58 protein-coding genes and 1 other RNA gene are annotated in these 57,671 nt (G+C 33.0%); 43 read left to right on the plus strand and 16 right to left on the minus strand.

What is annotated here, in order from left to right:
- Positions 1–4: 4 nt before the first annotated feature.
- Positions 5–625, minus strand: coding sequence for a transcriptional repressor LexA (gene lexA, locus RR554_RS02410; RefSeq protein ID WP_332462729.1), 621 nt, complete (start codon positions 623–625; stop codon positions 5–7).
- A gap of 156 nt (positions 626–781) precedes the next feature.
- Here lexA and RR554_RS02415 point away from each other — a divergent pair, with 156 nt between their 5' ends.
- Together RR554_RS02415 and tkt are read left to right on the plus strand one after the other, a co-directional pair.
- Entirely contained in the window at positions 782–1,024 is a 243-nt protein-coding gene (locus RR554_RS02415; RefSeq protein WP_332462728.1) for a DUF896 family protein, read from the plus strand.
- 106 nt (positions 1,025–1,130) lie between these two features.
- Positions 1,131–3,128, plus strand: a complete 1,998-nt coding sequence (gene tkt / locus RR554_RS02420) for a transketolase (protein ID WP_443081198.1) — start codon at positions 1,131–1,133, stop codon at positions 3,126–3,128.
- Between the two features lie 47 nt (positions 3,129–3,175).
- Here tkt and RR554_RS02425 read toward each other — a convergent pair whose 3' ends face one another.
- From RR554_RS02425 to RR554_RS02435, 3 genes are read right to left on the minus strand one after another with little or no spacing between them, the layout of a single operon-like run.
- Positions 3,176–4,345 carry a CynX/NimT family MFS transporter gene (locus RR554_RS02425; protein WP_332462726.1) on the minus strand — a complete coding sequence of 390 codons (1,170 nt, stop codon included), beginning with the start codon at positions 4,343–4,345 and terminating at the stop codon, positions 3,176–3,178.
- Positions 4,346–4,399: 54 nt separating this feature from the next.
- Positions 4,400–4,963 (minus strand): helix-turn-helix transcriptional regulator, encoded by a 564-nt coding sequence (locus RR554_RS02430; protein ID WP_332462725.1) that lies wholly within the window; start codon positions 4,961–4,963, stop codon positions 4,400–4,402.
- A complete protein-coding gene (locus RR554_RS02435) occupies positions 4,963–5,829 on the minus strand; it encodes an SPFH domain-containing protein (protein WP_332462724.1) in 867 nt (288 codons plus the stop codon). The genes RR554_RS02430 and RR554_RS02435 overlap by 1 nt, the downstream gene beginning before the upstream one ends.
- Positions 5,830–5,902: 73 nt before the next feature.
- Here RR554_RS02435 and RR554_RS02440 point away from each other — a divergent pair, with 73 nt between their 5' ends.
- Positions 5,903–6,268: a hypothetical protein gene (locus RR554_RS02440; protein ID WP_332467351.1), complete on the plus strand. Its 366-nt coding sequence runs from the start codon at positions 5,903–5,905 to the stop codon at positions 6,266–6,268.
- An 18-nt stretch (positions 6,269–6,286) separates the two neighbouring features.
- Here the strand turns inward: RR554_RS02440 and RR554_RS02445 are convergent, their stop codons facing one another.
- Positions 6,287–7,624, minus strand: coding sequence for an APC family permease (locus RR554_RS02445; protein WP_332462732.1), 1,338 nt, complete (start codon positions 7,622–7,624; stop codon positions 6,287–6,289).
- Between the two features lie 197 nt (positions 7,625–7,821).
- Between RR554_RS02445 and lepB the strand changes: the two genes are divergently transcribed.
- The 5 genes from lepB (at position 7,822) to dinB (ending at position 18,148) form a co-directional block, all read left to right on the plus strand.
- The gene (gene lepB, locus RR554_RS02450) at positions 7,822–8,379 is read left to right on the plus strand and encodes a signal peptidase I (protein ID WP_332462722.1); all 558 of its coding nucleotides are present in this window, start codon (positions 7,822–7,824) and stop codon (positions 8,377–8,379) included.
- Between the two features lie 164 nt (positions 8,380–8,543).
- The gene (locus tag RR554_RS02455) at positions 8,544–12,098 is read left to right on the plus strand and encodes a PD-(D/E)XK nuclease family protein (RefSeq protein ID WP_332467352.1); all 3,555 of its coding nucleotides are present in this window, start codon (positions 8,544–8,546) and stop codon (positions 12,096–12,098) included.
- Complete coding sequence (gene addA, locus RR554_RS02460) at positions 12,091–15,849, plus strand: helicase-exonuclease AddAB subunit AddA (protein WP_332467353.1); 3,759 nt, start codon at positions 12,091–12,093, stop codon at positions 15,847–15,849. The genes RR554_RS02455 and addA overlap by 8 nt, the downstream gene beginning before the upstream one ends.
- A gap of 66 nt (positions 15,850–15,915) precedes the next feature.
- Entirely contained in the window at positions 15,916–16,779 is an 864-nt protein-coding gene (locus RR554_RS02465) for a DUF975 family protein (RefSeq protein WP_332467354.1), read from the plus strand.
- Between the two features lie 208 nt (positions 16,780–16,987).
- On the plus strand, positions 16,988–18,148 hold the full coding sequence (dinB, locus tag RR554_RS02470) for a DNA polymerase IV (protein WP_332467355.1): 1,161 nt from the start codon (positions 16,988–16,990) through the stop codon (positions 18,146–18,148).
- Positions 18,149–18,186: 38 nt separating this feature from the next.
- Here the strand turns inward: dinB and RR554_RS02475 are convergent, their stop codons facing one another.
- Positions 18,187–19,392 (minus strand): toxic anion resistance protein, encoded by a 1,206-nt coding sequence (locus RR554_RS02475; RefSeq protein ID WP_332462717.1) that lies wholly within the window; start codon positions 19,390–19,392, stop codon positions 18,187–18,189.
- A complete protein-coding gene (locus RR554_RS02480) occupies positions 19,393–20,106 on the minus strand; it encodes a 5-bromo-4-chloroindolyl phosphate hydrolysis family protein (RefSeq protein WP_332462716.1) in 714 nt (237 codons plus the stop codon).
- Between the two features lie 206 nt (positions 20,107–20,312).
- Here RR554_RS02480 and RR554_RS02485 point away from each other — a divergent pair, with 206 nt between their 5' ends.
- From RR554_RS02485 to RR554_RS02500, 4 genes are read left to right on the plus strand one after another with little or no spacing between them, the layout of a single operon-like run.
- Positions 20,313–20,861: an NUDIX hydrolase gene (locus RR554_RS02485; protein ID WP_332462715.1), complete on the plus strand. Its 549-nt coding sequence runs from the start codon at positions 20,313–20,315 to the stop codon at positions 20,859–20,861.
- Positions 20,862–20,871: 10 nt separating this feature from the next.
- Positions 20,872–21,060: a cell wall synthase accessory phosphoprotein MacP gene (gene macP, locus RR554_RS02490; RefSeq protein ID WP_332462714.1), complete on the plus strand. Its 189-nt coding sequence runs from the start codon at positions 20,872–20,874 to the stop codon at positions 21,058–21,060.
- A 20-nt stretch (positions 21,061–21,080) separates the two neighbouring features.
- Positions 21,081–21,770, plus strand: coding sequence for a 5'-methylthioadenosine/adenosylhomocysteine nucleosidase (locus tag RR554_RS02495; protein WP_332462713.1), 690 nt, complete (start codon positions 21,081–21,083; stop codon positions 21,768–21,770).
- Positions 21,771–21,787: 17 nt separating this feature from the next.
- Positions 21,788–22,333: a cysteine hydrolase family protein gene (locus RR554_RS02500; RefSeq protein ID WP_332467356.1), complete on the plus strand. Its 546-nt coding sequence runs from the start codon at positions 21,788–21,790 to the stop codon at positions 22,331–22,333.
- Positions 22,334–22,372: 39 nt separating this feature from the next.
- On the opposite strand, the gene RR554_RS02505 is transcribed toward RR554_RS02500, so the two are convergent.
- Entirely contained in the window at positions 22,373–23,383 is a 1,011-nt protein-coding gene (locus RR554_RS02505) for a YeiH family protein (RefSeq protein WP_332462711.1), read from the minus strand.
- A gap of 113 nt (positions 23,384–23,496) precedes the next feature.
- On the opposite strand from RR554_RS02505, the gene RR554_RS02510 reads away from it, so the two are divergent.
- The 3 genes from RR554_RS02510 to RR554_RS02520 are packed head-to-tail and all read left to right on the plus strand — an operon-like array spanning position 23,497 to position 25,081.
- Positions 23,497–24,318, plus strand: a complete 822-nt coding sequence (locus tag RR554_RS02510) for a LysR family transcriptional regulator (RefSeq protein WP_332467357.1) — start codon at positions 23,497–23,499, stop codon at positions 24,316–24,318.
- Positions 24,319–24,331: 13 nt separating this feature from the next.
- Positions 24,332–24,685 carry a DUF6176 family protein gene (locus tag RR554_RS02515; RefSeq protein WP_332462709.1) on the plus strand — a complete coding sequence of 118 codons (354 nt, stop codon included), beginning with the start codon at positions 24,332–24,334 and terminating at the stop codon, positions 24,683–24,685.
- Positions 24,686–24,697: 12 nt separating this feature from the next.
- On the plus strand, positions 24,698–25,081 hold the full coding sequence (locus RR554_RS02520; RefSeq protein WP_332467358.1) for an ASCH domain-containing protein: 384 nt from the start codon (positions 24,698–24,700) through the stop codon (positions 25,079–25,081).
- A gap of 102 nt (positions 25,082–25,183) precedes the next feature.
- On the opposite strand, the gene RR554_RS02525 is transcribed toward RR554_RS02520, so the two are convergent.
- The gene (locus RR554_RS02525; protein ID WP_332467359.1) at positions 25,184–25,729 is read right to left on the minus strand and encodes a TIGR01440 family protein; all 546 of its coding nucleotides are present in this window, start codon (positions 25,727–25,729) and stop codon (positions 25,184–25,186) included.
- 123 nt (positions 25,730–25,852) lie between these two features.
- Between RR554_RS02525 and RR554_RS02530 the strand changes: the two genes are divergently transcribed.
- Positions 25,853–26,794, plus strand: coding sequence for an NAD(P)-dependent oxidoreductase (locus RR554_RS02530; protein WP_332467360.1), 942 nt, complete (start codon positions 25,853–25,855; stop codon positions 26,792–26,794).
- A gap of 48 nt (positions 26,795–26,842) precedes the next feature.
- Here the strand turns inward: RR554_RS02530 and RR554_RS02535 are convergent, their stop codons facing one another.
- Positions 26,843–27,871, minus strand: a complete 1,029-nt coding sequence (locus RR554_RS02535) for a lactonase family protein (RefSeq protein WP_332462705.1) — start codon at positions 27,869–27,871, stop codon at positions 26,843–26,845.
- Positions 27,872–28,027: 156 nt separating this feature from the next.
- Here RR554_RS02535 and RR554_RS02540 point away from each other — a divergent pair, with 156 nt between their 5' ends.
- Together RR554_RS02540 and RR554_RS02545 are read left to right on the plus strand one after the other, a co-directional pair.
- Positions 28,028–28,381, plus strand: coding sequence for a PTS glucitol/sorbitol transporter subunit IIA (locus RR554_RS02540; RefSeq protein WP_332462704.1), 354 nt, complete (start codon positions 28,028–28,030; stop codon positions 28,379–28,381).
- 11 nt (positions 28,382–28,392) lie between these two features.
- Positions 28,393–29,577, plus strand: coding sequence for an AI-2E family transporter (locus RR554_RS02545; RefSeq protein ID WP_332467361.1), 1,185 nt, complete (start codon positions 28,393–28,395; stop codon positions 29,575–29,577).
- A gap of 19 nt (positions 29,578–29,596) precedes the next feature.
- Here RR554_RS02545 and RR554_RS02550 read toward each other — a convergent pair whose 3' ends face one another.
- On the minus strand, positions 29,597–30,208 hold the full coding sequence (locus RR554_RS02550; protein WP_332467362.1) for an FMN-dependent NADH-azoreductase: 612 nt from the start codon (positions 30,206–30,208) through the stop codon (positions 29,597–29,599).
- A gap of 189 nt (positions 30,209–30,397) precedes the next feature.
- Between RR554_RS02550 and RR554_RS02555 the strand changes: the two genes are divergently transcribed.
- The 8 genes from RR554_RS02555 to nth all read left to right on the plus strand — a co-directional run bounded on the left by RR554_RS02555 (position 30,398) and on the right by nth (position 37,479).
- The gene (locus RR554_RS02555; RefSeq protein WP_332462701.1) at positions 30,398–30,970 is read left to right on the plus strand and encodes a thymidine kinase; all 573 of its coding nucleotides are present in this window, start codon (positions 30,398–30,400) and stop codon (positions 30,968–30,970) included.
- 51 nt (positions 30,971–31,021) lie between these two features.
- Positions 31,022–32,092 (plus strand): peptide chain release factor 1, encoded by a 1,071-nt coding sequence (gene prfA / locus RR554_RS02560; RefSeq protein ID WP_332462700.1) that lies wholly within the window; start codon positions 31,022–31,024, stop codon positions 32,090–32,092.
- The gene (prmC, locus tag RR554_RS02565) at positions 32,085–32,927 is read left to right on the plus strand and encodes a peptide chain release factor N(5)-glutamine methyltransferase (RefSeq protein WP_332467363.1); all 843 of its coding nucleotides are present in this window, start codon (positions 32,085–32,087) and stop codon (positions 32,925–32,927) included. Before prfA ends, prmC begins: the two co-directional genes overlap by 8 nt.
- 14 nt (positions 32,928–32,941) lie before the next feature.
- Complete coding sequence (locus RR554_RS02570; RefSeq protein WP_332467364.1) at positions 32,942–33,967, plus strand: L-threonylcarbamoyladenylate synthase; 1,026 nt, start codon at positions 32,942–32,944, stop codon at positions 33,965–33,967.
- 62 nt (positions 33,968–34,029) lie between these two features.
- Positions 34,030–35,268, plus strand: a complete 1,239-nt coding sequence (glyA, locus tag RR554_RS02575) for a serine hydroxymethyltransferase (protein ID WP_332467365.1) — start codon at positions 34,030–34,032, stop codon at positions 35,266–35,268.
- Between the two features lie 80 nt (positions 35,269–35,348).
- On the plus strand, positions 35,349–35,978 hold the full coding sequence (upp, locus tag RR554_RS02580; RefSeq protein ID WP_332462696.1) for a uracil phosphoribosyltransferase: 630 nt from the start codon (positions 35,349–35,351) through the stop codon (positions 35,976–35,978).
- A gap of 130 nt (positions 35,979–36,108) precedes the next feature.
- On the plus strand, positions 36,109–36,810 hold the full coding sequence (locus RR554_RS02585; RefSeq protein ID WP_332462695.1) for a DnaD domain-containing protein: 702 nt from the start codon (positions 36,109–36,111) through the stop codon (positions 36,808–36,810).
- A 15-nt stretch (positions 36,811–36,825) separates the two neighbouring features.
- On the plus strand, positions 36,826–37,479 hold the full coding sequence (nth, locus tag RR554_RS02590; protein WP_332467366.1) for an endonuclease III: 654 nt from the start codon (positions 36,826–36,828) through the stop codon (positions 37,477–37,479).
- 23 nt (positions 37,480–37,502) lie between these two features.
- Here nth and RR554_RS02595 read toward each other — a convergent pair whose 3' ends face one another.
- Both RR554_RS02595 and recU read right to left on the minus strand, forming a co-directional pair.
- Complete coding sequence (locus RR554_RS02595; RefSeq protein WP_332462693.1) at positions 37,503–39,785, minus strand: PBP1A family penicillin-binding protein; 2,283 nt, start codon at positions 39,783–39,785, stop codon at positions 37,503–37,505.
- Entirely contained in the window at positions 39,782–40,402 is a 621-nt protein-coding gene (gene recU / locus RR554_RS02600) for a Holliday junction resolvase RecU (RefSeq protein ID WP_332462731.1), read from the minus strand. The genes RR554_RS02595 and recU overlap by 4 nt, the downstream gene beginning before the upstream one ends.
- Positions 40,403–40,666: 264 nt before the next feature.
- Here recU and gpsB point away from each other — a divergent pair, with 264 nt between their 5' ends.
- From gpsB to RR554_RS02665, 13 genes are all read left to right on the plus strand, one after another.
- Positions 40,667–41,092: a cell division regulator GpsB gene (gene gpsB / locus RR554_RS02605; RefSeq protein WP_332462692.1), complete on the plus strand. Its 426-nt coding sequence runs from the start codon at positions 40,667–40,669 to the stop codon at positions 41,090–41,092.
- 25 nt (positions 41,093–41,117) lie between these two features.
- Positions 41,118–41,491, plus strand: an RNA gene (gene rnpB / locus RR554_RS02610) — RNase P RNA component class B.
- An 88-nt stretch (positions 41,492–41,579) separates the two neighbouring features.
- A complete protein-coding gene (locus RR554_RS02615) occupies positions 41,580–42,737 on the plus strand; it encodes a THUMP domain-containing class I SAM-dependent RNA methyltransferase (protein WP_332467367.1) in 1,158 nt (385 codons plus the stop codon).
- A gap of 1 nt (position 42,738) precedes the next feature.
- Complete coding sequence (locus RR554_RS02620) at positions 42,739–44,238, plus strand: carboxypeptidase M32 (RefSeq protein ID WP_332467368.1); 1,500 nt, start codon at positions 42,739–42,741, stop codon at positions 44,236–44,238.
- A 120-nt stretch (positions 44,239–44,358) separates the two neighbouring features.
- Positions 44,359–45,222 carry an ROK family protein gene (locus tag RR554_RS02625; RefSeq protein ID WP_332467369.1) on the plus strand — a complete coding sequence of 288 codons (864 nt, stop codon included), beginning with the start codon at positions 44,359–44,361 and terminating at the stop codon, positions 45,220–45,222.
- 86 nt (positions 45,223–45,308) lie between these two features.
- Entirely contained in the window at positions 45,309–46,652 is a 1,344-nt protein-coding gene (locus tag RR554_RS02630; RefSeq protein WP_332462688.1) for a TrkH family potassium uptake protein, read from the plus strand.
- Between the two features lie 142 nt (positions 46,653–46,794).
- Positions 46,795–47,685, plus strand: coding sequence for a fructose bisphosphate aldolase (locus RR554_RS02635; RefSeq protein WP_332462687.1), 891 nt, complete (start codon positions 46,795–46,797; stop codon positions 47,683–47,685).
- Positions 47,686–47,809: 124 nt separating this feature from the next.
- Positions 47,810–48,484 (plus strand): NAD(P)H-dependent oxidoreductase, encoded by a 675-nt coding sequence (locus RR554_RS02640; RefSeq protein ID WP_332467370.1) that lies wholly within the window; start codon positions 47,810–47,812, stop codon positions 48,482–48,484.
- Positions 48,481–48,657 (plus strand): hypothetical protein, encoded by a 177-nt coding sequence (locus tag RR554_RS02645; RefSeq protein WP_332462685.1) that lies wholly within the window; start codon positions 48,481–48,483, stop codon positions 48,655–48,657. The genes RR554_RS02640 and RR554_RS02645 overlap by 4 nt, the downstream gene beginning before the upstream one ends.
- Positions 48,658–48,723: 66 nt before the next feature.
- A complete protein-coding gene (locus RR554_RS02650; RefSeq protein ID WP_332467371.1) occupies positions 48,724–49,305 on the plus strand; it encodes a hypothetical protein in 582 nt (193 codons plus the stop codon).
- A gap of 179 nt (positions 49,306–49,484) precedes the next feature.
- Positions 49,485–50,357 (plus strand): ABC transporter ATP-binding protein, encoded by an 873-nt coding sequence (locus tag RR554_RS02655; RefSeq protein WP_332467372.1) that lies wholly within the window; start codon positions 49,485–49,487, stop codon positions 50,355–50,357.
- Between the two features lie 2 nt (positions 50,358–50,359).
- Positions 50,360–51,115 (plus strand): hypothetical protein, encoded by a 756-nt coding sequence (locus RR554_RS02660; protein WP_332462682.1) that lies wholly within the window; start codon positions 50,360–50,362, stop codon positions 51,113–51,115.
- A 153-nt stretch (positions 51,116–51,268) separates the two neighbouring features.
- A complete protein-coding gene (locus RR554_RS02665) occupies positions 51,269–52,018 on the plus strand; it encodes a tyrosine-protein phosphatase (RefSeq protein WP_332462681.1) in 750 nt (249 codons plus the stop codon).
- Between the two features lie 52 nt (positions 52,019–52,070).
- Here the strand turns inward: RR554_RS02665 and RR554_RS02670 are convergent, their stop codons facing one another.
- Complete coding sequence (locus RR554_RS02670; RefSeq protein ID WP_332462680.1) at positions 52,071–52,550, minus strand: methylated-DNA--[protein]-cysteine S-methyltransferase; 480 nt, start codon at positions 52,548–52,550, stop codon at positions 52,071–52,073.
- Between the two features lie 94 nt (positions 52,551–52,644).
- On the opposite strand from RR554_RS02670, the gene RR554_RS02675 reads away from it, so the two are divergent.
- The 4 genes from RR554_RS02675 to RR554_RS02690 are packed head-to-tail and all read left to right on the plus strand — an operon-like array spanning position 52,645 to position 56,046.
- Entirely contained in the window at positions 52,645–54,012 is a 1,368-nt protein-coding gene (locus tag RR554_RS02675) for a bifunctional metallophosphatase/5'-nucleotidase (RefSeq protein ID WP_332467373.1), read from the plus strand.
- Between the two features lie 13 nt (positions 54,013–54,025).
- Positions 54,026–54,634 carry a YutD family protein gene (locus tag RR554_RS02680; RefSeq protein ID WP_332462678.1) on the plus strand — a complete coding sequence of 203 codons (609 nt, stop codon included), beginning with the start codon at positions 54,026–54,028 and terminating at the stop codon, positions 54,632–54,634.
- Positions 54,635–54,644: 10 nt separating this feature from the next.
- Complete coding sequence (locus RR554_RS02685) at positions 54,645–55,409, plus strand: TIGR01457 family HAD-type hydrolase (RefSeq protein ID WP_332462677.1); 765 nt, start codon at positions 54,645–54,647, stop codon at positions 55,407–55,409.
- Between the two features lies 1 nt (position 55,410).
- Positions 55,411–56,046 (plus strand): TIGR01906 family membrane protein, encoded by a 636-nt coding sequence (locus RR554_RS02690; protein ID WP_332467374.1) that lies wholly within the window; start codon positions 55,411–55,413, stop codon positions 56,044–56,046.
- Between the two features lie 36 nt (positions 56,047–56,082).
- Here the strand turns inward: RR554_RS02690 and RR554_RS02695 are convergent, their stop codons facing one another.
- On the minus strand, positions 56,083–56,571 hold the full coding sequence (locus RR554_RS02695) for a phosphatidylglycerophosphatase A family protein (RefSeq protein ID WP_332462675.1): 489 nt from the start codon (positions 56,569–56,571) through the stop codon (positions 56,083–56,085).
- A 66-nt stretch (positions 56,572–56,637) separates the two neighbouring features.
- Positions 56,638–57,624 carry an NAD(P)/FAD-dependent oxidoreductase gene (locus RR554_RS02700; protein WP_332462674.1) on the minus strand — a complete coding sequence of 329 codons (987 nt, stop codon included), beginning with the start codon at positions 57,622–57,624 and terminating at the stop codon, positions 56,638–56,640.
- Positions 57,625–57,671 lie beyond the last annotated feature (47 nt).

Here is a 57,671-nt window from a genome sequence, read left to right on the forward strand (position 1 = left end):
TTTTTTAAATATGATTTCGATACAATCCAACGACTTTTCCTAAGATAGAAACGTCATCTAAAATGATTGGTTCTAATGAATCATTTTCTGGTTGTAATCGAATATGTGTAGTTTCTTTAAAAAATCTTTTACAAGTTGCTTCATTTTCATCAGTCATTGCAATAACGACATCTCCATTACTTGCAGTGGCTTGTTTTCTAACAATGACATGGTCACCATCAAAAATACCAGCATTGATCATGCTTTCACCACGAATTGTTAGCATGAAAAGAGAGTTCTCTTCATATTTTAAGTCCGGTGGAAGAGGAAAGAAATCAGACGCTTCTTCTACTGCTAAAATGGGTTCCCCGGCAGTTACAACACCTAACATTGGGATAGTTGTTGGTTTTACACCGATAACGTCAAGTCCCTCAGATGTCAACTCAATAGCACGTGGTTTTGTAGGGTCTCTTACAATCAAGCCCTTTTTTTCAAGTCGTGATAAGTGACCATGAACGGTAGATGTTGATGATAGATTGACAGCTTCTCCGATTTCTCTAACAGTAGGAGGATAGCCCCGTGTTTCTACTTGTTCATAGATATATCGTAAGACGTCAACTTGTCTTGAAGACTGTTTTTTTGTCATAAGTAGTCGGCCTCGTTTCTCTTTTTTTTGAGTGTACCATATTGCATACAAAAAAGTCAAACGGGTGTTCGCTTTGTTGGGTTATTAATGATTGTTTTTTTTTTGATTTTAAGCTAATATAATAAGTGCAATATCAATGTAGATAGGGGGCAAAAGATGTTATCAAAAGAAAAATTAGCTCGTATTAATGAACTAGCTAAAAAATCAAAAACAAGTGAAGGCTTAACTGAAACTGAAAAAAAAGAACAAGCCATCTTAAGAGAAGAATACATTCAAAAATTTAGAGGCGGCATGCGCAATCATATTGAAGGTATGAAAGTGGTTGATACTGAAGGTAACGATGTCACACCTGATAAATTGAAAGAAATTCAAAAAGATAAGGGACTTCATGGAAGATAAGTAGTCTCTTCTTTTTTGCATTAGTTGTGAAAAGCCTTGCAAAAAAGTATAATTAGCGGTAGAATATAATAAAAGTAAATTTAACCTAAATAGGAGGATGTATTATATGAAGTTCGATCAAACAGATCAATTAGGTGTTAACGCAATTCGTACATTAAGCTTGGACATGATCCAAAAAGCAAACTCAGGTCACCCTGGTTTACCAATGGGAGCTGCACCAATGGCTTATACATTATGGACAAAACATTTAAAAGTAAACCCAAACACATCAAGAAATTGGGCAGACCGCGACCGTTTTATTTTATCAGCTGGACATGGTTCATCTATGTTATATAGTTTACTTCATTTATCTGGTTACAACTTACCAATGTCAGAGCTTAAGAATTTCCGTCAATGGGATAGCTTGACACCAGGACATCCTGAAGTTTTCCACACAGATGGAATTGAAGCAACAACTGGACCTTTAGGACAAGGAATTGCAATGAGTGTTGGTTTTGCTATGGCAGAAGCTCATTTAGCTGCTACTTATAATAAAGATAACTTTAATATTGTTGATCATTATACTTACGCATTATGTGGTGATGGCGACTTAATGGAAGGCATCTCTCAAGAAGCTATCAGTTTAGCAGGACATTTAAAATTAGATAAATTAGTTGTTCTTTATGATTCAAATGATATTTCATTAGATGGTCCATTAGATAAATCATTTAGTGAAAGTGTTAAAGGTCGTTTTGAAGCAACAGGATGGCAACATATATTAGTAAAAGATGGTAACGATTTAGAAGCTATTTCAAATGCAATTGAAGAAGCTAAAAAAGAAACAAGTAAACCAACTATCATTGAAGTAAAAACAATTATTGGCTTTGGTGCTGAAAACCAAGGAACAAATAAAGTTCATGGTGCGCCACTTGGAGCTGAAGGTTTAGCTTATGCTAAAAAAGCGTACGGATGGGATTATCCAGAATTTACAGTACCTGAGGAAGTAGCAACTCGTTTTAACGAAGACATGATCGTTAAAGGTGAAAAAGCTGAAAATGAATGGAATGAATTATTTGCTTCATATAAAACAGCTTATCCAGAACTTGCTGCTCAATTTGAAGAAGCCTTTAAAGGTGAAGTAACTGTTGATTTAGAAAAAGCATTACCTGTTTACGAAGTGGGAGATTCTTCTGCTAGTCGTATCACAAGTAAAGAAGCTATTCAAGAATTAGCAAAAGCAATGCCTAATCTTTGGGGTGGCTCAGCTGACCTTTCATCTTCAAACAACACAATGATTGCTGGCGAAAAAGATTTCGAACCTGGAACTTATGAAGGTCGCAATATTTGGTTTGGTGTTCGTGAATTTGGAATGGCTGCAGCAATGAACGGTATCGCTCTTCACGGTGGAACTCGCGTTTATGGCGCAACATTCTTTGTGTTTGTTGATTACTTACGTCCAGCTGTTAGATTATCTGCTATTCAAAAAGCACCAGTTACTTATGTATTAACTCATGATTCTATTGCAGTTGGAGAAGATGGACCAACTCACGAACCAATCGAACAATTATCAAGTTTACGTAGCATGCCTAACGTTAACTTAATTCGTCCAGCAGATGGTAATGAAGTAGCAGCTGCTTGGAAAGTTGCAGCAACATCTACTGAAACACCAACTGTTTTAGCTTTATCTCGCCAAAACTTACCAGTTTTAGAAGGCACTAAAGAAAAAGCTTACGAAGGCGTTGCTAAAGGTGGTTATGTGTTATCTGCTTCTAAAGCTGACAAACCAGCAGGAATATTAATGGCAACAGGTTCTGAAGTAAACTTAGCAATGGAAGCACAAAAAGAATTAGCTAAAGAAGGTATTGATGTATCTGTTGTTTCAATGCCATCACTAGCTGTCTTTGAAGCACAAGATGCTTCTTACAAAGAATCAGTTCTTCCAAAAGACGTACGTAAACGTGTATCAATCGAAATGGGAGCTACATTTGGATGGGAACGTTATGTTGGATTAGATGGTAAAGTTATGGGAATTGATCGTTTCGGCGCAAGTGCACCAGGTAATACTGTTATCGAAAAATTCGGCTTTACAGTTGAAAATGTAGTAAATACATTTAAAAGCTTATAATATGAAATAAAAAATCGTTGATGCGTAAAAAGCATCAGCGATTTTTTTTATTGATTTACTTTTTGATTTGATCCTGCTTTAAGACCGACAAACAATAAAACGACTGTAATTCCTAATAATAAGAAAAGAGAGGTGTTCCAGCTATTGGTTTGATCATGAAGTAGTCCAAATAGAAAGGGACCAACAGCAGCCAATAGGTAGCCGACAGATTGTGCCATACCAGATAGTTCAGCTGCTTCCTTAGGCGTGGTTGTACGTAAATTGAAAAACATCATGGATAAGCTAAAGGCAATTCCTCCAGCAACGCCAATACTCATAATTGAAAGTGTAATAATAATCATGTGACTAGTCATTAGTCCACTTATCCCTAATGAAAATAATAGGAAAGATAGAAAGACTAATGATTTTTGATTTTTTGTTTTTTCTGCAACGATTGGAATAATAAAAGTAATCGGTAAAAGTGTTAGTTGAAGCAGAGACAACATCCCACCAGCTTTACTATTAGCGACACCTTGTGACATTAACATTTCTGGTAACCAGGCAACTAAAACATAAAAAATAAATGATTGGATTCCCATGAAAAACGTAACAGACCAAGCAAGTGGTGATTGCCAAAGAGATGTTTCTTTTTGTGCTGAATTACTTGGTGTTAAAATGTGTTTTTCTTTTAGTTGGGGAAGCCATCCGATTAAGGCGATTAACGCTAACAACCCCCAGATACTAAGAGCAATATTCCAGTTTAAGCCAAATTTTTGAATTAAAGGAATGCTAATACCAGAAGCAATTGCGCCAGTTAAATTCATACTAACGGAATAAAAACCCGTAACTAGACCGCTGCGATTACTAAATTCCTTCTTGACAAGACCAGGGATTAAAACGTTACAAATAGCGATTGCACAACCTAAAATCATAGTACCTAAAAAGAGCATCCAGATATTAGGAATAAGTCTTACCCCAAAACCAGCAATTAAAACAAGTAAACTCATTAATATAGTTCTTTCTATACCAAACTTTTTCGCTAGTTTTGGAGCTAAAGGTGAAATAATAGCAAAAGATAATAAGGGAATCGTTGTAATTAAGCCAGATTGAGCTCCAGATAATTGTAAATCCTCAGCAATAATGCCGATAAGTGGGCCAACAGATGTAATGGGCGCTCTTAAATTTGTTGCAACTAGGATAATTCCTAGTAATAAGATATAATTCATTTTCTTTTTCACAAAAAAATCCTTTCTAAAAAAACATATAATATAATACGTGCAACACGTATTATATTATATGTTTTGATATTTAACAACTATATTTAAAAAAAGATCTTCTTCTGAAGGATTGATATATTCATGAGCCATGCCGGAATCAAAATTGATACTATCAAAGGTTGATAAATGATATTGTTGTTCACCAACCTTAAGAATTAAATCACCTTTCATAACAGTAATAATTTCGATTGAACCCTTTGTTTGGTTAATAACTTTGTTAGCACACTTGCCTTTTAGGGAAACTCGAAAAACTTCTATGTTTTCTTCTTGAAAAATAGGTTGAACAACCCAGCCATTATTTAAATCATTAATAAAGTAGCTTTCAGAAAAGCTTGAAATGATGGTTGGTTTTGTTGTGTATCCAAGTATTTTAGTCAACGGAACACTGAGAGCTTCTGATAATTTCCATAAACTATTTAAAGTTGGATTAGACCGTCCGTTTTCAATGTTACTAATGGTGATGACACTCACACCAGACTCTTGAGCTAGCTGATCAATTGTTAAGTTTCTTTCTTTTCTCAAATTTCTTAAATCAATGCCAACGTTTTGGATAAGAGAACTATTTTCTTTATCTGTCATTATTCTTTTAAATCTCCTGTATTAATAACGGGTTGTGTTCCTTTATCAGTAATGATTGAAACAAGTAAGTTATTGATTAATTGTACTTTTCTGTCGTCATTCAATTCAATATTTTGTTCAGATTGAATTTGTTCTAATGCCATTTGGGTCATAGAGACTGCTCCTTCTACAATGGTTTGGCGAGCAGAAAGAATCGCCCGAGCTTGTTGTCTTTGTAGCATAGCACTAGCAATTTCAGTTGCGTAAGCCAAATGATTAAGTCTTGTTTCAATAACTTCCACACCAGCAATGGATAAACGCTCTTCAAGTTCTATTTTCAATTTTTCAGAAACTTCTGTAGTATTCCCACGTAAGGTAATATCTTCATCTTCAAAGGTATCGTAAGGGTACTGTGACGCGATGTGGCGAAGAGCTGTTTCACTTTGAATAGCGACAAAATCACGGTAGTTATCGACAGAGAACAAAGCTTTTGCAGAATCAACTACCTTAAAAACAACCACAGCAGAAATTTCGATAGGGTTACCATCAGAATCATTGACTTTTAAAAGTGCTGTGTTGAAGTTTCTTACTTTTAAAGATAATGAGATTTTTTGAGTAAGAGGTGTTGTGATAAATAATCCGTTATCTTTAATTGTACCTAAGTACTTACCAAAAAATAAAATGGCTTTTGCTTGGTTAGGACCCACAATTGTCAATGAGCTAATGAAAAGAGCTGAGATAATCCAAATTAAAGTGCCAAAAATGGCTGTAGTGAGAGTCTCGTTGATAATGGTTAAGTAAAAGAGATATCCTCCTGCACCAATCATAGCAAGTAATATAAATAATCCTAAATAACCGTTAATATGAAATGTATTTTTTTCTTCCATGTTGAACCACTTCCTTTATAGTTATAGCGTTAGTATAATACAACTAGTAATAAAAAAATAGGAGGTTATACAGATGAATCAACTATATTTCATTAAACCAAGTAATCAATCAACAGAAATTTTAATAGACATTAGCTATTTTATAGAGGGTGCTTATAGTTTTTTATTTGAAGATGTTACTATTTTTTCAACAGGGGATGTTAATGATATTAATATGCTTAAGGAGTGTCTGGCACAATCTGATTTGATTATTTTAAATGGAGAAATGGATAGAAGGAGTTATTTTGAATTGGGTCTTTGTAGTGGACTAGGAAAAGATATATATGTGATGGACGATAGTTTAACATTTGATAGTAAAGAGTTGGCATTAGAAATGGATATCAAGATAAAAGTCATCTCCTTTACTGAATTTATTGAAATGGTTAATACGGATGAATAAAATAAAAAAGCTAAAAATTTAGCTTTTTTGTTTCTTATAAAATAAATAACCTGACAAACAAAAGAACGAACAAATGCCAAAAAAGATAGTCATAGAAGCGGGATTTGAAGAAAAACCACCTAAAATGATAATTAAACCGCCAATCAATGCGAGGATAGGTGAAATAATCCCGGTAAAGAAGTTATGAATCACTTTTTGTTTATAGAGCATCATCACTTTAATATATAAAATACTGTAAAAAAGATAACCAAAAACAATAGCAATTTCACTAATGTCACCAGTTTTTATTAAGCCAAATTTTTGTGTAATATAATGAATAAAGAACCAAAATATACCACAGAAAAGACCAATCATTGCTGAATAATTGTTAAAAATCCCTTTGTTATTCTGAATCACTTTTTTGGAGGAAGGAATCATTTCTTTAGTTGCTAAGGCATAAGGCATTCTAATGTGCCCAAGAGATACCCCGTTAACAACACCAAGCATCGAAATTAAAATAAACACGAGAATAACGACTTCTCCACTTTTACCTAAGAGTAGATTACCAATAGTCATAACAGCGCCATCTCCCATTGAAAGAATATATTCAGGTCCAAGTATTTTATTCATTCCAAGAAAATAAGATAGATAAACAAAAAGGACGATAATAGGCGCGATGGTTAAAGCCAAAGGCATATTTTTCTTTGGATTTTTTACCTCATCAGAAATACTTAAGGAAATCGCCCATCCGTCATAAGAAAAGGCGGTTGGAGCAAGTGCTGCAAGCCATCCCATCCCCACATTGGTTAGATGAATGGGCTCAACGTTTGCAGGTATTTCTGGTTGTGGCTGTTTAAAGAAAATTGCGACAATTCCAACACCAATTAAGGGAATTAATTTCACTACAGAGGAAATAACTTGAAATTGACCACCTAATTTACTTGAAATAATATTCATCAGATAGAAAAATAAAAGATAGATAAAACCAATCCCCATTTGTAAATCTAAATTATCTGGTAACCCAAAAAGTAAACAAGTATAGATACCTGCTGCCCATGCGACAACAACTGCAATTGTTGGGTAATAAAGAAATGTTTGAAACCAACCAACAGCACAAGCTATAGATTGAGAATAAAAATCTTCAAAGTACCCGACCATACCGCCGCTTTTATTTGAGATAGCTGCTAAATTTGATAATGAGATACTACCAAAAATGATACTAAACGCTCCGATAATAAAAACAAGAGCACCAAGAAAGACGTTGCCACCAGTAAATGTCAAAATATCATCAACTTTAAAGAAAATACCCGATCCTACACAAATACCAACAATCATTGCGGTTGCGGTAGAGAGACCGTAAGACTTATTTTCGTTAATAAAAAAACCTCCCCTTTAAATAATCATATATGACAATATACCATGAATTAAAATGATAGGAAATAAAAATTTTAGCTTAAGTCAACAAGTTAACACTTTGGATGATAAATAATAAATAATCATCTCAATCTGTTCACAAAAACTTCTATATGGTAAAATATAATAATGAATGAATCAAAAATGAGAGAAGTGAATCCATGAGTAAAAAAGAATTTATAAGTAATGTTGTCTGGTTTGGTGGTTTGGTCATCATTCTCTTACTACTTAGAATGTTTATTTTTTCACCTACTAATGTTTCTGGTAACTCAATGAACCCAACTATGGTGGATAGAGAAAGAGTTATTGCTTTGAAACAATCTGAAGTCGAACGATTTGATATTGTTACTTTCCCAGCTCCAGATAACCCAAGTAAGAATTATATAAAACGTGTTATTGGTATGCCAGGTGATACGATTAAATTTAAAGATGATCAATTGTATATTAATGATAAAAAATACAATGAACCGTATTTAGATGAGTATAAGAATAACCCAACTGATATTCAAGTACCTTACGGATTACCTTTAACGCAAGATTTTTCAATGGAAGAGTTATTAGGTGAGAAAAAAGTTCCAGAAGGTCACTTTTTTGTTATGGGAGATAATCGACAAAATTCAAAAGACAGCCGAATGGTAGGTTTTATTAAAAAAGATGACATTTTAGGTAACGTAAAAGTTTCCTATTGGCCACCATCAAAATGGGGTACAGTGAAGTAAAGCATGGAGAAATCCATGCTTTTTTTGTTATATGGATATTTACTTAGCGAACGTAAATTCGTATAATAATTCTATGAGGTAGAAAAAATAAAGGTCTTCCATCTGAAAATTAATCTAGTTATGATAAACTAGACCTACTATTAAAGTAAGAAAGGTATGAGGTTGTGAGTATTCAATTTATTATTGGTCCAGCAGGTGCTAATCACACAAAAGAATTAATCGCGCAATCTAATGCGTGGTTAGAAGAATCAGCTGCTCATGAAGTTTTTTATTTAGTTCCTAACCATGTTAAATTTGAAACAGAAATTAATGTTTTAAACGAGTTATCAACACTACCTCGTTATAAAGATTGGGAACACATGGTAAGTATGAGACTACAAGTTTTTAGCTTTTCAAGACTTGCTTGGTTCTTTTTACAAAACACAGAAAAATATCAAAAACAAAAACTGTCTGATTCTGGAAAATATATGGTTTTGAGACAGGTCTTAATAGAAATTGAATCTGAGTTAAAATTGTTTAAACAAGAAATCAATAAACCTGGATTTGTGGAGCAACTCATCGAGATTTTCGATGAATTACAAGAGGGGTCCGTTTTATCAGAGGATTTAGGAGCAGCATTAACATTGTCAGGAGAAGGCAATGTGGATGAAGATTTGAACGTTAAATTTAAAGATATTCAGTTGATTTTTGATGCTTATTCAAAAAAATTAATTGAGTTGAACTGCGATGGACATGATTTATTAATGTCACTATCCGAATTTTTAATTAATAAAGAATTGAAGAATATTATGTTTGTTATTTCTGGTTTCACCAATTTTACAGCCGTTGAAAAACAGTTAATCGAGCAACTGATGCTTGTGTCAGGTAATTTTAAAATAGCTTTGGTTCTTGATCAAAAATATACGCAAAAGGCACCTGAATCTTTGGATTTATTTTTTAATACAGGTGTTTTATATCAAGAATTACTTTTTTTAGCTCAATCAAATGGTCTACCTGTATTAGTTGATAAAAAAGTAGATATTGAGTCAAATCAGGCCATGGGAGTGATAGATACGGTTTGGCAAAATGCACACAAATCGGTAAAAAAATCTGTTTCTATTGGTAAATTAGATGGCGCACTTGAAATTTGGCAATGCAGTAATCCTTATACAGAAGTGATGTCTATTGCTAAAAAAATTCGTCAACTTGTGACAAATGAAGGGTACCGATATCAAGATATTGTTGTTCTAACTCGCGATGTTGAGAGATATCAACAAGTAGCAGCTCCTATTTTTACTGCAAATGATATTCCTTTTTACATTAATCAAGAAGAAAAAATGAAACATCATCCATTGGTAGACTTTATTCAATCACTTTTTAATATGCACCAACATTTTTATCAATACCGTGATGTTCTTCGTTTTTTAAGATCAGAATTATTTTTCCCTGAGAATGTAACAATTGAAACAACTAACAGCTGGGAAAAACAGATGTCAGATTTTAGACAACGCATAGATTATACAGAAAATGTTGTTTTAGCTTATGGTTATAGCGGTGTGGACTGGATAAAATCAAAAGACTGGAAATATGTTAATTATCATTACGACTCAGAAGAAGTGAACAATGATTCAGATCAAGTGATTCAAGAAAAATCTAATAGTATTCGTCGATTAATTAAAGAAACTATTGCCCCTTTTTTTAAAAAACTTGAAGCTGTTTCATTAGGTAAAGAGGCAAGTCTTTTGTTTTATGACTTTTTAATTGATGCAGGTGTTGAAAAACAACTTTTATTTATGAGAGACCAAGAGTTATCACGGGGAAATTTAGTTAAAGCAAGAAATCATGAGCAGACATGGCAGTCTTTGATCACGTTATTAGATGAATATACGGAACTTATGGGAGAGTTAGCGTTTGATTTGAATGAATTTTCTCAAGTATTGAAAACTGGTTTAGAAGGGTTATCATACAGTAAGGTTCCTACAACTATTGATCAGTTAGTGATAACATCAATGGATTTAGTTCGTGCTAAAAAAAGTAAGGTAACATTTATTATTGGAGCAACAGATCAAGAATTACCAAGAAAAATTGAAAACAAGACACTACTAACAGATGAAGAACGTGCTTTTCTAAAAGAAACATTACCAGATGATAAATTTCTAAAAAGAGATTTAACAAAAGATAATGCAAAAGAACCTTTTGTCTTTTATTTATCTTTGATGTCGGCGACTGATAAAATGATTATTTCTTATCCAAGAAATAGTGAAGCAAGTAAAGAATTAAAAATCTCTCCTTATCTAGAAGTATTAAAAAACCAATTGAGAATAGAGGAGAAAATATTCTCCCAAGGGTTTGATTTAACAAAAGAAGTTTCTCTTACGGATTTTTCAACGGATGATGTTTTACTTAGTCAATGGGTTAGATTTAAGCGAGACTTACTTGATGAAAAATATCCGATCCCTTGGCTGTTTACTCAACTAGAAAATCGCTTATTGAAAAAACAAGAGGTTAAAACTAAACGTTTATTATCAAGTTTAGCCCATCAAAATATCCCAGAAAATCTTAATCAAGTGTCTGTTGAAAAACTATATGGGGATACTGTGTATGCTTCCGTTTCTAAAATCGAAAATTTTTATAAATGTCAGTACAAATATTTTTTAATGTATGGTTTAGGTTTAAAAGAAAGAGATCAATTTGAACTCTCACCAGCTGCTACGGGAGACTTTTATCATGAATCTTTAGATCTTTTCTTTAAAGAATTGGTTCAAAGAAAACTAGTTCTAAGTCAGTTATCAAAAGGTGAAATTAAAGAGTTAACACAGGCTGTTTTAGTGAAGGTTCTTGGTGAGGATAAATTTGCTATTTTAAATACAACCAATCGAATGAACTATATTAAATACCAGCTAGAAAAAACGATTCAGCGTGTGAGTTGGTCTTTAAAGCGTCAGAGTGAGCGGAGTAATATGGATGTTATTCAAACTGAAGTTTTATTTGGTCAAGCACTTCAGGAAAAAGGGTTAGATAGTTTAGATTTTGAGTTAATGAATCAAAAAAAATTAAAAGTTCGAGGGAAAATTGATCGAATAGATCAAATGAAAATTGATGAAGATATTTATCTCTCTGTTATTGACTATAAATCTAGTAAACATAATTTTGATTTTGTCGATGCGTATTACGGTTTAGCGTTACAGATGATAACTTATTTAGATGTGGCGTTAAAAAATGCGGTTAATTTAGTCGGTGAAAAAGCAAAAGCAGCTGGTGCTTTTCATATGCACGTTCAAAATCCAGTGTTAACTGGCTCTGAAAAGTTAACCGAAGAGTCACTTGATGAGGAAATGCTAAAAGCGTTTAAATACGATGGTTTACTTATCAAAGAAGAAAAAGTGTTAGAAAAATTAGATAAAACAATTGATTTAGGGGTTAAATCTAGTGTGTATCCTTATGAGCAATTAAAAAAAGGAACCATGAAGTCAGCAAAATTTGTTTCTGAAACGGAATTAGATTGGTTAATAGAGAATAATCAAAAGAAATATAACGACGCTGGTGAGGCTATTTTTAATGGTGAAACCAAATTGAATCCTGCGTATAAAGGACAAACAAGAATTGCTTGCGAGTATTGTCCTTTTAGAAGTGTTTGTCAATTTGATGTGATGCTAAAAGAAAACAATTATCACCGCATTGATCCAATAGATAAAGAAGAAATGATGAAGATGAAACCGGAGGAAAACGAAGATGAGTAAAGTCACCCTACCTTTAAAACCTGAGAATAGTCATTTTACAGATAAACAATGGCAAGCTGTTTATGATGGTGGGAGCAACCTTTTAATTTCAGCTTCCGCCGGATCAGGAAAAACAACAGTGTTGGTTGAGCGAGTCATACAAAAAATTAAAAATGGAACAAATGTTAATGAATTATTAATTGTAACGTACACAGAAGCTGCAGCAAAAGAGATGAAACAGCGAATTCAAGTGGCAGTTCAAACAGCAATTAATGAAGAGATTGATAGTGACAAACGCCAACATTTAATAAAGCAATTAGGCTTATTACCAACGGCTTCAATTAGTACTCTACATGCTTTTTGTTTGACTGTGATTAGAAAATATTATTATTTGATTCATATTGATCCAGTCTTTCGTTTACTGACAGATGAAACAGAAATAGCTTTATTAAAAGAAGATGTCTGGGATGACGTTAGAGAACAATTGTATGGAGAAAAAAAAGAATCTTTTTATTTACTAACAGAAAATTTTTCTAATGATCGAAATGACAATGGATTAACTAATTTAATTTTTTCATTAGCCAATTTTGCTAAATCTAATACAGATCCAAATAAATGGCTTGAAGGATTGCCCAGTATCTATGATATTGAAAATAGTTTAAGTGAAAGTCCGTTATATCAAGATTTTATGAAGCCAAGTATTTTAAAGGAACTAACACTTGTTAAAGAACAAAGTGAAGGTCTGATTAACCAAATAAAAGGTGAACCGGATTTCGAAAAAACTGTTGGTGTCCTTGAAACGGATTTAATAACGATTAATCAACTGCTTTTACATATTGAATCAAATGATTTGGATAGCTGTTATCAAGCTTTTTTAACGTTAAAATTTGCTGTTATCAAAGGTCCTAGTAAAAAAACAAGTACAGATGAAGTCATGGATTTTTATGAGGGCATCAAAGCAGAACGTGATTTAATAAAGAAACAAGTGGCAATTGTTAAAAAAAATTATTTCAGTTTATCACCTGAAAAAATGGTGGAACTAATGAAAGCGACTAAACCATTAGTTGAAGAAATGGTAAGTGTTTGCCAAACTTATTTAGCAGCGTTTAGCAAGGAAAAGGAAAAGAAAAATTTAGTTGATTTTAATGACCTAGAACATTTTACTTTAGCTATTCTTAGACAACTAGAAGCAGGTGAGTGGCAAGCCTCTGAAGCTTCCAATTATTATCGTAATAAATTTAAAGAAGTTCTAGTAGATGAATATCAAGATGTGAATAGACTTCAAGAAGGTATCCTTTATTGGTTAAGAAAAGTGGATGAGGATGCTGGGAATTTATTTATGGTGGGAGATGTGAAACAATCGATTTATGCATTTCGCTTAGCTGATCCAACCCTTTTTATTGAAAAATATGAACAGTATAAAACAGAAGAAGATGGCCGCCGCATTATTTTGGCTGAAAATTTTCGTTCACGTGGAAGTGTCCTTGATTTTACTAATTTAGTGTTTACTCAGTTAATGGATAAGGAACTAGGCCAAATTGAGTATGATACAAGTGCTGAGTTGATTACAGGTTTTACAGGTTATCCTGAAAGTTCGAATCATGACACTGAAATTTTGATATTTGAAAGTGAGTCTGAGGAAGAAGAGATTAATGAATTAGAGTTAACTTTCTCAATTGATGATAAAACAGAAGGAGAGCTACTACTAGTTGGTAAAAAAATTCAAGAATTAGTAGAGAGTCAGTTTCCAATTTTTGATAAAAAGAAAAAAGAGTCTCGACCAATAAAGTATCAAGACATTGTTCTCTTGAGCCCGACAAAGAAAAATAATTTAGTTATTCTTGATAAGTTTAAAGAGTTAGATATTCCACTTTTTATCAATGACACACAGAATTATTTTCAGGCAACAGAAGTAAGGATTATGGTAGCTCTACTTCAAATAATTGATAATCCTCTTCAAGACATTCCGTTAGCGGCAATTTTACGCTCACCAATTGTTGGCATTAAAGAAAATGACTTAGTTAAGATTAGACAGTTTAATATTAAGGGTTATTATTATGATGCCTTAAAAAGCTACTTAAAAGAAGAAACTGGTAATACGGAGTTGTATCAAAAAATATCGGAATTCCATCAAAATTTTCTGAATTGGCGAGAGCTTGCTAGACGTGAAAAGTTAGTCACATTAATTTGGCAAATTTATCAAGATACAGGACTGCTAGACTATGTTGGTGGTATGCCTTCTGGTAAACAAAGACAAGCAAATCTTCACGCTTTATATGAAAGAGCAACAGCTTATGAGGAAATGAATTTTAAGGGACTTTTTCAATTTATTCGATTTATTGAAAAAATGCAGGCAAAGGATAAAGATTTAGCAGAACCAAATGAATTAAATGAAAATGAAGATGCGGTACGTGTAATGACAATTCATGCTAGTAAAGGGTTGGAATTTCCAGTGGTTTTCGTTCTTGATATGACTAAGCAGTTTAATATGACAGATATTAATAATCAGCCTTACATCTTTGATGAAGCATTAGGTGCTGGTGTAAAATATTTAGATAACGAACAACGTGTAAAGTATGAGACAATGCCTTTTGTTATTATTAGAGAGCAAAAGAAAAGAAAAATGTTAGCAGAAGAGATGCGAAAATTATATGTCGCCTTAACTCGAGCAGAGGAAAAGTTATTTTTAGTTGGGTCTTATAAAAATAAGGAAGAAGCATTAAAAAAATGGCAACAGAACGTAACATCTGATCACCGAGTTCTTTCTACAAGCGGTCGTTTGTCTCATAAGAGCTTAATGGGATGGGTGGGAATGAGTGTCATTCGACATCCTAAAACAATCGAAGCATATCCAGAAATTATGCTTGAGCCTTTAAAAGGATTGGGAAATTTACCTGGTAATTTTACGATTACGTTTTATTCAAAAGAAGATATTAGTCAAAGCATAGTTGAAAAAGAAAAAATGATAGAATCTAAACAGATAGAAATAGACAAACCGGACCCTCAGTTTTTAAAACAAATTGTAGAACAATTAAATGCTAAATATTCTGATTTATCAGCGACCGTAACGACAAGTTACCAATCAGTCTCAGAAATTAAGCGTGTCTTTGAAGACCCTGATAATAGAGAACTACAAGTGTTAGATTTATCAAAACCTTTGAGTTTATCAGGAAATCGAATTGTGGGAGAGGAATTAGCCAAACCTAAATTTTTAACTAAAATGAAAGGTGTCACTGGAGCTGAAATAGGAACGGCAACCCATTTAATTATGCAAACAGTAGATTTAGCACATACACCAACAGAATCAGAAATTAATGATTTAATTTTATCATTAGTGACAAAAGGTGTATTGGAAGAAGAAGTTGCTGTTAAAATTGATCAAAAAAGTATTGTGAACTTCTTTAATTCTGTTTTTGGACAAAAATTAATTGAGCAAGTTGAACATGTAAAAAGGGAACAACCTTTTTCTTTGTTACTAGAAGCAAAAAGAATTTTTAGTAACTTTGAAGGTAAAGATACAGATCGATTATTAATTCATGGGATTATTGATGGCTTTTTAGAAACCGAAGATGAGCTTATTCTATACGACTTTAAGACAGATTATATTTCTGAAACAGCAAGTGAAGAAGAAATAGAAGTGATTAAGAAAAAATATACAGGACAATTAAATTTGTACCGTCAAGCATTAGAGCAAATTAAAGAAAGAAAAGTAACATCTGTAAAGTTAGTTCTTTTAAAAGGTAACAAACAAATCGAAATGTTAATTAATTAAAGAAAAATCTAGTGAAATAGATTAAAAAATGGTAAAATACTTTTAATAAAAGGAAGGAGAGAAATCGTGTATAAAACATCAAGTCAACTAAAAAGAGAAGCAAAAGATAGTTTAAGAGGGCGATGGAAAGATGCTGTATTGCTTAATCTAATTCCTTCTATTATTCAAATTATTGGCATGTTTTTTGTTGCACTCTTTACGATAGGGATTATCTTTTTAATGTCATTTTTTATGGCAACAGATTTTGGTTCTAGTTCTAAAGAATATTCCCCAGAAAGTAGTGAATCTATTCGTTCGGATATCAAAAATGAAATCAATGATAATTTAGACTCAACAGATTTTGAAGATCTATTTGATAATACTAATGTAGGTTTTACCTCTTATGGTATAACCCCGATTATTAGTTTTGTTTTATCATTTTTAACAATTGGAATAGCTTTTACATTTTTAGATGTTATTCGAAAGAGGGAGGAGCAGCCAATTGAATTTAAAGATGCATTTAGGGTCTTTAATGGTATTGATTTTGTTCCCGTCTTTTTAATCAATTTATTAATGTATATTTTTAAAACGTTGTGGTCTTTTGCTTTAGTAATTCCAGCATTTGTTAAGCATTATTCTTATTCACAGTCAAACTTTATCTATAAAGATTTAGCAGAACATAGTGATGTAAGAAGTATGGGAGCGACAACTTTTATTACCGAAAGTAGAAGCTTAATGAAAGGTCATAAGGGACGTTTATTCTGGATTGACCTGAGCTTTATTGGTTGGTATTTATTAGGATTTATGACATTTGGAATTGCTATGTTATGGGTTAATCCTTATATGAGTGCAACAAAAGCTGCTTTCTATAATGATTTAGCTAAAGATCGTTTCTTAATTCCAACAAACGCTGAAGCACAAGAAGACGATGAAGAGTGGACAAGTTTCTAAAAGAATGAGATGATTCTCATTCTTTTTTTACTGTATTGCTAGTAATTAATCAAATTGATTTAACTAATTTATAGTAACATGCACTCATACCAATTTTCCCGAATTGGTTTTTTCATACTTAACTCCTACCGAGAGTGAGAGTAAATAACAACCTTCATTTCCACTAGAGCGACGGCTTTAGTGGTTTTTTTTTGTTTTATCCTTTATAATGGGAATAGAAACGTATGTTCTGGAGGTAGCGAAAAAAGTGTCTAATCAATTAAGGTTTCCGTTAAAAGTAGATACATCAAGAAAAATAATTCATATTGATATGGATGCTTTTTATGCCTCCGTAGAAGAAAGAGACCATCCTGAGTTAATTGGTCATCCACTTGTTATTGCTAAACATCCCCGTGATACAGGAGGAAAAGGTGTAGTAACCACTGCTAATTATGAAGCCAGAAAATATGGTATTCATTCAGCAATGAGTGCGCAAAAAGCTTATGAGCTATGTCCTAAAGCTAATTTTGTTCAAGGAAATAGAGCGCATTATGCGGAGATATCAAAAGAAATCCATAAAATATTCCATGAATACACAGATATGATAGAGCCGCTTTCACTAGATGAAGCGTATCTTGATGTTACAGTCAATAAAAAGAATATAAAAAGTGCCATAAAAATAGCCCGAATGATTCAATTAGAAGTTTGGCAAAAGCTCCGTTTAACTTGTTCAGCTGGTGTTAGTTATAACAAATTTTTAGCTAAATTAGCATCAGATTTTGAAAAACCTAAAGGGATGACTTTGATATTACCAGAGCATGCTGTTGAATTTTTGAAAAAATTACCAATTGAAGATTTTCACGGAGTAGGGAAAAAAACGGTTCCTAGAATGCATGAATTGGGTATATATACAGGAGCAGATTTATATGAAAAGTCAGAGATGGATTTGATTCAAAATTTTGGGAAGATGGGATACTCTTTATATAGAAAAGTAAGAGGAATTCATGATTCTCCAGTCGAACCACATCGTGACCGAAAATCGGTTGGCAGAGAGAATACATTTGGTAAGCCTTTAGTAACGGAAGATTCAGTTATTGTGCAGCTTAGAGAATTGGCAGCTGATGTGGCAAACTCATTACATCGAGTGCAACTTCATGGTAAGACAGTCGTTTTAAAAGTGAGAGATAAGGATTACGAAACTTTTACAAGACGAGTAACGTTACCTGATTATGTGGATGCCCAAGAAGATTTATTTTTTCATGCAAAGCAGATATGGGATTCATTTGACTTACTTGAAAGAGGTATTAGGTTACTAGGGATCACAGTAACAAATTTAGATTCAAAGAGTTATGAGTTAATAAAGTTGCCTTTATGGGAAAAAGAAAACTAGGAAGTCGTCGATTGATGTTCGACTCACTTCCTAGCTTTTTAGTGTTGATTAGACATTTCTAGTAATTTATTTTTAAGATCTTCTTCCATGACAGTTAATTCAATTTCAGCATTACGACGTTTTTCTTTTCCTTCTTTTTGGATTCGAAGGGTTTCTTGAATCGTTTCAATTAAGTCGTTTTGTGTTTTTTGTAATGTCTCAATGTCAACAATGCCACGTTCATTTTCTTCAGCAGTTTCAATTGCTGAAATTTTTAGCATTTCTGAATTCTTAGATAACAAATCGTTTGTTGTTTGAGATACTTGTCTTTGCGCTGTAACAGCATCTTTTTGTCTTAACAAGGTAAGAGCAATAGCCACTTGGTTTTTCCACAAAGGAATAGCTGTGTTAATCGATGCTTGAATTTTTTCAGCTAGGGCTTGATTTGTGTTTTGAATCAAACGAATTTGTGGTGCTTGTTGGATAGTAATTTGTCGCGCTAGTTTTAAGTCGTATGTTCTTTTTTCTAGGCGATCAACAAATTGATTTAAATCATTAACAATTTGAGCATCCATTTGGTCCCCACTAGCTTCAGCAGTTTTCATTGCTTCTGGAATGGTAATGGTTTCTAGTTCTTCTATTTTTACTTCGCCAGCAGCAATGTAAATATTTAGTGCATCAAAGTAGTCTTTGTTTTTGTGGTAAAGTTGTTCAAGCATTAAGTTATCTTGTAATAATCCATTTTTTTCTTTATCAAGCTTCACTGCAATTTTATCAATTTGTGCTCCAATTTTTTGGTATTTTGCTGTGATTTCGTAGACAGACTGTTTTACTTTACCAAACATGCGTTTAAAAATATTTTTATCTTGAGCTTCAAGTTCACTAGGACTTGCTTCATTTAGACGGTACATTAATTCAGTTAAAGAATCTCCCATTGGACCAATGTCTTGGGCTTGCACGTGATTTAGCATTGTATGAGAGAATTCACCTAGTTTTTGTTGAGCAGCAACACCATAACTTAAAACAGCTTGGCTATCACTTGTATCGATTTGAGCTGCTAGATCACGGGCTTGTTTTTGTCGATCTTCTGGTAATTTATCAATCACTTTTGTTGCAGTAGATGTATTAGTTTGTAATTTTTTGTCTTCCTGTGTCGCTAATTTAGCTGTATCAGGGGCTTCAAACGGGTTACTTAATAAATCATCTAAAGTATCACTAACAGGTGTTACATCTTTTAATACATCGTTATTTAGTTCATCAGTCATTTAAATTTGCTCCTTTTTTTGTCGGTATTCGTCTAGTTCTTTTTCTCGGTCAATATTTTGCTTAGCAATTGAAATCTCTACATCTAAGTCATCAAGATCATCACTAACGAAGTCGGAATAGTCCTTGACAATTAATTGTGAAACTTCTTCAATTGCTTCGGCACTTTGATTTAACGCATCAAAAGTATTTTTATTTTTTAGTTCGTGGTTGTTAATCTCAACATACTTACTAGTTAATTCTACCAAATTTGGCAAGTGATTATAAAGAAAACGATCAGATTGATGCAATTTATTTGGTTCTTTAACAATTTCTTTAAACATTGCTTTTGATGCTTTAAGTGTATCATATCTTAAGTTAATTGCTTTAAGTTTTGCAACTTCGTTCATATTGTTTTCAAGTTCAGCAATGTTTTGCTTAGCAGTTGCCATAGTTTCTCTAAAGAATTCGATTTCTTGTTCCGACATACCGAATTCTGAATAATGGTCAACTTTTTCCTTAGTTAATTGAGGCATTTCTCTTGTGGCTTTTTCTGATTTATTCGAGAATATCATTTTAAATAGTAGACAGCTCGCATAAACAATCGCAACAAACAAGGCGGCTGAGACAGCGAAATTTAGCAAGCCACTTCCTGCATCTACAATGAAATTAATCACAATTAGGGCAAGAATGACAACGACAATGTTCCTCAATTTTGATTTTCTATTATTTTTCATACGATTTCACTCCTATTAGTATTTGGCTTTCACCTGTGATCTTAAAAACATTTTAACATAGAGAATTAATTTAGATATCAGTCTATGGATTGATTTATTTATTCTTAAAGAGTTTACAATAAATAAAAATAAGGTTTAATATTGAAAAGCCTATTTTTAAAAGGTATCATAAGCTTAATATAAAAGAGAGACTTGAGGAGAAGATAATGAAAGAAAAATTTGAAGAAAAAACAATAAAAAGAGAAATGATATATAATGGTAAAATAATTGATGTTGTTGTGGATGATGTGCTACTTCCAAATGGAGGCACATCTAAGCGAGAATTGGTTTTTCATAATGGTGGAGTCGGTATTTTAGCGATCACAAAAGAGAAAAAAATGATTTTTGTTAAACAATTTAGAAAAGTATTAGAAAAAAGTATTCTAGAGATACCAGCAGGAAAAATAGAAAAGGATGAAACAGATCCCTTAAAAACAGCTAAAAGAGAATTGGAAGAAGAAACTGGCTACCAATGTAAAAAAATCGAGGAAATAGCGAGATTTGTACCGTCACCAGGTTTTTGTAATGAAATGCTTTATATGTATGAAGCTAAAGAATTAATTAAAATTGATAATCCACTTCCTCAAGACGAAGATGAGTTTTTGGAATTGATTGAATTGTCTTTAGAAGAAGCCAAAGAGAAAGTTGCTACTGGTGAAATTTGTGACGCCAAAACAATGTACGCTATTCTTTATTGGGAATTAAATAGTAAATAAGGAGTTAATTATGTTTAGAAAAAATAAGGAGTCAAACGTATCGGATTCCCCGCAAAAAAAGCAAGAAGATCAGATTTTAACAAGAAGTCGGGTTAGAGAGATTAATAAAAATAAAAAAAGAAATACATGGCTAAATAAAGCTATTGTTATAGTTGCTATTTTATTAGCAATCATTATTTATGCTGTACTCAATTGGTAATTAATTAAGGGGTGTTTTGGATGAAAATTGGAATTATTGGTGCAATGGAACAAGAAGTGGTTATTTTATCTGAAAAATTAGAGAATATGACAACTTGGGAAGAAGCTGGAGCGAGTTTTTATTCTGGAACGATTGGTAAACATGAGGTCGTTTTGACTAGATCAGGTATTGGAAAAACGTTAGCAGCTCTAACAACGACTCTTTTGATTAGTCATTATCATGTGGATGTTGTGATTAATACAGGGTCTGCTGGAGGAATTGGCGAAGGGTTATCAATTGGTGATATTGTTATTTCTAATAAAGTCGCTTATTCTGATGTTGATGTGACTGCTTTTGGTTATGACTATGGTCAAATGGCTCAAATGCCTTTGTATTATGAGGCTAACCAAATGTTAATTGAAGCTGCAATGGAAGCCTCAAGCAACAATATGCTCAACACACGAGTGGGATTAATTGTATCAGGGGACACGTTTGTAAGTAGTCAGAAACAAATTAGTGATATAAAAACTCATTTTCCGGATTGTTTAGCAAATGAGATGGAAGGAGCTGCTATTGCCCATGTGGCTTATCAATATGGTAAACCGTTTGTTGTCATTAGAGCCATGAGTGATGTGGGGGATGAAAACGCAAGCGTTAATTTTGATGAGTTCATAATTGAAGCAGGTGAGAAATCAGCTAAAATGGTATTGGCGTTATTATCAGAAATTTAAGAAACGGAGATTTGGAGATGGAAGCATTAATTTCGATTGATTATACGTATGATTTTGTCGCTGATGAGGGTAAATTAACGACAGGAAAAGTAGGACAAGAGATTGAATCTGAATTAGTTAAAGTAACGAAAGAATTTATTGATGATGGTCAATTTGTTGTTTTTGCCATTGATGGGCATGACCCAAAAGATTTGTATCATCCAGAAAATAAGTTGTTTCCAGCACATAATGTGAACGGAACCTTCGGCAGAACATTATATGGAACCTTAAATGATGTGTATGAAGATAATCGTGATAAGGCAACCGTCTATTGGTTAGACAAACGTCATTATTCTGCATTTAGCGGAACGGATTTAGATATCAGATTAAGAGAACGACATATTACAGCCATTCACTTAACTGGTGTTTGCACGGATATATGTGTTTTACATACAGCCATTGATGCTTATAATTTAGGCTATCAAATTGTCATCCATAAGCAGTGTGTACAAAGTTTTGATGAAGAAGGTCATCGCTGGGCTTTACGTCATTTTGAAACGACGTTGGGGGCAACGATTATTTAGAAAGAAAAAAGAAGTTGGACGTTTAATCCAACTTCTTTTTTAAATATGAAAGATATAAATAAGACTCAATGCAAGAATGATTTGTAGTACTCCAACAGCTAATGCGTATACTAAGAAGCGAATACCTTCTTTAAAGAATTTCGCAAAGTTTAATCTTAACCCAATGGCAGCAAGAGCTGTAATTTCAAACCATCCACTAATAAAGTGAGCACTCTCACCAATTATTTTAGGTAGAGGAATAAAGCTATTGACTGTACAGAAAAATAAAAAGCCAATAATGTACCAAGGAAGCGGTAATTTCTTTTCTTTTTTTGCTAGGACAGGTGAATCCGTCATAGCTGCTGCACGGTCTTTTTCGGTAAATTTCGAAAAACAAAAGACGACAACAACAAGTAGGATGATTCGCATAATTTTGAACAGTGTTGAAAATTCAACAACTTCTTTACTAATCATGCTGGCACTAGCGACAACTTGTCCAACAGATTGAAGTGTTCCACCGATGAGGGCACTTTGAGTTAGTACATCTGAATAAAGATGTGTTGCAATAAATGGTAAAGTGAGCATTAAGACAGTCCCTAAAAGGTTAACGAGTGTAATAATTTGTCCTTTTTCTTCATCATTTGCATCAATTTCAGGCGCAATCGCTCCAATCGCTGAAGAGCCACAAACGGCATTTCCACCAGCCATAAGTAAAGACATTTTTTTTGAAAATTTCATTTTTTTACCAATAAGATAAACGCCAACAATTGTTCCAGTCATCTGGAGAATGATAAAACCAATACCGTTAAACCCCATTTTAGCAATTGTTTGGAAAGTAACTGTCATTCCAAGAAGAACAATAGATAGTTCAAGGAGTAAACTCTCAGCAAGTTTTGTTCCAATGTTTAGTAATGGTTGTTTAAAAAAAGTGTTTCCTAATAAAATACCAAGTAAAATAGCAATAGTAGCTGCACCAATAGCAGGTACCCAAATAGCAATTATTTTACTTGCTCCAGCAACTAGAAAAGATAAGCCTAGTCCTGGTAAATACGATCTAGCATTTTCAATCATTTATTTCTCACAATCCCTTTTTAATTAATAATAAAATTATATCCTTTATTTTTACATTTGAGAAATATATAGTTAATATATTAATTATAAAATAAATAAATAGTAGGTGACCCATGTTTAAATTACTAACCACATTTAGAGTAGCATATGAAACAAGAAATTTTTCAAAAACGGCAGAAATTTTATTCATTTCTCAACCTGCAGTTTCTAATCAAATTAAACAACTTGAAGAAGAACTGGAGTGTACCTTGTTTAAAAGAAAGGGCAAACAAGAAATGCACCCAACTAAATCTGCTGAAACATTGTACGCACGTTTGCTCAATTTAACAGATGATTGGCGAGAAACAGCTCGCTTAGTCAAAGAAAGTAGCAAGGAAAAATTACATTGTCGAATCAGTGCTTCAAATACTTTTTCAGTTTATTATTTACCAGAACTGATGAAACATTTGATTGCTATTTTTCCAGAAGTGATGTTTGAGCTTGAAATGGGAAATTCAGAGGAAGTTTTAGAAAAAATAAAGAAACATTCTGTTGATTTTGGTTTCATTGAAAAACCATTAATGACTGATGGGGTTAATAGAGTTGAAATTGAACAAGATGAGCTTGTGATTGCTGGTGATTTAACTAGTGATTTATGGTTAAGTCGAGAGGAGACTTCAGGTGTTTATCATTATATGGAGCGTTACTTTCTGAAAGAAAATCTTAATCCTAAACGATTGTATGTTAAAAATAATGAAATGATTGTTAAAATGCTAGAGGAGGGATTGGGTAAAAGTCTAATCTCTAAACGAGCTGTAACAGTGAATATGACAATAGAGCGACTAGACAAAGCTTATTTGCGATCGTTTTTCTTACTCCAGACAAATCATTTTGTAACAGGTGAGCTACTAGAAATTGGTAAAGAAATTGAGAATTTTTATTCTCAGAAAAAATAAAGGAGTCATGAATATGTTAAATGTTGAATTAAGTCGTTTTAAAGTAAAAGAAGGAAAAAGTCTCATAGTTGATGAATGGCTTGCTTTTTTAAATGACAACATGGCTGAGACACTACTTACGTTGGAAAATGAAAAAATGTATGTTGAAACAATTTTTAGAGAAGTTTTTGAAGGAGTAGAGTATTTATATTGGTATTCTATTCAAGGTGAAGGCACTCAAAAAGTAGAAGAATCAGAGCATTGGATTGATAAAAAACACTTAGAATATTGGAAAGAATGTATAGATACTTCGTTTAGACCAATAGATTTAACTCCTGAAGTGATAATGATTCCGACCAACATAAAGAAAAATATGATATCTCTATAAGGAGTGATTAATATGAAGGTTCGTTTTGGAGGGACTAGAAAAGAGCAAGATGAATTAGCTGAGTTAGTTTTAAACTATGAAAAAGTGGCTACATCCTCTTTGGTAGATATTCAGTTAGAAAGTGAGCTAACTAAAATTGGTGATATCTGGCAAATTTATAATGGTAGTGATGAATTTGTTTGTGAGGTGAAAGTTATTTCTGTTGTTATTAAAGAGTTTGCTCAAATTGATGAGGAGTTTGCTATTAAAGAAGGGGATGGCTCTTTAAGTAATTGGTTAACTATTCATGAGGCTTATTATTCATCTCAATTACAAGAATCAGGAAAAATTTTATCAAAAGATACGAGATTAGAGTGTGTTTATTTTAAACTCCTGAGACAAGTACCAGAAAAATAAAACGTCTATTCCATTTTGGAATAGACGTTTTGTTTTTTTATAGATATTAACATTTGAAAACAAAGGCTTTTCGATATTTTAAAAGTTATTTTTGACGAAAAATTATTTGTATTCAGCCCGAGCGCCACCAATTAATTTTGGTCGATGACCTAAAGCTGTTACATGAGCGTTACCTAACGTTTTGATAGACGGACGAATTGGGACTTGAACGTGTCGAACATGCATTCCGATTGAAGTATCTCCAATATCAATTCCTCCATCGGCAATAATATATTCCACAACAACTGGGTCTTTCATTAATTGATAGGCGGCAGTTGCTGTTGCTCCTCCTGCATGGAATTTAGGAACAACAGAAACACGTGATAAACCGTGTGTTTTAGCAAGACTTCTTTCCACTGTAAGTGCTCGGTTTATATGCTCACATCCTTGAAAGACAAGGTTAATTTCTTTTTCTTTAAAAAAGTCTATCAAGGTTTCAGCTACTATTTTTCCGACTTCTTCATTGGAGTTTTTCCCAATAATACCGCCGACAATTTCGCTTGAGCTACAGCCTACGACAAAAATATCGTCTTTTTCTATGGAAGATTTCTCTAGAATATCTTCGACAATTATGAGCAATTCTTTTTTCAATTTTTCTAAATCTAACATATTAGCACGAACCTCCTTATGTATTGACAATATTATATCACACGTTTTTTTAAAAGTGTAAAAACCACACTTGATGATTAAAATTGTGTACAATAGAAGTAACAATAAAGGAGGAGAAAGCAATTGCAAAGAAAAAAATTATTGGTTTTAGTTCCAATCATTGATGAAGATTTTGTGTTATTAAAAGAATTAGCTAATGAGTATGATGTGATAAAAAAAGCAGATTTTAATGGGTGTGTTGAAGATGTTGAGATTGTGTATGGTTGGGATAGTGAACTTAATTTGAAATTAGTTACTTCTCCGTCTAATAAAATTAAATGGATTCAAGCGCAATCGGCCGGGATTGATCATATTGATACAACTGTTTTAAAAGAGCAGGGAATTCTTTTATCAAACGGCAGTGGAGTTCACGGTAATCAAATGAGTGAATCTGTGTTAGGAATGTTATTTGCTTACACAAGAGGGATTAAATCGGCTGTTCTAAATCAAGAAAAGGCTACTTGGGCGATTCCTGATAAACAAACAGATTTAGTTGGTAAAAAAGTAATGATTTTAGGTACTGGTCACATTGGTGCTCGTTTGGCTGAGGTTTTGAAAGTGTTTCAAACTTATTTAGTTGGTGTTAATCGAAGTGGTAAACCTGTTGCTAATTTTGATAAAATGATTCAACAAGATCAGTTAGATACAGTTTTATCAGAGATGGATATTGTTATTAATTTATTACCGGACACAACAGTAACACATCATTTTTTTACAGAAGAGCTGTTTAGTGTTATGAAAAAAGGGGTTATTTTTATTAATGTCGGCCGTGGTGGCACAGTTAAAACTGATGATTTAGTTATTGCGTGCCAAAATGGAACAATAGGATTTGCAGGTCTAGATGTTTTTGAGGAAGAGCCACTTCCAAAAGAAAGTCCTTTATGGCAGTTAGATAATTGCTTGATAACACCGCATTCTTCTGGAATGACAGATAAATATTTTGAGCGACTTTTCCCAATTTTTAAAACAAATCTTGAAGTTTTCTTACAGACTGGAAAAATTTCAGAGAATGAAATAACATTATAGAAAATAGTTAGAAAAAAGAGGTCAACTTTTTAGTTGGCCTCTTTTGTTTTAATTAAATGTGATACAAACAATTTCTGGCGCATAAAAATCCTTTTGTAAAAGAGTTAGTTTACCAGATATATCATCTCTTTCAAATAGGGTTAAATTATCTGTGTTTTGATTTGCAACACAAACAAATTGCTGGTCTGGTGTGATATCGAAGTCTCTTGGAAAATCGCCTTCAACGGAGATATGTTGAATAAGTGAAAGGGTTAATCCGTCCTCAGATACGTTATAAACGACAAGTGAGTTATGACCGCGATTTGATGCGTATAAAAATTTTCCGTCTTTTGAGATACGAATCGCAGCACCACCATTAAATTCTGAATAAGAATCAGGTAATGTTGAAATAACTTGCTGTTGAGTAAACGCACCAGTTTCAGGAGAATAGCTTAATACAATTACTTCACTAGATAATTCACCAAACAGATAGGCAACTTGATTGTTTGGATGAAATACCATATGGCGAGGACCTACTCCTGGTTCTGCGCTAAATTGAGCAACTTCTGTTAATTTACCTTCTGTTGATACATCATAAGTATAGACGGTGTCATTTCCTAAATCACAAGCAACAAGTCGATTATCTGGTGTTAAATCAGAATAATGTGCGTGAGGGCTTGTTTGATTTTCGTGTGGTCCGCTGCCTTTGTGCTCGATACGATCAGAAAGACTAAGTGAGCCATCTGATTTTATTTGATAAGAAGTGATAACTCCTTTATGATAATTTGCTCCGTAAACAAGTTGTCTTTCTTCATCTACGGCAACGTAACAAGGAGGAGCTCCTTCTTCAGTAATCCGGTTTAAGAAAGTAAAGCGGCCATCTGTTTCTTTTTTGTAGCTAGCAACACCACCTAAAGAGCCATCTTTAGAAACAGAATAAATCACGTGTTGGTTTGATTTATCTAAAAATGTTGGATTGTCTTCTTCAATAATTGAAATAAGATGAGTAAGTTCTTTTTTTTCAGTATCTAATTCAACTGAGTAAATTCCTTTACTATCTCTTTTAGTATAAGAGCCAAGAATAATTTTTTGTAACATGTAAGCACCCTTTCCTTTGTGTTAAAACAAATTATAGCATATTAAAAAATAATAGAAAAAGTTTCGCATTCTTATTTTGAAAGTTTTTATGAAAGTCTTAGCGTGAGGTATGATATACTTATTTATATTGTAAAAATATTAAATGAGGTGTAAGTAATGATGCAATCAATCGTGATGTCAATTGGAGAAGAAGCTATAAATAGTCAGGAACCTTTGTTAATTCTTTTTAATGAAACAGCCACAGAAGAATTGAGAAAATTTTCAATCATTCAACGTTTTAAAACAAAAGAATTGAAAGAAATAAGTGTTGGTGATTATGTTTCATTTGATGAACAAAAATATAAGGTAACTAAAGTGGGACCACTGGCTAACAAAAATTTAGAAGAGATGGGACATGTATCCATGGTATTTAAGGAAGTAGATAAAGAACACTCTTTAGACAATGCTCTTTATTTGGAACCGCATGTGTTACCTAACATTACAGAGGAAACGATTGTTACCTATCACTAGGAGGTATTAATATGCAACTTGATAACCCCAAAAAAGATCGGCGAAGTTGGTTTAATCGCTGGTTTTTAAACAATCAATTTGTGACAGTTTTATTAATTATTTTATTGTGTTTATTAATTGTTTTACTTTTTACGAAAGTATCACATCTTTTTGAACCAGTAGCTCAATTTATCGGAATTGTTGGTTTACCAATTGTTATTTCAGGATTACTCTATTATATATTAAATCCAATTGTGAATTTCATGGAAAAAAAAGGTGTAAAACGAAATTTAGGTATCACAATACTTTTTGTTGTTATACTTGGGCTTTTAACATGGGGAATTGTGATTTTAATTCCGAAGATTCAAAATCAAACAAAGAGTTTCTTTAATGAGTGGCCAACTTATTGGCACATTATAGAAAGCAAAACGTCTGAATTTTTCAATACACCAATTTTTGAAAAGTTTAGTGGACCGATTGAAGACTCTTTAAATGAGTTTTTCACATCAATTAATACACTAGCGAAAACTGTTTCTAAAAATGCCTTTATGGGAATAGGGAGTGTCGTTGGAGCGGTGGCTAATATAGTTGTAACTGTTGTAACAGTCCCTTTTATTCTTTTCTATTTGTTAAAGGATGGTAAAAAATTAGCACCATATATGACACAATTTTTACCAACAAAGATTAGAAAAACAACAGTGAATGTACTAGTTGATATTAATAAACAATTGTCTTCTTATGTTAGAGGTCAAGTGACTGTTGCTGTTGCAGTAGCGATTATGTTTATTATTGGTTTTTCAGCAATTGGTCTTAATTATAGTGTGACTCTAGGTATCTTAGCGGGATTTCTTAATTTGATTCCGTATGTGGGTTCTGCACTTGCCACGATTCCTGCGATTATTTTGGCCTTAGTTGATGGACCTAAAATGTTAATTGCTGTGATTATTGTGTTTGTTGTTGAACAAACAATCGAAGGAAAATTTGTTTCACCACTTGTTTTAGGAAGCCAGTTAGAAATTCATCCAATTACGATTATTTTCGTGTTACTTTCTGCTGGTAAGATATTTGGTGTGATGGGCGTAATTTTAGGAATTCCTTTTTATGCCACAATAAAAGTTATTGCTACTCATTTATTTACTTGGTATAAGGAAGTTTCGGGTCTTTATGAAGAAGACGTGGCTGAGGATAATAAAGAAGAAAAAAAGGTTGAGGCATAATGCTCTCAACCTTCTTTTTTTAAAATGTATGAGCTAAGTTAGTAGCTTTTTCTTTTGCTAAGCCAATGATTTCTTCAGCTTTTTCTGGGTGATGATCCACTGCTTCAACAAAAATTTGTTGAATTTCTTTAACTCCCATGAAATTAAAAATAGTTTTAATATATTGAGCAGATGGGTCACTACCGCCGTATTCGCCACCATTTGATTGGATGTGTAATAATTTTTTACCAGGTACTAAGCCAACGGGACCATTTTCTGTGTATTTAAATGTTTTACCATTTACAACAACGGTATCAATCCATGCTTTTAATTTACTTGGAATACCTAGATTCCAAAGGGCGTTAGCAATGACGATTTTATCTGCATTTAAAAATTGTTCTGTTAACTCATTAAAGCGTGTTAACTTTGCAATTTGTTCTGGTGATAGTTCTTTTTGTGAAGCTGCGTCTCCCCAAGCTTCAAAAAGAGCCTTATCTATTTCTGGAATTTCTTCTTCGAATATATCAACAACAATAATAACATCTGTTGGTTGTTTTTCCTTGTAAGAATCAACAAATGCCTCTAAAACTGTTAGTGAACGAGATTCATTTGCTGTTAGTGGGTGTGCCTTAATAACTAAAACGTTTGCCATGATGTTCCTCCTACTTATTATAAATTAGTACATCCACACTATAACGATTCACAAATTAAAAGTAAAGTAAAATCAGTTAATTAGTTAAATAATTTTCTACTGTTTTTTAATCTTTTTATTCTTAGATAATGCTTTTTTTGGAAAATTAAAGTATACTATCAGAGGATAAACAAGGGGGAGTTGTAAAAAATGGCACAATTATTTTTCAAACATGGTGCAATGAACAGTGGAAAAACAATCGAAATTTTGAAAGTCGCCCATAATTACGAAGAACAGAACAAGCCCGTTGTTTTAATGACAAGTGGTTTAGATACAAGAGATGAAGTTGGTACTATTTCTAGTCGAATTGGCTTAAAACGAGAAGCAATCCCAATTTTTCATGAAACGGATATTTATGCTAAAATAGAGTCACTATCATTTAAACCATACTGTATTCTAGTAGATGAATCCCAATTTTTAGAAAAACATCATGTCATTGCTTTTGCTAAAATTGTTGATGAATTAGGGATTCCTGTTATGGCATTCGGGTTAAAAAATGATTTTAAAAACGAATTATTTGAAGGCTCAAAGTATTTATTACTTTATGCAGATAAGGTAGAAGAGTTAAAAACAATTTGTTGGTTTTGTCATAAAAAAGCAACGATGAATCTTAGAATGAGCGACAATAAACCTGTTTATACAGGAGAACAAATTCAAATAGGTGGAAATGAATCCTATTATCCAGTTTGTCGTAAACATTATTTAAACCCACCAAAACAATAATTAATAGATAAAGAAAGCAACTATTGAGGATATAAAGAAAGGAAGAAGTAAATGTTTGATCAATTACAATCTCTTGAAGATCGTTATGAAGAACTTGGAGAGTTATTAAGTGACCCAGATGTAGTGAGTGATACGAAGCGTTTTATGGAATTATCTAAAGAAGAGGCAAGTACAAGAGAAACAGTAGAAGTTTACCGCAGATATAAAGAAGTAGTACAAGGTATTGCTGACTCTGAGGAATTACTTTCCGAAAAATTAGATGATGAGTTACAAGAATTAGCTAAAGAAGAATTATCTGAATTTAAAGCTGAAAAAGAAGAAATTGAAGAACGCATTAAAATTTTATTATTACCTAAAGACCCTAATGATGATAAAAATATTATCATGGAAATTCGCGGAGCTGCTGGTGGAGATGAAGCGGCATTGTTTGCAGGGGATTTATTTGAAATGTATCAAAGTTACGCACAAGCTCAAGGTTGGAAGTTTGAAGTTATGGATGCTAATATTACTGATATTGGTGGCTATAAAGAAGTAACTATCATGATTACTGGTGAGAGTGTCTTCTCTAAATTAAAATATGAAAGTGGCGCACACCGTGTTCAACGTGTTCCTTCAACAGAATCTCAAGGGCGTGTTCATACATCAACGGCTACAGTAGTTGTTTTACCTGAAGCAGAAGAGGTAGAATTAGACTTAGCAGATAAAGATATCCGTATTGATATCTATCATGCTAGTGGAGCTGGTGGACAGCATGTTAATAAAACTGCCTCTGCTGTACGTTTAACTCATATCCCAACAGGAATTGCTGTTGCAATGCAGGATGAACGTTCTCAATTAAAAAATAGAGAAAAAGCCATGAAAGTTTTAAGAGCTCGTGTATTTGACCAAATGTTACAAGAAAGCCAAAGCGAATATGATGCAAACCGTAAATCAGCGGTTGGAACGGGTGATAGATCAGAGCGTATCAGAACGTACAATTTCCCACAAAACCGTGTGACAGATCACCGAATTGGATTAACTATTCAAAAGTTAGACCAAATTTTAGCAGGTAAAGTAGATGAAATTATCGATGCATTAATTATTTATGATCAAACAGAACAGTTGGAAAAATTAAATGGTTAATAGTAATACTTATTTTGAAGTCCTTAAATGGGCTTCTTCTTTTTTAGAGAAAAATAATATTGAAACTTATGTGGCAGAATATTTACTTTTAGAGAAAAAACAATGGACTAAAACTGAGCTTCTACTTCATTTTAAAGAAGAAATGCCCAAAGAAGAACAATATCAGTTTAAGATAGATTTAGAAAAAATTAGTCATCATATTCCAGTTCAATACATTATTGGCTCGTGTGAATTTTACGGCAGACGTTTTTTAGTGAATGAGCAAACGCTTATTCCAAGACCTGAAACAGAAGAATTAGTGGATTTGATTTTAAAAGAAAACTCTGACTCAGAAAAAAAAGTAGTTGATATTGGTACTGGAACGGGAATTATTGCCATTTCTTTAAAAGCTGACAAACCTAACTGGCAAGTTACAGGGCTAGATATTTCTAAAGAGGCGCTTGAAGTCGCAAAAGCTAATAGTAAAGAACTGAATGTGTCCGTTTCTTTTTTAGAAAGTGATATATTATCAGGGCTAGATAGCTTAGAAAAAATTGATATTCTTGTTTCAAATCCACCGTATATTAGTTATGATGAGTGGGAAGAGATGGATGTTTCAGTTCGTGAATTTGAGCCTAAGCAAGCACTTTTTGCAGAAGACGAGGGACTTGCTATTTATAAAAAAATTGCCAATGAAGCCAGAGAACACTTGTCTGAAACAGGTAAAATTTATTTGGAAATTGGTTATTTACAAGGCAATGCAGTATCGACTATTTTTCAAAAATCTTTCCCTAACAAGGAAATAAGCGTTGTGAAAGATATGAATGGACAAGATAGAATAATAAAAGTGATATAAAGGAAGTGCAATAGATGGAAACGAAGATAATCCATCCAAACAACATAAAAGAAGCCGTTGATGCTATAAAAAGAGGGGAACTTGTTTCGTTTCCAACTGAAACAGTGTATGGACTTGGAGCAGACGCGACTAACGAAACAGCAGTTAAGCAAGTGTATCTAGCTAAAGGAAGACCTAGTGATAATCCACTTATCGTTCATATTTCAAATAAAGAGCAAGTCAATGAGTTTACAAATGATATACCAGAAAAGGCCCAACAATTAATGGATGCTTTTTGGCCAGGTCCATTAACGCTGATATTTAACTTAAAAGATACTTCAGTGTTACCTTCTGTTGTAACAGGTGGACTTCAAACAGCAGCTTTTAGAATGCCAAACAATGAGTTAACGTTACAATTAATTGAGCAGTCTAACACCGTTTTAGTAGGACCTAGCGCAAACACTTCTGGCTTACCTAGCCCAACAACAGCCAAGCATGTTTACCATGATTTGAATGGTAAAATCTTTGGCGTTTTAGACGGTGGTGCTTGCCAAGTAGGAGTAGAGTCGACTGTTTTAGATATGACTAGCGTTGACGGTGTACCAATTATTTTAAGACCGGGTGCGGTTACGAAAGATCAGTTAAGTGAGTTGATTGGTGACGTACAAATGGATCGACATATATTAAGTGAAGGCGAAGCACCGAAAGCTCCAGGTATGAAATATAAACATTATTCACCAAATACACCTGTTATTATGATCAATAATCAGTTAAATAATTGGCAAGAAGCCATTGATTTTTATCATGAAACAGGAAAAAATGTGGGGATTTTAAGTAGTGAAGCTACGAGAAAAAAACTTGAAAATTACACGTCATTTTATAAGCTCTCAGAAATAGCAGATGTATCAGAAGCAATGAGACATTTATTTGCAGGATTAAGAGAGTTGGATCAACCAGAGAAAAAAATTGATGTGATTTTAGCAGAAACATTTAATGAAGAAGATAAGGGGTTAGCTTATATGAATCGCTTAAAAAAAGCTGCCAATCAAAAATTTTTTTAAGATAACATAAAAAACTAATACTGTGTTACAATGTGGGTAAATAATGAATGTGAGGTGCTTTTATGGATTACAAGAAGTCAGATGCTGTTTTATGGGATGCTATTGAAAATGAGAAAAATCGTCAAGAGAACACAATTGAATTAATTGCGTCGGAGAATTTTGTATCAGAAGCTGTTATGGCGGCACAGGGTAGTGTATTAACAAATAAATATGCTGAAGGTTACCCTGGCAGACGTTATTATGGTGGCTGCGAATTTGTGGATATTGCAGAAAATTTAGCTATTGATCGTGTCTGTGATCTATTTAATGCTAAGTTTGCTAATGTACAACCTCATTCCGGTTCTCAAGCTAATACAGCGGCTTATCTGTCATTAGTTGAACCTGGTGACACAATTATGGGGATGGACTTGACTGCAGGTGGTCACTTAACACATGGTTCCCCAGTAAACTTTAGTGGGAAAACATACAATTTTGTTTCATATGGTGTGGACCCTGTCACAGAAGTGATTGATTATGAAGTTGTTAAAATTTTAGCTAGAAAACATCAACCTAAATTGATTGTTGCTGGTGCAAGTGCATATTCAAGAGAAATTGATTTTAAACGTTTTAAAGAAATCGCAGATAGCGTTGGGGCAAAATTAATGGTGGACATGGCGCATATTGCAGGACTTGTTGCAACTGGATTACATCAAAATCCTGTGGACTATGCTGATATTGTGACGTCAACCACACATAAAACATTAAGAGGCCCTCGTGGTGGGGTTATTCTAACCAATGATCCTGATTTAGCCAAAAAAATAAATAGTAATATTTTCCCTGGTATTCAAGGTGGCCCGTTAGAGCATGTGATTGCAGCAAAAGCCGCAGCTTTTAGAGAAGCCCTTTTACCTGAGTTTAAGCTTTATACAGAACAAGTGGTAAGCAATGCTAAAGTGATGGCTCGTGTCTTTAACCAATCAACAGGTCCAAGATTAATTAGTGGAGACACTGATAATCATCTGTTATTAATAGATGTGACAGGATTTGGTTTAACTGGAAAACAAGCAGAAGCCATTTTAGACAATGTTCATATCACGGTTAATAAAAATACAATTCCTTTTGAAAGTCGTAGTCCATTTGAAACAAGTGGTATCAGAATTGGAACACCAGCGATTACAACAAGAGGATTTAAAGAAGAAAGCGCACAAAAAGTGGCAGAATTAATTATTCAAGCTCTAACTAATCATGAAAATGAAGATGAGTTAGAAAAAGTTCGTCAATCAGTGGCAGAATTAATTAAAGAACATCCACTATATAAATAATTTTTTTAGGTAATTGACTAGTCAATTACCTTTTTTTCCGTTACAATAGATTGGAATAAAATTTAAAGGAGAATCACGATATGGGAAAATTTCAAGTTATTGATCATCCACTAATTCAACACAAGTTGACAATCATTCGCGACAAAAACTGTGGGACAAAGGTTTTTCGTGAAGTTGTAGATGAAATTGCTATGTTAATGGCTTATGAGGTATCTAGAGATATGCCTTTAGAAGATGTTGAAATTGAGACACCTATGGGAAAATCAACTCAAAAATCTTTAACAGGAAAAAAAGTTGCCATTGTACCAATTTTACGTGCCGGTATGGGCATGGTAGACGGTATGTTGGAATTAATTCCTGCAGCAAAAGTAGGACATGTTGGGTTGTATCGTGATGAAGAAACATTCGAACCAGTTGAGTACTTTGTTAAATTACCAACGGATATTGCGGAACGTCAACTATTCGTTGTTGATCCAATGCTAGCAACAGGTGGTTCAGCTATCATGGCTATCGACTTGTTGAAAAAACGTGGCGCAACCAACATTAAATTTGTTTGTCTAGTTGCAGCTCCAGAAGGTGTTAAAGCTCTTCAAGAAGCACATCCAGATATTGATATTATCACAGCTGGATTAGATGAAAAATTAAATGAACATGGTTACATCGTTCCAGGATTAGGGGACGCAGGGGACCGTTTATACGGAACTAAATAATTTTCAATTAAAAGGAGCTCCATTTAGAAAAATCTAGATGTAGTTCTTTTTTTATTTACATCAAAAATCTACGAACTTTCTTTTCTGTTTATTTTTGATATACTAATAAAGAAAGTGAGTGAGTAAATACATGTTAACAATTAAAGACTTTTTAACAGCTGATTTAACGTCAGTTTCTAACTTATTGCTTCAATATTATAAAAAAATTGGTATGACTAATAACGAGTTGCTTTTGTATTTACAACTTCTACGTTTTGAACAGCTTGGAAATTCTTTTCCCGATCTTGCAGAAATTGCCGAACCTATGGATATTTCAGTAGATGAGTTATTTCAAATATTACAATCTTTAATTGATAAAGGATTTGTTTCAATTGAAACACAGCTCAATAAACATGGTCAAACAGAAGACCGTTATGATTTGACATTATTTTATAACCGGTTGAGTCACTATTTAGAACAGCAAGAGATAAAAACGGTTGAAAAGACTAATGAAAAAAGAGTCACTGATCTTTATCAAACCTTTGAAATAGAATTTGGACGTCCCTTGTCTCCAATAGAATTTGAAACAATTCAAAGTTGGCTAACAACTGATTCATACGATGTTGAATTAATTGAATTAGCGTTACGTGAAGCGGTGTTAAATCAAGCTTATAGCTTGAAGTACATTGACCGTATTTTATTAGCTTGGGAAAGAAAAAATCTAAAATCAAAACAAGATGTTCAAATGGATCAGAAAAAGAGATCTGCAAAAGTAGAGATGAAAGAGCAAGAGGAAAAAGAGGACGAGTTACCTTTTGTGCCATTATATAATTGGTTAAATCCAAAAAAGTAGTTGGAGGTAAGACAGATGTTGTCAGGTAAAAAAACAGTAGAAGTATTGGATAGAATGGAGGAAATGTTTCCTGATGCTAAAGGAGAACTTGATCATGAAAGTCCTTTTCAATATTTGATTGCAGTTATTTTAAGCGCGCAAGCAACAGATGTTTCAGTGAATAAAGTGACTCCCATTTTATTTGATGCATATCCAACAGCTGAAAAATTAGCTAACGCACAACTGGATAGTGTGATGGATAAAATTAGAACGATTGGCCTGTATAAAAATAAAGCGAAGAATATCATAAAAACCTCTCAACTACTTGTTGCAGATTATGATGGAGAGATTCCTCGAACAATTGAAGAGATGGTTAAACTTCCTGGTGTTGGTAAGAAAACAGCCAATGTGGTCGCTGGAGATATGTTTGGAGTTCCTGCCATTGCAGTAGATACACACGTCGAACGTGTCGCAAAACGTTTGCGGATATGTAAACAATCAGCATCTGTGATTGAAGTAGAAGAAGCTCTTATGAAGAAAATTCCAAAAGACAGATGGGTTCAAGCACATCATACGATTATTTTATTTGGACGCTATCATTGTACAGCAAGAAGTCCTAAATGTGAAAAATGTCCGCTACTGGATATGTGTTTAGACGGACAAAAAATAATGAAAAAGAGAAATGAGTGAAAAAACTCATTTCTCTTTTTTTATTATTTAGGAGGAGGCGTGCCGCCGTCGGTTTTGCCACCGTCGTCTTTGCCTCCATTATTATTGTTACCACCGTCATCTTTACCGCCATTGTTGTCATTACCACCGTCATCTTTACCACCATTATTATCATTACCACCATCATCTTTGCCACCGTTATCACTACTACTTGTAGGTGGAGTAGGAGGAGGTGTTGATGATGAAGGAGTTGGTGTTGTAGGCGGTTCAGGTTTCTCAGATGGTTTAGCAATATCTGGAGCACTTGAACTTGATGTTGGTGCTATGTTTTGACTTGAACTATAGCTGTAATTACCGTAATTCTTAGTGCCTTGATTGCCAACATGGTCTTGAAGATAGACTTGATTACCAACTCGAACCACATCATCGGGTTGTTTCCAGTCAGAAGCTTCAAGGTTTTGGTATAAGAAGGTCATATAGTTACGATAGATATCCATTGCTACTTGTTGATCTGACACAGGAATAGCATTGAAATAATCATCATAGCCTGTCCATACAGCAAATGAATACTTAGGTGTGTAGCCAACAAATGAAATGTCAGGACTTCCATCACCCTTAACTTTAGGTAAGGCATCATCTGAATAGTTAGATGTTCCTGTTTTACCAGCTTGAATGATTTGCGGAATTTGCGCATTCACACCAGTACCACGAGATATAACATCTTTTAACATATCAGTAATAATATAAGCAGTCGATTCTTTCATCGCTCGACTACCTTTTGGTTCAATCTTTTCTTCAGTGCCATCTTCATAAACAATTTTGCTAACATAAGATGGGTCATAATAAACGCCACCATTAGCAAATGCTGCATATGAGGAAGCAAGTTGAACAGTCGAACCTTGCATAGAAATTGCAGTTGATTCGTACACATCATTTTTGAAGCCAAGTTTATGAATAAATTCTTTTGCTTTGTCATCGCCAACTTCTTTTTGTGCTTTTAAAGCAGGGATATTACGGGAGTCAACGAGTGATTCTCTCATAGTTAAACCGCCACGATAAGCACGGTCATAGTTATAAACTGGTGTTCCATCCGCGTATTTGTAAGGTTCATCAACAAATATTTCACCTGAACCATAGCTCAAGTCTTCAACAGCAGGACCGTAAGCTACTAAAGGTTTTGATGTTGACCCAATATCACGTTTATTTTCAACGGCTCTATTTAAACCAAGTTGTGATTGTTCTTTTGCTTTACGACCACCAATTTGTGCTCTAACAGAACCCGTCTTCACATCTACTAAAGTACCAGCTGCTTGGAATTCATCATCTGGGAAATTAATAGAAGAGTTTTCATTGTTCATTAAATTATAAAGATAAGTCTGGGCTTCTAAATCCAGATTTGTATGAACTTCTAAACCATCTGTATAAATATTCTTTTTCGTTTTCTTTTGAACTTCTTTGATAACTTCATTGACATAGTTATCAGTGACAACTTTCATTGTTGAATCTTCTTTAAGTGGAACAAGACCTTGATCCACTGGTTCAGCAATGGCAGCTTTGTAATCTTTTTCAGATATTTTTTTATCTTTGTACATTTCATTTAAGACCATATCACGTCTTTTTTTAGCTGCATCCTTATTGAGATAAGGGTCATAGCTATTAGGCGCTTGTGGAATACCAGCTAAAAGGGCATATTGAGAAAGTGATAAATCTTTAAACTCTTTGCCATAAAATGTCTCAGCCGCTGTTTTCATGCCATAAACACCATTAGACATATAAACACGGTTAATATAATACGTTAAAATTTCATCTTTTGATTTTTTCTTTTCTAGTTCAACTGATAACCAAGCTTCTTGCGCTTTTCTTTTTAAGGTTTGGTCTTCCTTTTTATGAGAATAATAAGAAAGTTTAATTAACTGTTGCGTTAATGTGCTACCACCTTGTGTGCTGTTTCCTTTAAGGTTAGAAAAGGCAGCACCAGCAATACGAATAGGGTCTACACCGACATGTTTTTCAAAACGTTTATCTTCAATAGAAATAATAGCACCTTTTAAAGTAGGTGGAATTTCATTTGGGGCAATTGTTTCTCTGTTTTTCTCACCAAGAGTTAAGAAAACATTGCCTTTTGAATCAAGTAACGTAGAAGAACGCGTATCCTCTAATTTGGCGTAATCAAGCTTAGGAGCATCTTTTACATAGTAGAAGAAAGTAGCGCTCCCAATAATTAAAGGAATACAGATTAAAGAAAGTAAGACAATACAAGTAACAAGTATTGCTTTTCCTTTGTTTCGTTTTCTTTTGGGAGGTTGTCCCGTTGGTTCATTTCTCATTTAAAATAGTCTCCTTCTCCAAAATATCGATCTAATGTTTCAAGATATGGAATTCTGGGTGAAAATCCTGGAATTATTTCGTATCCTTTTTTTTCAATATCTGATAAAGGAATCGATTTTCTTCCATTGGTGTATTTTTTTTTCCAAAATTCAATAACAAGGCTAGCTGGTACTAGAAAGTATCGTTTAATGGATGAAAAGCAGATTAAAACAAAAACAATACCCTGTTGGTTTAAGCACCTTTTCATATGAACAATTTGATGTTCATGGAAATTAGTCAGGGGAAAAGAAGTTTTGTTTTTTGTTTCTTTTGCTTCAAAATCAATATACCTACCTTTGTAAACACCATTATAATCAGTGGTGGAAGCTTCTTTGAAATAAGCTTCTTTAATGACTGCAGCACTTCTTTTAGGGTAGTCTACACTAACAATTTGAACTGGTGTAGGTTTCTTATGAATAACTGCTATGTCTCTGTCTAGATAATATTGATTTGTTTGGTTTATCTCAGCCTCAAACGTCATCCCTCTATTCGCAAAATTTACAGGTCTTTTTTTCCCAGTATCTTTTTTTAGAGATGAAAGCTGATGAGAGCTTCCTTTCGGATAATTTATAGTCAGATATATCACACTCCTAGTCCGTATTATATCAAATCTTTAATTACATTGAAAAGGAAATAAACAAAAACTTCATCATATATGCCCTTAATTTAAACAATTTTATAAATTTTTTAATAAAATAGTTGTGTTATATAGTAAAAATCTTTATAGTAGACATGGATAGGACAACTTTCAGTTTGATTTATTAGGAATAATTAGATACAATTAGAACATTATGAAATGTAGGTTTTACTGGAGATAGTAATTAAAAATGAGGTGTATTAATTGGCTAAGTTAGTGTATTCAGCTAGAGATATTTTACAAAAAGAGTTTAAAACCAAAGTTAGAGGCTATGACCCAATTGAAGTAGATGAATTTTTAGATAATGTCATTAAAGACTATGAAGCTTATAATCAAGAATTATTAGCATTAAAAGAAGAAAATCATCGATTAGTTAACAAAGTAGATCAGTTAACACAAAATCAAGCAACATTATCAAGAATGAAACAAGAAGCTCCTAAAACAACAGCTGTAACTAATTTTGATATTTTGAAACGTTTATCAAATTTAGAAAAACATGTTTTTGGTAGTAAATTAGAAGAGTCACCTATTTCAAGTGACATTTCTGAAAATGCTAAAAACACATTAAATAGCGCAGCTCAAAAAGTTTTAAATGATAACGACGATTTAGATGCAACAAGACGCTTTTAAATATTATTAGAAATAATTGTCTGTAGTTTTCGGATAATCGCAGTCATCACTAGTTGATGGTTGAGGAAAGTCCATGCTCGCACAAACTGAGATGTTTGTAGTGTTCGTGCTTAATGAAAAAATAAGTTAAGGTACTCTTTATTAAAAGAGTAACGGCAGAAAAAACAGCTAAGGCGTGAGCTATGCTGGAGTATTCTTGAAAGTGCCACAGTGACGAAGTAATTTTAGAAATAAAATTAGTGGAACGGGTAAACCCCTCGAGCGAGCAACCCAAACTTATGGTAGGGGCACCTTTCTCAGGTAAATGAACTTAGAGAAGGGACAGAGAATTCTGTAGACAGATGATTATCGTTACTATTTTGTCCTGACAAATAGTAATACAGAACATGGCTTACAGAAAACTACAGCTTTCAGGGTTGCCTTCCTTTATTTGGAAGGCTATTTTTATATACAAAGACGACTATAAAACATAAAGGACGATAAAAATATGAAGGAATTTAAATTAGTTGCAACAGCAGCTAGTGGTATAGAAGCCTTAGTGGGAAAAGAATTAAGGAATTTAGGAATAGAATGTGATGTTGAAAACGGTAAAGCAATTTTTAATGGGGACCTTGAAACAATTGCAACTACAAATTTATGGTTAAGAACAGCAGATAGAGTAAAAATAATTGTCGCTGAATTTGAAGCAACTACTTTTGAAGAGCTTTTTGAACAAACAAAGGCCATTCACTGGGAGGATTTACTACCAATGGATGCTGAATTTCCAGTTTCAGGAAAGTCAATTAAATCCACATTGTTTAGTGTCTCTGATTGTCAGGCAATTACTAAAAAAGCTATTGTTAATCGCTTAAGTGAGTACTATTCACGTTATGGTCGTTTACCTGAATCAGGAGCTAAATTTCCAATTGAAGTAGCTCTTTTAAAAGATAAAGTAACAATTACGTTAGATACAACAGGACCAAGTCTTTTCAAACGTGGTTATCGTTTGGAAAAAGGTGGTGCACCGCTGAAAGAAAATATGGCAGCTGCTATTATAGAATTAACGAATTGGCGTAAAGAACGCCCATTTTATGATCCAGTTTGCGGATCCGGAACGTTTTGTATTGAGGCAGCCTTAATTGGCAGAAATATGGCACCTGGTTTCAATCGCGACTTTATGTTTGAAGCGTGGCCTTGGGTGGATAAGAAAATTGTTGATAAGGTAAGAGATGCAGCAGAACAACAAGTGAATTATGATGTAGAGTTAGATATTTTAGGGACAGATATTGACCCAAGAATGATTGAAATTGCCAAAAGAAATGCTGAAGAAGTTGGTTTAGGAGATGACATTACTTTTAAACAAATGAATTTAAGTGATTTCACAACAGATAAAGAATATGGCGTGATTGTTGCGAATCCACCATATGGTGAGCGTTTAGGAGAAGAGGATAAAGTACGTGCCCTTTATAAAATTATGGGACGCACGTATAAACCCTTAGATACTTGGAGTAAATACATTTTAACCAGTGATCTAACTTTTGAAACACATTATGGTAGCAAAGCAACTAAGAAGAGAAAACTTTATAATGGAGCACTTCGAACAGACTTATTCCAATACTGGGGCAAACGTCCACCAAGAAAACCAAGAGAAGAAAGTGTGAACTAAGATGACAAAAGAACAAGAATTTTTAGCTTACTTAAAAGAAATATCTTTATTAAACGAAGCTGTGGGACTAGCTGAATGGGACAGCCAAACAGGTATGCCAGAAAAAGGCTCTAGTTACCGAGCTGAAATGTCTAGTTATTTATCTGGTCTTGCATTTGATAAAGCAACGAATGAAACAATGGCAGATTTCATTGCGTTTTTTGAAGAAAATCCAGAAGAATTATCTGATTTTGGAAAAGATGTTTACAATAAAACAAAAGAAAACTATGATTTGAATAATAATATTCCAGTTGCGTCGTTCCAAGAATACATGAAACTTCTTTCAAATGCCCACAGCACATGGGTTAAATCAAGAGAAGCGAAAGATTATAGTGTATTTAAAGAAACTCTTGAAAAAATTATCAAGATGACTAAAGAGTTTATTCCTCTTTGGAAAAAGCAAGAAGCAACTAATTATGATGTGTTATTAAATCAGTATGAACCTGGAATGACAACAGAAATTTTAGACGATGTTTTTTCTCAAGTTAAAGAGGGTATTATGTCCATTCGAAAAGAGATTGAAGAAAAGGGGCAAGTACCTAGAACTGATTTTGTTCATTACAACGTTCCGATTAAAGTGCAAGAAGAGTTTGTGACGACAGTGATTAAACGACTAGGTTATGATTTTTCAAGAGGTCGTTTAGATAATACCGTGCATCCGTTCATGTTAGATTTGAATCGTAATGATGCTCGAATTACAACTCGTTGGATGGAAAATGATTTTTCTGTGGCAACGTTTGGTACGATTCATGAGGCAGGACATGGTATGTATGAGCAAAATATTGATGCAAAATATGATTACACGCCATTAGCAGGTGGAACATCAATGGGAATTCATGAATCTCAATCATTATTTAACGAAATTATTATTGGTGGTAGTCAAGCATTTTGGCAAAAACAATATCCGTTATTACAATCATTATCAGGAGATACGTTTAAAGAAATCAATGCAGAAACATTCTACAACGGCTTGAAGGAAACTAAGTCTAGTTTGATTCGTATTGAGTCAGATTCATTAACCTATCCACTTCATATCATTATTCGTTATGAAATTGAGAAAATGATTTTTAACGATGAGATTGAATTAGAAAACTTACCACAAATTTGGAATGATAAATATGAAGAATACTTAGGAATTCGTCCAGAAAATGATTTAGAAGGTATTTTACAAGATGTTCATTGGTCAGGTGGAAGTTTTGGGTACTTCCCGTCTTATGCTTTAGGGTATATGTACGCAGCTCAACTTCATCATGCAATGAATCAAGAGATAAATGTAGAAGATATTCTTGCTTCTGATGATTATTCACCGATTAGAGAATGGTTAACCAAAAATATTCATCAATATGGTAGCTCAAGAAAACCAAACCAATTAATTATGGATGCTACAGGAGAGGCTTTGAATCCTGAGTATTTAATCAATTATATGCGTGACTTATATTTTAACGTATATGGCATAAAATAAAAGATAGACCCAAGTAAAACATCAACGGTGTTTCATTTGGGTCTTTTTTAATATGGATAAATAGTGTAGTAAAATGTGATAAACTTAACCTATAAATTAAATAAAGCGAGGGAAGTTAATATGAGATTAGGAGCAATTGAAGCTGGAGGAACAAAATTTGTGTGTGCAGTTAGTGATGAGAATCTGACAATTATTGAAAGAATAACTATTCCAACAACGACACCAAAGGAAACAATGAAAGCTGTCTACACTTTTTTTGATAAATATCAGGTGGAAGCTATTGGTATTGGTTCATTTGGACCAATTGATGTTAATCCATTGTCTGAAACTTATGGAAATATTACATCAACCCCAAAACCAGGATGGCAAAACTTTCCTTTTTTAACAGAGATGAAAAAAAGATATGCTATTCCTTTTGCTTGGACAACGGATGTGAATGCAGCTGCGTATGGTGAACTAAAAAACGGTGCTGCTCGTCAAAAAAGGAGCTGTATGTATCTAACGGTCGGAACAGGTATTGGTGCCGGAATAGTGGTGAATGAAAAAATAATTCAAGGCTTTTCTCATCCAGAAGCTGGTCACGTTCTTATTAGAAGACACAGCAAAGATGATTATGAGGGAAACTGCCCATTTCACAAAGATTGCTTGGAAGGAATGGCATCAGGGCCAGCTATCGAGAAACGTTTTAAAAAGCCATCAAAAGAACTATCAAAAGAACATCCAGCTTGGTCACTAGAAGCCTATTATCTAGCTCAAGCTCTTGTTGGGTATACATTAACATTATCACCTGAAATAATCATTTTAGGCGGTGGTGTTATGAAGCAAACACAACTATTTTCTATGATACAAGAAGAGTTTAAAAAGCTATTGAATCATTACGTTGAAACGCCTCCTGTTGAAGCCTACATTGTTCCTTGTGAGCTAGGAGATAATGCAGGAATTGTTGGATGTTTACTTCTTGCAAAGGATAAATTAAACAGCTAAAGAATGTTTTATGAAAAAGAGGGTTGTACTCTTAAGTGATGAACGGTAAAATGAATCAGAATAAAAAATTTATTGAGGGACATTGAATGACAAATAAAAAAAGAAAGTTTTTTAAAATTAGTAATGTTCAATTTATAGCGTTAATGTTTTTAATGATTATTTTTATAGGCTCAGTTTTATTGTGGCTACCTATCATGCATCAACCAGGACAAAATTTACCGTATATTGATTCTTTATTTGTTGCAACATCCGCAGTATGTGTGACAGGCTTAACGCCAATCAATATTTCAGAAGTATTAAATCCATTAGGTCAAACCGTTATGATGGTATTAATAGAACTTGGTGGTCTTGGCTTTATGTCAGTGGCTTTGATTTTAGCCTTAATGTTTAAAAAAAGATTATCTTTTCAATCAAGACTTTTAATGAAAGACATGCTTAATTTAGATAGTCATGGTGGTGTTGTTAAACTATTGAAATTTGTTATTCGCTTTTCATTTGTGGTTCAATTGATCGGCGCGATTTCTTTAGCAACACAGTTTATTCCAGAATATGGAATAAAGAAGGGACTATTTTTTAGTGTTTTTCATTCCATATCCGCTTTTTGTAATGCAGGCTTTGATTTATTTGGAGATAGTTTACTAGGTTATAAGGACAATAGTTTTGTGTTAGTCGTTATTGCACTTCTGATACTCTCAGGTGGTTTTGGATTTATAGTATGGTATGATTTGATTCACTTTAAGAAAGAGCGTAAATTATCACTTCATACAAAAATCGCTTTATGCGTCTCAGCATTTCTCGTTGTATTTGGAACGGTTATTTTCTTTTTTACAGATGCAGCAGGAACAAATGGATTGGGCAATAAACTAGCAAACAGTTTCTTCTTGAGTGTGACTCCAAGAACAGCAGGATTTGCATCGATTGATTACGGAGCAATGAGTTATGCTGGAATTATTTTAACCATTGTGTTGATGTTTGTTGGTGGTACCTCAGGCTCAACAGCAGGTGGAGTTAAAACAACGACGATTGGTGTTTTAATTGTTCAACTATTTAGTTTGTTAAAGGGAAGAGAAGATGCTGAAGGATTTGGTAGAACAATTCCATTAAAAACGGTATTAAAAGCCTTTATGTTTGTATTTTTCTCAAGTTTGATTTGTTTTGTTAGTTCATTGGTCTTAGCGATGACAGAAGCCATTCCTTATCAATCTGGAATAGAATATGTTTTGTTTGAAGTCGTTTCAGCTTTTGCCACGGTTGGTTTAACAATGGGATTAACACCAAATTTAACAGTCTTTGGTAAACTACTAATTATGTCATTGATGTTTATTGGTCGTGTAGGCTTGTATACAGTTATTTTTGCGTTAATTAGGAAAGAAGTTAGTGCACAAAGCTATAAATTCAATTACCCAAAAGAAAATGTTTTAGTTGGATAAAAAAAGCCGAATTCTCGGCTTTTTTTCTTACAGTAAACTAAGTATAAAATGAAGAAAATTTCATGAAAAAACGATTTTTCTTAAAAAAAAGCATGATATGTATTATAATGAGCATATCATAAGATAAGGGAGAGAAAAGAATATGATAGATGAGAAAAAATTGAAAGTCATGTCAGAAAAGCCAGGTTTTATAGCAGCCCTAGATCAAAGTGGCGGTAGTACACCAGCTATTTTAAGAGCTTATGGTATTCCAGATGAAACGTATCAAACAAATGAAGAGATGTTTAATTTAATGCATGACATGAGATATCGTATTATTGTTAGTCCAGATTTTTCTTCTGAACATATTTTAGCCGCTATTTTATTTAGTGACACGATTAAAAGAACCATTGAAGGCATTAACACTTGTGAGTATTTGTGGGAGAAAAAAGGAATTATTCCTTTCTTAAAAATTGATCAAGGTTTAGATGTTGTGAGAAGTGGTGCGCAAATGATGAAACCAATTGAAAATTTAGAAGAAAAATTAGTGGAAGCTAAAAAACATTATATTTTTGGAACAAAAGCACGCTCTCTTATTTTAAATGCTAATGAAGTTGGTATTAAGGAAGTTGTGGAACAACAATTTGATTTAGCTAAAACTATTTTTGCTCATGACTTAATTCCAATTATCGAGCCTGAAATTGATATCCATAGTCCTGAAAAAGCAAAATCAGAAGCACTGTTAAAAGATGAATTGAAAAAACAATTAGATCAATTAGATGATGATGTAAAAGTTATTCTGAAACTAACATTGCCATCAGTTCCAGATTTTTATCATGAATTCATTGATCATCCAAACGTTGTTAGAGTGGTGGCTCTTTCTGGTGGTTATCGAAAAGCAGAGGCAGATAAAAAATTAAGCGAAAATCATGGAATGATTGCTAGTTTTTCTAGAGCATTAGAAGAAGGTCTTGCCTATCAAGAAACAGATATGGAGTTTGAATTTGCTTTAAAAGAAAGCATCGATTCAATATTTGAAGCATCGATTCAGTAAAAAGTTAAAGATAAGAAGTGAGGAGGTCTATTGATCTGTTCACTTTTTTTATTTTTGCTAGTAAGCTTATTAACTGTTTTTTTTAATAAAAATTGGTATGATGTGTGAGATTGGAGTGGTCAATATGAAGAAGACTTTAGTAATTATTGCTCATCCGGAAGTCGAAAGTTCGAGTGTTCAGCGTTTTTTAATTGATAGTATAAAAGAATTACCATGTGTTGATCATTATCTTCTAAGAGAAGAGACACCAGATGTTTTAGCTGATAGAGTTAAATTAAAACAATATCAGCGGATTATTTTTCAATTTCCTATGTACTGGTATAGTGCACCATATATACTAAAAAAATGGTTGGACGAGGTATTTTCAGTCGAATTTGCTGAAAACCATCTAACTGATAAAGAACTAGGAATTGTTGTGAGTTTGGGTCTTTCAGAACAAAATTTTGCTTCTGGTAGGTCTGAAAAATATACACTTTCTGAAATTTTTAGACCATTTGAGGCGTTGGCAAATAAATGCCATATGATATTTTTACCAATTTTTTCAATTCCTTTATTCTCTTACTTAGAAGAAAAAGAAAAGAAAAAGCTGCTTATAGCATATGAGCAATATCTAACGAAAGAAAACCTAGCAACATTCCAAAGTAAGGAAACATGGTTTAAAGAAAAATTAAATCATATGATAGAGGGTAATACGGAAGAAAAAGAAAAGCTAGCTAATATACTTAGTGTAATGGAAGCAAATCGAGAAGAACTTGAGGATTTGTTAGTAATAGTTAAAGAGATGAGGCTTGAAGAATGAGCGAAAAAGAATGGGTATTATTAGAAGTAAAAGAGCTCGCTGAAAAAGCCCAAAGTTATGAAAAGAAAGCCTTTTTTCAAGAACTTGAAGAAATAATACTAGAACAATATAAACGTATTGACCAAGCAAAAAGCGAATTAGATGGAAACTTATGGAGCCCTAAAAAATGGTGAAAACACTTTATTTTCCCTTTTTTTATAGTATACTAGTGAAAAGACTTGAAAATTTTAGGTGATGAGATGAGAAAAAAAATTATTTTATTATTATTGATCCCTTCTTTATTTTTAGTAAGTTGTGGAAAAAAAGAAAAAGCCCAATCTACTAAAGTAAGTACTGAGGATAAAGGGATGGTCATTAAAGATGATGAAAAAAAAAGAAGCGACATAATTAATAATATTTTAGTAGGAAAATCTAAAATAAGTTTTAATAATACTTCTTATGATGTGATGTCAGATGGTGAATTTACTCAAAGTAATTTATGGGGAACATTCCAAAATAAAAAAGACAAAAAAACGAGTATCCAAATCAACGCCTCAGACAATGAACAAAAAATTTATGGTGATTTGTCTGGCTATGAGCTTGAAGATGTTAAATGGGATGTTGAGGAACCTGTTCAGTATTTGGGTGTAATGGAAGAAGCTTTACAGTATTCAACAGATAAGAAAACATTAATGTTTAAAGCACGTACTGGAGATGTTATTTTTTCAGTTACAATGTTTGGTAAAGAAAAATTAACTAATAAAAATGTTTTGGAATTGAAAAAATTAGCAAAAGGAATTAAGGTAGAGTTTGTTAATGGGCAAGCGACTACCAATCAATAAAGATGACAAAAAAGAGCAAATGAACTAAAATAAGTCATTGTTCTTTTTTTATTTAAAATATTTTGTTTTTAAATTGTCGCGATTTGTTAATAGTTTGATATGCAGTCGTAATATTTGTATAATATCATGGGTTAGTAGTTCTGTATTAACGGGATGATTTAGAAAGGAAAAAAATAATTATGACAATAGAAATTAGAGGGATGTCTAAAACAGCAGATGATCTTCTAGTCTTGAATGATGTTGATCTAGTTTTAAAAGAAAAAACTATTTATGGTTTACTAGGCCAGAACGATTCAGGAAAAACAACATTAATGCGTTTAATCGCACATTTAAGATTTCCAACAGAAGGATATATTGAAGTTGATCAACTTGATATAGAAGATCATCCAGAAGCGTTACAAAATGTTTATTTTCAAACGCATGATAACATTTACCCTAAACGAGCAAAATTAAAGCATATTGTAAAATGGATGGGGCAATTTTATCCAAATTTTCAAACAGAGGTTTGCCAATCACTTATTGAAAAATATCATTTAGATGAAAATGATTACTTTAGAAAATTGCCTTTAAAGAAAAAAACATTATTTAGAAGTTGTTTAGCTTTTAGTAATGATGTAGATTACTTATTGCTGGATGAACCAGCATTTTCTCTTGATGCTTATCATAGAAATGCTCTTTATCATGACTTACAGGCGAGTTTTGATCGTCATCCAAAAACAATTATTCTGTCAACGCATGCTATTGATGAAATTGAAGAATTAATTGAACGAGTTGTTATTTTAGAAGATGGACAAGTCTTGATTGATGACAACGTGGAAACACTTATTAGTCGCGCTTACTCAGTTAAAGGTGAAGAACGCGATGTCCGTGAATTTTTACAACAGAAACAGATTTTAGGTCAAGAATATCGTAATGGGATTATTAAAGCGTATGTTCAGTTAGAAAAAGAAGAATTGCCAAAATCAGATCAATTAGAATTAAAACCGTTAAACTTACAAGAATTGTTTATACAATTAACTCGTGATGTATACGGGGATAGAGGGGGAGAATAAGTATGAATAAAAAGGCTGTTATTCTGACCCAATTAATCCAGCAATTAAAATTATTAGCAATTTTTATTGGATTTTATATTTTGTTTTTAATAGGAGCAACAGGAATTGAAAAGATGACAACTTTGAATGTCTCTTTTGACGGTATTAGTTATGTTTTAGTGATGTACCTTGTTGTTTTTACTTGGATGAGTTTTTTAACAAATATTACATTGTATAGCTATCATTCATACAGTAGGAAAACAATTTTAAATCGTACGGTTATTGTTCAGTTGATTATTAGTTTTATCTCAAGTTTATTAATTGAAGCACACAATCTTTTGATGACATACATCCCATTTTTCTCGTTTATCGAACCAGATGATAGCGTGAGAGTGGTGTATACAAATCAACTTACGTCACAAGAAGGTCTACGTTATGTGTTATCAATCATTTTTGTAACATTAGTCATTTTTAGTGTGTTACTACTAACTGATTTAGTGTTAATTGCCACGTATTCAATGAGAAAAAGAACGGTAATAATTATTCTCTTTACTTTACTAGTGCTTATTTTAGGTGCATTGTTTAGTTTACCTTATTGGTCGAAAGAAATGTTAAGCCTTATGATTACCGTACTAGGTTTTGTCTCAGGTACAGGGCAATCAATTGTACCAAGCATAGTTATTCCGGCTATTTTACTTGTTTTAGTTGGTGTTATCTCGTATTTTATTAGCTTAAAATTAGTCAAAAAACTTGAGGTACACAAATCTATATTTATTTAATATTCATAAAGTTTCTCTATCTATTTATGCAGATAGGGAAACTTTTTTCTTTAAATATTAAATAAACCCCAATATTTTGAAATTGTGGTATAATGTTTTAAATTTGATTTTAACGTAGTAATTAAAATCACATAGCTTGAAGGGAGATACACAATGAAATCATTAGTTAATTTTAGAGATATAGGAAATATACCAACAGTTGATGGACGAACAGTCAAGTCAGGCTTCTTTTTAAGAAGTGGTGAAGTCGTTAATGTTGAAAATACAGTTATAGATCGCTTACTAAACGAGTATCGTTTACGGACTATTGTTGATTTAAGAGGAAAAAAAGAAACGACAGAGCGTCCAGATGACAAAATAGTTGGTGTTGATTACGTTAATATTGATATTTTAAAAGATGTTAAGGGGCAAGGAGCTAGTTTTGAGGAGTTACTTCAAGGTTCACACTCAGCAGATAAAGGTATGTTTGATTTATATGAAGAGTTAATTCTAACAAAGGGTGCAAAAAAAGGTTATCAACAATTTTTAGAAATGATTGTTTCTAATCCAGAAAATCCTATTTTATTCCATTGTTTTGCTGGAAAAGATAGAACAGGTTTAGCAGCAGCTTTGATTTTAGGAAGTTTAGGTGTTTCTAAAGACTTAATTTTTAAAGATTATTTATTAACTAATGAATTAAGAAAACCAGCAAACCAACAAATTATAGATCAACTGAAAACGCAAGGATTAACAGATGATCAATTACAAGAAGTATTAGTGATGATGAATGTTGATCAACGTTATTTAGATCATTCCTTTAAAATTATAGATCAAGAATTTGGTGGCTTTGAAAAATATGTTGTAGATGAATTAAACATGTCAGCTGGTTTCTTTGATGAAATGAAAAATGCTTACACAGCTTAAATAAAAAAGAAATGACTTCGCTTGTTTTTTACGAGGTCATTTCTTTTTCACTTTATTTAGAATAGGTTTTATGTTCCAAATTAAGTAAAAATTCCTTGATAAGTGCACCATTTGTGGAGTTACCCATATATCCGCCAAGTGTGCCATTTTTTGCAGTTACACGGTGACATGGAATAATAATGGGAATTGGATTTTTTTTATTTGCTTGACCAACTGCTTGTTGTGCTTTAGGAGAATTAACAGCTTGGGCAATTTCTTGATAGTTTCTAATTTCACCGTAAGGAACATCAATTAGAGCACGCCAAACATTTTTTTGAAAATCAGTACCAACTGTTAGATGTAGTGGTACAGTGAACTGAATAGGTTTACCGTTAAAATAAGCAGTTAGTTCTTTTTTAGCTAAATCAAGATGTTTTTTCATAGAATCAGTTAAATCGGGTTCTTTTAGTGGTGCGTCAACATAATGGATAGCAGTAATGCCTAAATCATCTACTTCAATCCATAATTTGAGAAAATCAAACTCTAAATACATTATGTCACATCCTTTTGTAATCTCATAATATCCGATTTTAATAACTTATGGTAGTATTAAGCAGTATAGATATAGGGAAAGGTAAGTTTTTTTAATGAAAGAAACGATACATATATTACATACCAATGATTTACACTCGCATTTTGAAAACTGGCCAAAAATCAGACGGTTTTTAACTGAAAAAACAACTCAATATGAAAAAGGAGGAATCGATTATACCCTCACTGATTTAGGTGATTTTATGGATCGCTATCACCCTTTGACAGATGCAACAAATGGCCTAGCAAATATTGAAATAATGAATCAAGTACCATATGATTATGTGACTATTGGAAATAATGAAGGAATAACAAACAGTAAGCAGCAATTAAATAATTTATATCAAGAGGCGAATTTTAAAATTCTTTTAGCCAATCTACTAGATAAAGAGACAATGTCAATTCCTGAATGGGCAGATGTATACCAAATTAAACGGTCAAAAAAAGGAACCAAAATCGGCTTTATCGGTTTAACTGCACCAATTGACATGTCTTATGAATCGTTCGGATGGGAAGCGTTAGATCCAATTGAAACATTAAATGTTTGGTTACCCGAATTGAAGAAAAAAGTAGATGTGATTGTTTTATTATCTCACTTAGGATATCCAGACGACAAAATAATCGCAGAAACATTTCCTGAAATTGATGTGATTATTGAATCTCATACACATCATCTTTTCAAAGCAGGCAAGATGGAAAATGAAGTACTTTTAGCAGCAGCAGGAAAATTCGGATTTTACATTGGAGATGTTGAATTAGTTATCGAAAACGGAAAAGTTATTTCTAAGTCAGCTGAAACAATGGAGACAGCAACTTTAAAAGAGCAAACGATTGATATGGTAGAAATAACCAATTATCAAGTTGAAGGTGAAAACTTATTAAGTGATCAAGTTGTAGGTGTTCTCCCAACAGAATTTGAACAAAATTCTAATTTAATGACTTTAACACTTGAAGCCATGAAAGATTACGGGCAAACTGATGTAGCTATTTTAAATACAGGAGTTATCTTAACTGATTTAAAGAAAGGTAAAATAACAAAGAAAGACCTTCATGAGTGCTTACCCCATCCAATGAATTTGATAAAAGTAACACTAAAAGGACGCGACGTGCGACGGTTAGTGTATGAAATAGAACGTTCTAGAGGATTTCTATTTAAATTTAAAGTAGTAGGTATGAAATTTAGAGGAAAATATTTTGGTGAAATGTGTTATGATGGTCTTACTTATTGTAAAAAATCACATGAAGTAAAATGGCGTGGTCAAGTGATTGATGATGATAGAGAGTATGAGTTAGTTACAGTAGACCATCTGTCTTTTTTACCTTTTTTTCCAACTATTGAAATAGCAGGAAAAATTAAAATGTTAAGTTCAGATTTTTTAAGAACTGTGTTAGGGTCATATATTGAAAAAAAGTTTAGTAAATAATAGAGGTGTAATAATGTCTAAAGAAAGCAAAAATGAGTCAGTAGTAGAAGCCTCAGTAGAAGTTGAAGAAGAGGTTGATGAAGTCTTACAAGAGATGCTGGCGAATTTCAAACCAGAAAGTTTTCCATTAGCTAATGGAACGTACAAACTAGTTAAGAACTATCGTGATGGATTTGATTATGAAGCACTGATTAAACGCTATAATGATGTATTGGAAAAATATGATTATATTGTTGGTGATTGGGGCTATGACCAACTTAGGTTAAAAGGTTTCTTTATTGATGATTTTAAAGGAGCACCAGTTGATGCTAAAATCAGCACGTTAGAAGATTATCTATATGAGTATTGTAATTTTGGTTGTGCGTTTTTTGTCATCCAACAAATTGGAGATTTTAAAAGGCGTGGAAGAACAAATCAAGGCCCGAATAAGAAAAGTAATAAACCTAAAAATAAAGCTTATACAGACGAGAAAAAATTTAACAATAATAATAAAAAAAATAAGAAACCAAAATTTAAAAGTAAACCACAACAAAGTGCTCAACCAAAAAAAAATACAAGTAAAGCAAAAGAATCAGCGTCACCTAAGCATCAATTTACAATAAGAAAAAAAGAAACAGATTAAGAGGGTAATTATGACATATAAAGGTTATTTAATTGATTTAGATGGAACTATCTATTTGGGTGAAAAGCCAATTGAAGCAGGTAAACGATTTGTTGATAGATTGCAAGAAAAAGAAATACCTTTTCTCTTTGTAACGAATAATACAACCAAAACACCTGAGGCCGTTCAAAATAGATTGGCAACTATTTTTGATATTCATGTACCAAAAGAAACGGTCTATACAGCTACATTAGCGACAGTTGATTACATGAAGGAAAAATCTTTGGGAAATAAAGTGTATGTTATCGGGGAAGAAGGCTTAAAGGAAGGAATATTCTCATCTGGTTTTAAGTTAGAAGAGGATCATCCTGATTATGTCGTTGTAGGTCTAGACTCAGAAATCACCTATGAAAAATTAATTGTTGCGACACTTGCGATTAAAAATGGTGCGCACTTTATCGGAACAAACCCAGATAAAAATATTCCAACAGAGCGCGGGTTATTACCAGGGGCGGGAAGTTTGATTGCACTACTTGAAACATCAACCCAAACAAAACCAGTGATTATTGGAAAACCTGAAGCGATTATTATGAACAAAGCGTTAGAAAAATTACAATTAACAAAAAAAGAAGTCATCATGGTTGGTGATAATTACGAAACAGATATTAAGGCTGGAATTAATAATGATATCGATACGTTACTTGTGTTAACAGGTTTTACTAAAAAAGAAGATGTTCCTAAGTTACCTGTCCAACCAACTGTTGTGATTGATTCTCTAGATGATTGGCATTTTTAAAATGAAGCAGTTAAAGAGAATTAGTGAAGTAGCAATCGTAGTTTTATTTTTACTAACTCTTGCTATCACGTTGACCATTAATTCAAAATGGTTATATTTAATTGATATCAATTCGTTAGATATTATGGATTATCTAGATGTAACTAGATCAGAATTAGTTAAAAACTATGAGCAATTGATGAATTATCTCAATTTTTTCTGGATTAATCCACTAAAAATGACAGATTTTCCAGTCTCAGAAAGTGGTGCTTTGCATTTTTATGAAGTAAAGCGACTGTTTCAAATTAATTATGCTGTTCTTATTATATCTATAGCTCCTAGTTTTATGATATTAAAGAATCGATTTAAAACGGGAAGACTATGGCTGTTTATTAGACCTTTTTCTTATTTATTAGCTGGTTTAATCGCGTTAATTATTTTTATGGCGGCAGCATTTGATATTTTCTTTGTTAAGTTTCATGAAGTCTTTTTTAATAATGACGCATGGGTATTCAATCCTGTGACGGATCCTATTATATTAGCGTTGCCTGAAGAATACTTTATGCATTGTTTTATCCTGTTTTTTGTTTTGTTTATCGGTTTTCTTTGTTTAGTTATACTACTTGGAAAAAATCAATTGAAAAAATTACAAAAATGAGGCTTTCACTAAGATATTTAGTGAAAACCTCATTTTTTAATTTGGTTTAGAATGAGCCAAGCGACTAGCAGCTGCTGCAGCAATTGCGCCAACAATATCGTCTAGAAAAGTATGAACTTTTCCTTCTTCATGAGAATTTAGTTTGGCTAAGATTCCAGGTTTTACTTTATCAATGTAACCATAATTAGTAAAGCCAATAGAACCATAAACATTCACGATAGATAAAGCCATGATTTCATCAATACCGTATAAACTTTCGTCTGATTCAACAATTTCTTGAAGTGGTTCTAAAAGTTTTCCTTCTTCAGCAAGAATATCAAGTTGAATTCCAGTTACAATGGCGTTTTGAACTTCTCTTTTTTCAAGAACGGCTTCAACATTCGCTTTGCATGTATCTAAAGTTAGATTATCAACGTAATCATTTTGTAGAAAATAAACCAAATCTGCCATGTCATCTAAGGTAACGCCACGTTCATTAAGTAATTTTTTAGCGTTTTCTCTTAGTGTTTCTTTTTTTACTATCATATACATTCACCCTCTTAATGATAACTATTATACAAAATTAAATTAATAAGTACAAGATGATCCTGTTTATTCATATAAACTCGTACTATGCATTGGTTGAAGACGCTCAGTTGGGTTAATAAAATGAATCGCGTTATTTACCGCAGTAGGAGCTTCACCAAAGCCTGTTGCAATTAATTTTACTTTTCCTTCATAAGTACTGATATCGCCAATAGCAAAAATACCAGGTGTTGAAGTTTCAGTACTTGTTTTAGCTAATATAGATAAACCTTTAAATTCTAAAGGCCATTTTTTTATAGGACCAAGAGAAGAAGAAAATCCATAATTAACAATCAGATGGTCTAACGGTATAGTTTCTTCAATTTCTTTTTTAGGATTTATTATTGTAATGGATTCCATCTTATCATTAGCTTGATTTAATGAGTCAATCACAAATGGTGTTTTTATGACAATTGATGACTCGTGTAATTTATTAACACTGTGTTCATGTGCTCTAAATTGAGGTCTTCGGTGCACAATAGTGACACTTGAAGCAACTTCTTCTAGCATTAATGCCCAGTCAACAGCAGAATCTCCACCACCACAAATGACAACATCTTTATTTGAAAAAGCATTCATATCTTTGATGTAGTAATGAAGTTGCTTTCTCTCTAAGTCTTCATTTCCCTCAACGTTTAACCTTCTTGGTTGAAATGAACCATTTCCAGCTGCAATAATAATTGATTTAGAATAATGAATTTCTTTATCGGTTGTTAGTGTAAAATACTCTTCCTTTTTTTCAAAAGAAATAACTTCTTCTTCTAAACAAACACTATGATTGAAAGGTTCAATTTGCTTAATCAAAGAATTAACTAAATCTTGCGCTTTGACATTCGGAAAACCAGCTACATCATAAATGAGCTTTTCTGGATAAAGTAGTGAGAGTTGTCCACCTAATTCTGGTAACACATCAATAATTTTTGTCTTAGCACCACGCATACCAGCATAAAATCCAGCAAAAAGGCCAGCAGGTCCGCCACCAATAATTGTAATATCATATATATTTTCGTTCATTTAATCGACTCCTTTACATGTGAATCACCTCTGTAAGTATAAAATAG

The sequence above is a fragment of the Vagococcus sp. genome (assembly GCF_036639995.1).
Lineage (GTDB): Bacteria > Bacillota > Bacilli > Lactobacillales > Vagococcaceae > Vagococcus.

Excerpts from the sequence above, each read along its gene's own strand:
- lexA (WP_332462729.1), bottom strand. The coding sequence starts at position 625 with ATGACAAAAAAACAGTCTTCAAGACAAGTTGACGTCTTACGATATATC.
- RR554_RS02415 (WP_332462728.1), top strand. The coding sequence starts at position 782 with ATGTTATCAAAAGAAAAATTAGCTCGTATTAATGAACTAGCTAAAAAA.
- tkt (WP_443081198.1), top strand. The coding sequence starts at position 1,131 with ATGAAGTTCGATCAAACAGATCAATTAGGTGTTAACGCAATTCGTACA.
- RR554_RS02430 (WP_332462725.1), bottom strand. The coding sequence starts at position 4,963 with ATGACAGATAAAGAAAATAGTTCTCTTATCCAAAACGTTGGCATTGAT.
- RR554_RS02435 (WP_332462724.1), bottom strand. The coding sequence starts at position 5,829 with ATGGAAGAAAAAAATACATTTCATATTAACGGTTATTTAGGATTATTT.
- RR554_RS02440 (WP_332467351.1), top strand. The coding sequence starts at position 5,903 with ATGAATCAACTATATTTCATTAAACCAAGTAATCAATCAACAGAAATT.
- lepB (WP_332462722.1), top strand. The coding sequence starts at position 7,822 with ATGAGTAAAAAAGAATTTATAAGTAATGTTGTCTGGTTTGGTGGTTTG.
- addA (WP_332467353.1), top strand. The coding sequence starts at position 12,091 with ATGAGTAAAGTCACCCTACCTTTAAAACCTGAGAATAGTCATTTTACA.
- dinB (WP_332467355.1), top strand. The coding sequence starts at position 16,988 with ATGGGAATAGAAACGTATGTTCTGGAGGTAGCGAAAAAAGTGTCTAAT.
- RR554_RS02475 (WP_332462717.1), bottom strand. The coding sequence starts at position 19,392 with ATGACTGATGAACTAAATAACGATGTATTAAAAGATGTAACACCTGTT.
- RR554_RS02480 (WP_332462716.1), bottom strand. The coding sequence starts at position 20,106 with ATGAAAAATAATAGAAAATCAAAATTGAGGAACATTGTCGTTGTCATT.
- RR554_RS02485 (WP_332462715.1), top strand. The coding sequence starts at position 20,313 with ATGAAAGAAAAATTTGAAGAAAAAACAATAAAAAGAGAAATGATATAT.
- macP (WP_332462714.1), top strand. The coding sequence starts at position 20,872 with ATGTTTAGAAAAAATAAGGAGTCAAACGTATCGGATTCCCCGCAAAAA.
- RR554_RS02495 (WP_332462713.1), top strand. The coding sequence starts at position 21,081 with ATGAAAATTGGAATTATTGGTGCAATGGAACAAGAAGTGGTTATTTTA.
- RR554_RS02500 (WP_332467356.1), top strand. The coding sequence starts at position 21,788 with ATGGAAGCATTAATTTCGATTGATTATACGTATGATTTTGTCGCTGAT.
- RR554_RS02505 (WP_332462711.1), bottom strand. The coding sequence starts at position 23,383 with ATGATTGAAAATGCTAGATCGTATTTACCAGGACTAGGCTTATCTTTT.
- RR554_RS02510 (WP_332467357.1), top strand. The coding sequence starts at position 23,497 with ATGTTTAAATTACTAACCACATTTAGAGTAGCATATGAAACAAGAAAT.
- RR554_RS02515 (WP_332462709.1), top strand. The coding sequence starts at position 24,332 with ATGTTAAATGTTGAATTAAGTCGTTTTAAAGTAAAAGAAGGAAAAAGT.
- RR554_RS02520 (WP_332467358.1), top strand. The coding sequence starts at position 24,698 with ATGAAGGTTCGTTTTGGAGGGACTAGAAAAGAGCAAGATGAATTAGCT.
- RR554_RS02525 (WP_332467359.1), bottom strand. The coding sequence starts at position 25,729 with ATGTTAGATTTAGAAAAATTGAAAAAAGAATTGCTCATAATTGTCGAA.
- RR554_RS02535 (WP_332462705.1), bottom strand. The coding sequence starts at position 27,871 with ATGTTACAAAAAATTATTCTTGGCTCTTATACTAAAAGAGATAGTAAA.
- RR554_RS02540 (WP_332462704.1), top strand. The coding sequence starts at position 28,028 with ATGATGCAATCAATCGTGATGTCAATTGGAGAAGAAGCTATAAATAGT.
- RR554_RS02545 (WP_332467361.1), top strand. The coding sequence starts at position 28,393 with ATGCAACTTGATAACCCCAAAAAAGATCGGCGAAGTTGGTTTAATCGC.
- RR554_RS02550 (WP_332467362.1), bottom strand. The coding sequence starts at position 30,208 with ATGGCAAACGTTTTAGTTATTAAGGCACACCCACTAACAGCAAATGAA.
- RR554_RS02555 (WP_332462701.1), top strand. The coding sequence starts at position 30,398 with ATGGCACAATTATTTTTCAAACATGGTGCAATGAACAGTGGAAAAACA.
- prfA (WP_332462700.1), top strand. The coding sequence starts at position 31,022 with ATGTTTGATCAATTACAATCTCTTGAAGATCGTTATGAAGAACTTGGA.
- prmC (WP_332467363.1), top strand. The coding sequence starts at position 32,085 with ATGGTTAATAGTAATACTTATTTTGAAGTCCTTAAATGGGCTTCTTCT.
- RR554_RS02570 (WP_332467364.1), top strand. The coding sequence starts at position 32,942 with ATGGAAACGAAGATAATCCATCCAAACAACATAAAAGAAGCCGTTGAT.
- glyA (WP_332467365.1), top strand. The coding sequence starts at position 34,030 with ATGGATTACAAGAAGTCAGATGCTGTTTTATGGGATGCTATTGAAAAT.
- upp (WP_332462696.1), top strand. The coding sequence starts at position 35,349 with ATGGGAAAATTTCAAGTTATTGATCATCCACTAATTCAACACAAGTTG.
- RR554_RS02585 (WP_332462695.1), top strand. The coding sequence starts at position 36,109 with ATGTTAACAATTAAAGACTTTTTAACAGCTGATTTAACGTCAGTTTCT.
- nth (WP_332467366.1), top strand. The coding sequence starts at position 36,826 with ATGTTGTCAGGTAAAAAAACAGTAGAAGTATTGGATAGAATGGAGGAA.
- RR554_RS02595 (WP_332462693.1), bottom strand. The coding sequence starts at position 39,785 with ATGAGAAATGAACCAACGGGACAACCTCCCAAAAGAAAACGAAACAAA.
- RR554_RS02615 (WP_332467367.1), top strand. The coding sequence starts at position 41,580 with ATGAAGGAATTTAAATTAGTTGCAACAGCAGCTAGTGGTATAGAAGCC.
- RR554_RS02620 (WP_332467368.1), top strand. The coding sequence starts at position 42,739 with ATGACAAAAGAACAAGAATTTTTAGCTTACTTAAAAGAAATATCTTTA.
- RR554_RS02625 (WP_332467369.1), top strand. The coding sequence starts at position 44,359 with ATGAGATTAGGAGCAATTGAAGCTGGAGGAACAAAATTTGTGTGTGCA.
- RR554_RS02630 (WP_332462688.1), top strand. The coding sequence starts at position 45,309 with ATGACAAATAAAAAAAGAAAGTTTTTTAAAATTAGTAATGTTCAATTT.
- RR554_RS02635 (WP_332462687.1), top strand. The coding sequence starts at position 46,795 with ATGATAGATGAGAAAAAATTGAAAGTCATGTCAGAAAAGCCAGGTTTT.
- RR554_RS02640 (WP_332467370.1), top strand. The coding sequence starts at position 47,810 with ATGAAGAAGACTTTAGTAATTATTGCTCATCCGGAAGTCGAAAGTTCG.
- RR554_RS02645 (WP_332462685.1), top strand. The coding sequence starts at position 48,481 with ATGAGCGAAAAAGAATGGGTATTATTAGAAGTAAAAGAGCTCGCTGAA.
- RR554_RS02650 (WP_332467371.1), top strand. The coding sequence starts at position 48,724 with ATGAGAAAAAAAATTATTTTATTATTATTGATCCCTTCTTTATTTTTA.
- RR554_RS02655 (WP_332467372.1), top strand. The coding sequence starts at position 49,485 with ATGACAATAGAAATTAGAGGGATGTCTAAAACAGCAGATGATCTTCTA.
- RR554_RS02660 (WP_332462682.1), top strand. The coding sequence starts at position 50,360 with ATGAATAAAAAGGCTGTTATTCTGACCCAATTAATCCAGCAATTAAAA.
- RR554_RS02665 (WP_332462681.1), top strand. The coding sequence starts at position 51,269 with ATGAAATCATTAGTTAATTTTAGAGATATAGGAAATATACCAACAGTT.
- RR554_RS02670 (WP_332462680.1), bottom strand. The coding sequence starts at position 52,550 with ATGTATTTAGAGTTTGATTTTCTCAAATTATGGATTGAAGTAGATGAT.
- RR554_RS02675 (WP_332467373.1), top strand. The coding sequence starts at position 52,645 with ATGAAAGAAACGATACATATATTACATACCAATGATTTACACTCGCAT.
- RR554_RS02680 (WP_332462678.1), top strand. The coding sequence starts at position 54,026 with ATGTCTAAAGAAAGCAAAAATGAGTCAGTAGTAGAAGCCTCAGTAGAA.
- RR554_RS02685 (WP_332462677.1), top strand. The coding sequence starts at position 54,645 with ATGACATATAAAGGTTATTTAATTGATTTAGATGGAACTATCTATTTG.
- RR554_RS02690 (WP_332467374.1), top strand. The coding sequence starts at position 55,411 with ATGAAGCAGTTAAAGAGAATTAGTGAAGTAGCAATCGTAGTTTTATTT.
- RR554_RS02695 (WP_332462675.1), bottom strand. The coding sequence starts at position 56,571 with ATGATAGTAAAAAAAGAAACACTAAGAGAAAACGCTAAAAAATTACTT.
- RR554_RS02700 (WP_332462674.1), bottom strand. The coding sequence starts at position 57,624 with ATGAACGAAAATATATATGATATTACAATTATTGGTGGCGGACCTGCT.